The 48,079-nt window shown below is 57.3% G+C and carries 44 protein-coding genes, 2 tRNA genes and 1 pseudogene; 25 read left to right on the top strand and 22 right to left on the bottom strand.

All coding sequences use genetic code 11. The features are described from left to right. Positions 1-215 (top strand): PEP-CTERM sorting domain-containing protein (locus IGS16_RS19735; RefSeq protein ID WP_297088402.1); only part of this gene is annotated, 215 nt, incomplete at its 5' end. Positions 216-479: 264 nt separating this feature from the next. Continuing rightward, positions 480-1,493 carry a TauD/TfdA family dioxygenase gene (locus IGS16_RS19730; RefSeq protein ID WP_297088400.1) on the top strand — a complete coding sequence of 338 codons (1,014 nt, stop codon included), beginning with the start codon at positions 480-482 and terminating at the stop codon, positions 1,491-1,493. 136 nt (positions 1,494-1,629) lie between these two features. On the opposite strand, the gene IGS16_RS19725 is transcribed toward IGS16_RS19730, so the two are convergent. The 4 genes from IGS16_RS19725 to IGS16_RS19710 all read right to left on the bottom strand — a co-directional run bounded on the left by IGS16_RS19725 (position 1,630) and on the right by IGS16_RS19710 (position 5,388). Continuing rightward, positions 1,630-2,556 carry a site-specific DNA-methyltransferase gene (locus IGS16_RS19725; protein ID WP_297088398.1) on the bottom strand — a complete coding sequence of 309 codons (927 nt, stop codon included), beginning with the start codon at positions 2,554-2,556 and terminating at the stop codon, positions 1,630-1,632. A 180-nt stretch (positions 2,557-2,736) separates the two neighbouring features. Beyond that, complete coding sequence (gene fba / locus IGS16_RS19720; RefSeq protein ID WP_297088396.1) at positions 2,737-3,816, bottom strand: class II fructose-bisphosphate aldolase; 1,080 nt, start codon at positions 3,814-3,816, stop codon at positions 2,737-2,739. A gap of 446 nt (positions 3,817-4,262) precedes the next feature. Beyond that, positions 4,263-4,334 (bottom strand) — tRNA-Lys (locus tag IGS16_RS19715). Between the two features lie 184 nt (positions 4,335-4,518). Further along, the gene (locus tag IGS16_RS19710; protein WP_297088394.1) at positions 4,519-5,388 is read right to left on the bottom strand and encodes an aldose epimerase; all 870 of its coding nucleotides are present in this window, start codon (positions 5,386-5,388) and stop codon (positions 4,519-4,521) included. A 143-nt stretch (positions 5,389-5,531) separates the two neighbouring features. On the opposite strand from IGS16_RS19710, the gene glsA reads away from it, so the two are divergent. From glsA to IGS16_RS19675, 7 genes are all read left to right on the top strand, one after another. Beyond that, positions 5,532-6,557 carry a glutaminase A gene (gene glsA / locus IGS16_RS19705; RefSeq protein WP_297088392.1) on the top strand — a complete coding sequence of 342 codons (1,026 nt, stop codon included), beginning with the start codon at positions 5,532-5,534 and terminating at the stop codon, positions 6,555-6,557. A gap of 247 nt (positions 6,558-6,804) precedes the next feature. Then, a complete protein-coding gene (locus IGS16_RS19700) occupies positions 6,805-7,503 on the top strand; it encodes a fasciclin domain-containing protein (RefSeq protein ID WP_297088390.1) in 699 nt (232 codons plus the stop codon). Positions 7,504-8,024: 521 nt separating this feature from the next. Then, the gene (locus IGS16_RS19695) at positions 8,025-8,495 is read left to right on the top strand and encodes a hypothetical protein (protein WP_277774371.1); all 471 of its coding nucleotides are present in this window, start codon (positions 8,025-8,027) and stop codon (positions 8,493-8,495) included. A gap of 138 nt (positions 8,496-8,633) precedes the next feature. Further along, positions 8,634-9,239 carry a Uma2 family endonuclease gene (locus IGS16_RS19690; protein WP_297088388.1) on the top strand — a complete coding sequence of 202 codons (606 nt, stop codon included), beginning with the start codon at positions 8,634-8,636 and terminating at the stop codon, positions 9,237-9,239. A 226-nt stretch (positions 9,240-9,465) separates the two neighbouring features. Beyond that, positions 9,466-9,891 carry a DUF3887 domain-containing protein gene (locus IGS16_RS19685; RefSeq protein WP_297088386.1) on the top strand — a complete coding sequence of 142 codons (426 nt, stop codon included), beginning with the start codon at positions 9,466-9,468 and terminating at the stop codon, positions 9,889-9,891. Between the two features lie 200 nt (positions 9,892-10,091). Continuing rightward, the gene (locus IGS16_RS19680) at positions 10,092-10,253 is read left to right on the top strand and encodes a hypothetical protein (protein WP_297088384.1); all 162 of its coding nucleotides are present in this window, start codon (positions 10,092-10,094) and stop codon (positions 10,251-10,253) included. Next, positions 10,219-11,439 carry a DUF3747 domain-containing protein gene (locus tag IGS16_RS19675; protein WP_297088381.1) on the top strand — a complete coding sequence of 407 codons (1,221 nt, stop codon included), beginning with the start codon at positions 10,219-10,221 and terminating at the stop codon, positions 11,437-11,439. The genes IGS16_RS19680 and IGS16_RS19675 overlap by 35 nt, the downstream gene beginning before the upstream one ends. Positions 11,440-11,555: 116 nt before the next feature. Here IGS16_RS19675 and IGS16_RS19670 read toward each other — a convergent pair whose 3' ends face one another. Then, positions 11,556-11,975 (bottom strand): DUF1622 domain-containing protein, encoded by a 420-nt coding sequence (locus tag IGS16_RS19670; RefSeq protein WP_297088379.1) that lies wholly within the window; start codon positions 11,973-11,975, stop codon positions 11,556-11,558. Between the two features lie 560 nt (positions 11,976-12,535). On the opposite strand from IGS16_RS19670, the gene IGS16_RS19665 reads away from it, so the two are divergent. Both IGS16_RS19665 and IGS16_RS19660 read left to right on the top strand, forming a co-directional pair. Then, on the top strand, positions 12,536-12,973 hold the full coding sequence (locus tag IGS16_RS19665; RefSeq protein WP_172356906.1) for a hypothetical protein: 438 nt from the start codon (positions 12,536-12,538) through the stop codon (positions 12,971-12,973). A gap of 335 nt (positions 12,974-13,308) precedes the next feature. Further along, positions 13,309-13,797, top strand: coding sequence for a single-stranded DNA-binding protein (locus IGS16_RS19660; protein ID WP_297088377.1), 489 nt, complete (start codon positions 13,309-13,311; stop codon positions 13,795-13,797). 10 nt (positions 13,798-13,807) lie between these two features. Here IGS16_RS19660 and IGS16_RS19655 read toward each other — a convergent pair whose 3' ends face one another. Next, on the bottom strand, positions 13,808-16,156 hold the full coding sequence (locus tag IGS16_RS19655) for a DNA methyltransferase (RefSeq protein WP_297088375.1): 2,349 nt from the start codon (positions 16,154-16,156) through the stop codon (positions 13,808-13,810). 171 nt (positions 16,157-16,327) lie between these two features. On the opposite strand from IGS16_RS19655, the gene IGS16_RS19650 reads away from it, so the two are divergent. Continuing rightward, complete coding sequence (locus IGS16_RS19650) at positions 16,328-16,804, top strand: hypothetical protein (protein WP_068507856.1); 477 nt, start codon at positions 16,328-16,330, stop codon at positions 16,802-16,804. A gap of 188 nt (positions 16,805-16,992) precedes the next feature. On the opposite strand, the gene IGS16_RS19645 is transcribed toward IGS16_RS19650, so the two are convergent. Then, positions 16,993-17,118: a DUF4278 domain-containing protein gene (locus tag IGS16_RS19645; protein WP_156434871.1), complete on the bottom strand. Its 126-nt coding sequence runs from the start codon at positions 17,116-17,118 to the stop codon at positions 16,993-16,995. A gap of 205 nt (positions 17,119-17,323) precedes the next feature. On the opposite strand from IGS16_RS19645, the gene IGS16_RS19640 reads away from it, so the two are divergent. Beyond that, positions 17,324-17,407, top strand: a tRNA-Ser gene (locus IGS16_RS19640). 90 nt (positions 17,408-17,497) lie between these two features. On the opposite strand, the gene IGS16_RS19635 is transcribed toward IGS16_RS19640, so the two are convergent. Then, positions 17,498-17,758, bottom strand: a complete 261-nt coding sequence (locus tag IGS16_RS19635; protein WP_172356898.1) for a MoaD/ThiS family protein — start codon at positions 17,756-17,758, stop codon at positions 17,498-17,500. A 618-nt stretch (positions 17,759-18,376) separates the two neighbouring features. On the opposite strand from IGS16_RS19635, the gene IGS16_RS19630 reads away from it, so the two are divergent. The 3 genes from IGS16_RS19630 (at position 18,377) to recF (ending at position 21,895) form a co-directional block, all read left to right on the top strand. Next, entirely contained in the window at positions 18,377-19,081 is a 705-nt protein-coding gene (locus IGS16_RS19630) for a Crp/Fnr family transcriptional regulator (protein WP_297088372.1), read from the top strand. A gap of 322 nt (positions 19,082-19,403) precedes the next feature. After that, the gene (gene glnT / locus IGS16_RS19625; RefSeq protein ID WP_297088371.1) at positions 19,404-20,726 is read left to right on the top strand and encodes a type III glutamate--ammonia ligase; all 1,323 of its coding nucleotides are present in this window, start codon (positions 19,404-19,406) and stop codon (positions 20,724-20,726) included. Positions 20,727-20,767: 41 nt separating this feature from the next. Further along, on the top strand, positions 20,768-21,895 hold the full coding sequence (gene recF / locus IGS16_RS19620; RefSeq protein WP_297088369.1) for a DNA replication/repair protein RecF: 1,128 nt from the start codon (positions 20,768-20,770) through the stop codon (positions 21,893-21,895). Here the strand turns inward: recF and IGS16_RS19615 are convergent. The 4 genes from IGS16_RS19615 to IGS16_RS19600 form a co-directional block, all read right to left on the bottom strand. Then, positions 21,892-22,911, bottom strand: a complete 1,020-nt coding sequence (locus IGS16_RS19615) for an aldo/keto reductase (RefSeq protein WP_297088368.1) — start codon at positions 22,909-22,911, stop codon at positions 21,892-21,894. The genes recF and IGS16_RS19615 overlap by 4 nt on opposite strands. A 22-nt stretch (positions 22,912-22,933) precedes the next feature. After that, on the bottom strand, positions 22,934-23,860 hold the full coding sequence (gene crtB, locus IGS16_RS19610; RefSeq protein ID WP_297088366.1) for a 15-cis-phytoene synthase CrtB: 927 nt from the start codon (positions 23,858-23,860) through the stop codon (positions 22,934-22,936). Positions 23,861-23,963: 103 nt separating this feature from the next. Then, on the bottom strand, positions 23,964-25,391 hold the full coding sequence (pds, locus tag IGS16_RS19605; protein WP_297088364.1) for a 15-cis-phytoene desaturase: 1,428 nt from the start codon (positions 25,389-25,391) through the stop codon (positions 23,964-23,966). 170 nt (positions 25,392-25,561) lie between these two features. Then, the gene (locus IGS16_RS19600; RefSeq protein ID WP_297088362.1) at positions 25,562-26,278 is read right to left on the bottom strand and encodes an SDR family oxidoreductase; all 717 of its coding nucleotides are present in this window, start codon (positions 26,276-26,278) and stop codon (positions 25,562-25,564) included. Between IGS16_RS19600 and IGS16_RS19595 the strand changes: the two genes are divergently transcribed. After that, a complete protein-coding gene (locus IGS16_RS19595; RefSeq protein WP_297088360.1) occupies positions 26,273-26,533 on the top strand; it encodes a hypothetical protein in 261 nt (86 codons plus the stop codon). The genes IGS16_RS19600 and IGS16_RS19595 overlap by 6 nt on opposite strands. Before the next feature lie 398 nt (positions 26,534-26,931). On the opposite strand, the gene IGS16_RS19590 is transcribed toward IGS16_RS19595, so the two are convergent. Continuing rightward, positions 26,932-27,072 (bottom strand): hypothetical protein, encoded by a 141-nt coding sequence (locus IGS16_RS19590; protein WP_297088358.1) that lies wholly within the window; start codon positions 27,070-27,072, stop codon positions 26,932-26,934. 489 nt (positions 27,073-27,561) lie between these two features. Here IGS16_RS19590 and IGS16_RS19585 point away from each other — a divergent pair, with 489 nt between their 5' ends. The 4 genes from IGS16_RS19585 (at position 27,562) to IGS16_RS19570 (ending at position 32,444) form a co-directional block, all read left to right on the top strand. Next, complete coding sequence (locus IGS16_RS19585) at positions 27,562-28,527, top strand: SGNH/GDSL hydrolase family protein (RefSeq protein ID WP_297088355.1); 966 nt, start codon at positions 27,562-27,564, stop codon at positions 28,525-28,527. Continuing rightward, positions 28,487-29,788 carry an FGGY-family carbohydrate kinase gene (locus tag IGS16_RS19580; RefSeq protein ID WP_297088354.1) on the top strand — a complete coding sequence of 434 codons (1,302 nt, stop codon included), beginning with the start codon at positions 28,487-28,489 and terminating at the stop codon, positions 29,786-29,788. Before IGS16_RS19585 ends, IGS16_RS19580 begins: the two co-directional genes overlap by 41 nt. A gap of 368 nt (positions 29,789-30,156) precedes the next feature. Next, complete coding sequence (locus tag IGS16_RS19575; RefSeq protein ID WP_297088353.1) at positions 30,157-31,536, top strand: type IV pilus twitching motility protein PilT; 1,380 nt, start codon at positions 30,157-30,159, stop codon at positions 31,534-31,536. 107 nt (positions 31,537-31,643) lie between these two features. Beyond that, positions 31,644-32,444, top strand: coding sequence for a circadian clock KaiB family protein (locus IGS16_RS19570; protein ID WP_297088351.1), 801 nt, complete (start codon positions 31,644-31,646; stop codon positions 32,442-32,444). A gap of 54 nt (positions 32,445-32,498) precedes the next feature. Here IGS16_RS19570 and IGS16_RS19565 read toward each other — a convergent pair whose 3' ends face one another. Genes IGS16_RS19565 through IGS16_RS19555 form a run of 3 tightly spaced genes read right to left on the bottom strand, consistent with a single transcriptional unit; the run spans position 32,499 to position 35,996 of the window. Further along, positions 32,499-34,265, bottom strand: a complete 1,767-nt coding sequence (locus tag IGS16_RS19565; RefSeq protein WP_297088349.1) for an ABC transporter permease — start codon at positions 34,263-34,265, stop codon at positions 32,499-32,501. 16 nt (positions 34,266-34,281) lie between these two features. Continuing rightward, positions 34,282-35,040, bottom strand: a complete 759-nt coding sequence (locus IGS16_RS19560; RefSeq protein ID WP_297088348.1) for a phosphonate ABC transporter ATP-binding protein — start codon at positions 35,038-35,040, stop codon at positions 34,282-34,284. Further along, positions 35,040-35,996 carry a putative selenate ABC transporter substrate-binding protein gene (locus tag IGS16_RS19555; protein WP_297088347.1) on the bottom strand — a complete coding sequence of 319 codons (957 nt, stop codon included), beginning with the start codon at positions 35,994-35,996 and terminating at the stop codon, positions 35,040-35,042. Before IGS16_RS19555 ends, IGS16_RS19560 begins: the two co-directional genes overlap by 1 nt. A 295-nt stretch (positions 35,997-36,291) precedes the next feature. On the opposite strand from IGS16_RS19555, the gene IGS16_RS19550 reads away from it, so the two are divergent. After that, positions 36,292-38,124, top strand: a complete 1,833-nt coding sequence (locus IGS16_RS19550; RefSeq protein WP_297088345.1) for a fatty acyl-AMP ligase — start codon at positions 36,292-36,294, stop codon at positions 38,122-38,124. Positions 38,125-38,592: 468 nt separating this feature from the next. Then, positions 38,593-40,047, top strand: a complete 1,455-nt coding sequence (locus IGS16_RS19545) for a S1C family serine protease (RefSeq protein WP_297088342.1) — start codon at positions 38,593-38,595, stop codon at positions 40,045-40,047. Positions 40,048-40,193: 146 nt separating this feature from the next. Here IGS16_RS19545 and IGS16_RS19540 read toward each other — a convergent pair. The 4 genes and pseudogenes from IGS16_RS19540 to metH all read right to left on the bottom strand — a co-directional run bounded on the left by IGS16_RS19540 (position 40,194) and on the right by metH (position 45,670). Continuing rightward, positions 40,194-40,768: pseudogene (locus IGS16_RS19540) on the bottom strand (Uma2 family endonuclease). 46 nt (positions 40,769-40,814) lie between these two features. Further along, positions 40,815-41,264 (bottom strand): DUF6036 family nucleotidyltransferase, encoded by a 450-nt coding sequence (locus IGS16_RS19535; protein ID WP_297088339.1) that lies wholly within the window; start codon positions 41,262-41,264, stop codon positions 40,815-40,817. 283 nt (positions 41,265-41,547) lie between these two features. Then, positions 41,548-41,838 carry a nucleotidyltransferase family protein gene (locus tag IGS16_RS19530; protein WP_297088337.1) on the bottom strand — a complete coding sequence of 97 codons (291 nt, stop codon included), beginning with the start codon at positions 41,836-41,838 and terminating at the stop codon, positions 41,548-41,550. Between the two features lie 169 nt (positions 41,839-42,007). Continuing rightward, positions 42,008-45,670: a methionine synthase gene (metH, locus tag IGS16_RS19525; protein WP_297088335.1), complete on the bottom strand. Its 3,663-nt coding sequence runs from the start codon at positions 45,668-45,670 to the stop codon at positions 42,008-42,010. A 402-nt stretch (positions 45,671-46,072) separates the two neighbouring features. On the opposite strand from metH, the gene IGS16_RS19520 reads away from it, so the two are divergent. Then, positions 46,073-46,660 (top strand): response regulator, encoded by a 588-nt coding sequence (locus IGS16_RS19520; RefSeq protein WP_297088333.1) that lies wholly within the window; start codon positions 46,073-46,075, stop codon positions 46,658-46,660. 23 nt (positions 46,661-46,683) lie between these two features. On the opposite strand, the gene IGS16_RS19515 is transcribed toward IGS16_RS19520, so the two are convergent. Further along, entirely contained in the window at positions 46,684-47,082 is a 399-nt protein-coding gene (locus tag IGS16_RS19515; protein ID WP_297088332.1) for a response regulator, read from the bottom strand. After that, on the bottom strand, positions 47,075-47,779 hold the full coding sequence (locus IGS16_RS19510) for a HAMP domain-containing sensor histidine kinase (protein ID WP_297088330.1): 705 nt from the start codon (positions 47,777-47,779) through the stop codon (positions 47,075-47,077). Before IGS16_RS19510 ends, IGS16_RS19515 begins: the two co-directional genes overlap by 8 nt. Before the next feature lie 47 nt (positions 47,780-47,826). Between IGS16_RS19510 and IGS16_RS19505 the strand changes: the two genes are divergently transcribed. After that, on the top strand, positions 47,827-48,042 hold the full coding sequence (locus IGS16_RS19505) for a hypothetical protein (RefSeq protein WP_297088328.1): 216 nt from the start codon (positions 47,827-47,829) through the stop codon (positions 48,040-48,042). Positions 48,043-48,079: the final 37 nt, after the last annotated feature.

The raw sequence follows: 48,079 nt of genomic DNA, 5'->3' as shown, positions 1-48,079 counted from the left end.
AAGTCAAGGCTCCCGAACCCGAAGTCAAGGCTCCCGAACCCGAAGTCAAGGCTCCTGAACCCGAAGTTCCTGTCGTCATGATGCCTGAAACCCCTTCTGTAGCTCCTCCAACAAGTACTGCGGTTCCTGAGCCGATGACGATTCTAGGTAGTCTGGCAGCGCTGGGCGCAGGCTATTCGGTAAAGCGCAAGCAAGCCAAGCAGACCAAAGCGTAATCATTGACTCTGAGAAGCTTGGCTATGGGCGTACCTGGGCATCGGGTACGCCTTTTTCGCGCTTTTTTCGCGCTTTTTTACAGTCTGGGAACTTAAGCATCGCGAAGGCTAAGCTGGAGAAAGCGCATTAGCAGTGCATTAGCGCAGAACTGTTGTGGCTGAACCGCCATCGTCGCAATCTGGCGGCTATAGTCGTTCCAGGTCTGAGGAGGAATCGAGATGTTGACGCAGGCATCCACACACCAAGTATCCCCACAACCCCCTTTGCAACCCCCGGCAACTTTGCCGTCAATTCCAGAAACACCGGAAATAGTAGACTGCGGCGAGTTTGACGAAGCGACGATGAACCTGTTTCTGGCACCGGGGCCCAATCCCTACCAGGACACCGAAGAGTTTTTGTTTGATTGTGAAATGCGGGCAGACGAGATGCCGCGCTTTGTGCGGCGATCGCTCCTAGAGTTTCAGGTGCGCTCGAACAGCGATGGTATTTTGCTGATTCGCGGACTGCCGATTGATCCAGGGCTGTACCGCATTCCCACGCCGCCCAACGCCGAGCGATCGCCCCAAAAAACCACCTTTGTCAGTGAGCGCTGTCTGGCGATGATCGGCAGCCGCCTGGGGCATCTGGTGTCTTATATTCAAGAAAAAAACGGCGACCTGTTTCAAAATCTGGCTCCGGTGAAGGGAACGGAGCATGTGCAGGTGTCTACGGGTTCCCAGACGCGGCTCCAGTTTCACCGGGAAACCGTGTTTCATCCCTACCCGCCGGAGTTTTTGCTGCTGTTTTGCCTGCGGCCCGACCACGACCATGCGGCCGAAACCACCTATGCCAGCGTTGCCCATGCCTTGCCGCTGCTGTCGGAGGCGCATCAAGACCTCCTGTTCCAGCCGCTCTATCGCACTGGGATTGACTATTCCTTTGGCAATCGCGATCGCACGCAGCAGAGCAGTCGCATTTTGCCTGTCCTCTACGGCCGCCGCAATGACCCATTTTTGAACTATGACGAAGACTTGATGACCGCTACCACGCCGGAGGCAGAAGAGGCGCTGGCAGCATTGCGAGAGGCGATCGCCCAGGTCTATCGCGGCATCAAACTCGACACGGGCGACCTGCTCTGCATCGACAATCGCCGCACGGTTCACGGCCGCTCGTCCTTTGTGCCCCGCTACGACGGGCGCGATCGCTGGCTGCAACGGTCTTTCGTCGTGCGCGATTTGGGACTTTCCGCCGTCGATCGGCTCCCCGGCGAACGCATTATCCGCACCACATTCGAGTAGTTTCTGTCTACTTTCTAACCCGCGAGCTGGATTTTAGATTGGCGATTTTGGATTTTGGATTGGCGGTTTTGGCACGGATAATCTGATTTTGCCTAATCCCAACCCCCCTCGCGTTAGCGTTGCGGAGCAATAACCCCTAACCCCTACTATTCCGTTCCCAAAATACGCCGTCGGTGTAGCCCTGGATGCGGCGATCGCCCTCGGCCAGCGCCAGCCGTTTTTCTGCCAGACAGGCGTAGGTTTCGTCTAGCTCGATGCCGACAAACTGCCGATCCAGCTTTTTGGCAACCACCGAAGTTGTGCCGGAACCCAGAAACGGGTCAAACACAATGGCTCCGGGCGGAGAACTGGCGAGAATAATTTTTGCCAGCAGCTTTTCGGGCTTTTGGGTCGGGTGATCCGTGTTTTCGGGCATAGACCAGAAGGGAACGGTCAAATCAGTCCACAAATTTGAGGCGGCCGTCAGGCGGAAGTTGCCGTCAGGCTGGCGCTGCCAGTCTTTGGGGCTGCCGTTTTGGGTGTAGGGAGCAAGGACTCGCCGCTTCAGCCGCACGGCTTCGGCGTTGAAATAATAGTCGGGCGACACGGTGCAAAACCAGATGTCTTCTGAGCAGTTTTTCCAGTTGGCGCGGGCGGCGCGACCCTTTTCCCGCTCCCAGGTGATGCGGTTGCGGATGATGAGGTGCTGAGAAGCGACATCGTAGAGGGCGGGGGATGATTGCCAGTCGCCGCAGAGATAGACCGAGGCCGTCGGCTTGAGCGTGGGCAGCAGCAGCACCAGCCACGACTGCACCCAGGCGGCATAGTCCGAGAGCGATCGCCGCCGGACGGTTTGCCCGTTAAACTGCTTGCTGAGGTTGTAGGGTGGGTCGAGTACCAGCAAATCGACGAATTCACGAGGCAGCCAAACTGCCGCCTCAAACACATCCTGGCAGATCGTCCGGTTCAACAGTTCATCCACCCCAGCGAGGCGATCTAGATGCAGCAGGCGGGTGCGAAAGTGCGATCGCTCGGCATCGGTCAGTTGCAGTGTGCGATTTTGGGGGGCAGGATTGCGAATCATCCCCTTCTTATAGCGAATTCTCCAAAGTTAGGCCGACCTGGGGCACAGTGCAATTCGCTCACCGAGATCAAAAAGCCGCCCCCTGCAATGCAAAGGAGCGACTGAGTGGGGCGATCGCCCGATTGGTTGAGTTCCAAAAGGGGCGATCGCCTCTGATTTCCAGTTAAAAACTAGTAAAAACTAAACAGAAACAGCCTTCTTAGCCACTTGGGTCAGTTCGCCCTTGGCATACTTGGCAGCATACTCTTCCAGCGAAACCTGCTTGATCTTGCTGGCGTTGCCCGCTGCCCAGAACTGCTGATAGCGATCGGCGCAGACTTTCTGCATGTACTTAATCGACGGCTTCAGGAAGTGGCGGGGGTCAAACTCCTTGGGATTGGCAGCCAGCGCTTCGCGCACCGCAGCGGTGATCGCCAGACGGTTGTCGGTGTCGATGTTCACCTTACGCACGCCGCTCTTGATGCCCTTCTGGATTTCTTCCACAGGCACGCCGTAGGTTTCGGGGATTGCGCCACCATATTGGTTAATCAGGGCGATCAGGTCTTCGGGCACCGAAGAGGAGCCGTGCATCACCAAGTGGGTGTTGGGCAGGCGGCTGTGGATTTCTTCGATGCGGCTGATGGCGAGGATTTCGCCGGTCGGCTTGCGGGTGAACTTGTAGGCTCCGTGGCTGGTGCCGATGGCAACGGCCAGCGCGTCTACCTGAGTCCGCTCCACAAAGTCCACCGCTTCGTCGGGGTCGGTCAGCAGCATGGAGTGATCCAACTCGCCTTCAAAGCCATGTCCGTCTTCTGCTTCGCCCTTGCCCGTTTCCAAAGAGCCGAGGCAGCCCAGTTCCCCTTCCACCGAAACGCCGATGGCATGAGCCACTTTCACCACTTCGCTCGTCACGGCGATGTTGTAGTCGTAGCTGGCGGGCGTTTTGGCATCTGCTTCCAGCGAACCGTCCATCATCACGCTGGTAAAGCCGTTCTTGATGGCGGAATAGCAGGTCGCAGGCTCGTTGCCGTGATCCTGGTGCATCACGATGGGAATGTGGGGATAGGTTTCCACCGCCGCCAGGATCAGGTGACGCAGGAAGTTTTCGCCTGCATATTTGCGAGCGCCACGAGAAGCTTGCAGAATCACCGGGCTATCGGTCTCGTGAGCAGCCTGCATGATGGCCTGGATCTGCTCCATGTTGTTGACGTTAAACGCAGGGATACCGTAGCCGTTTTCGGCTGCGTGATCCAGCAGCAGTCGCATAGGCACGAGCGCCATAGAAATTCCTCCTAGTCGGTGTGTTCAGCTAATTTCGGCGTTGAACAAGAAAAGCTTACGATAATCTTAAGACACTTTCATCACCGGACGCGAGATCGTCCGGCAAGTCGGCTGCGAAACGTCCGATTGCAACCCGTCTCAATATTCTTAAGTATAAATGCTTATTCTATCTTTTGTATAGAGAGACATGGGCTGCGGATTAGTCTGGCTGCGGATTAATCTGGCTGCCGATTTACCGCTTTACAAGGAGCGTGAAACCGATGACGATCGCCCCTGAATTGCGATCGCTCAGTGTGCAGGACTATCGCCGCATGGTGGAAGCGGGCATCCTGGTTGCCGACGAGCGCGTGGAACTGATTGAGGGACAGCTTCATATCATGGCAGCGAAGGAAACGGCCCACAGCGCAGCGGTGACTCGAATTGATCGCGTATTGTCGCAGAAAAAATGGGTCGCCTGGGATTCGAACCCAGGACCAATCGGTTAAAAGCCGAGTGCTCTACCGCTGAGCTAGCGACCCATCAGTGCTAAGCAGCACCGATTAACCAATATATCACCTTAGTCATCTGAAATGGAGGTTCTTCCAAAAAATTATGGCCCGCTTTTTGGCGCAGATTAGCATGAGGGCGATCGCCCCCCTGTACGTCCTGCAAGTTTGCGACCACCTTATAGCAAAGCCACGCCACCCCAGTCCAGGCTTTGCATCAAGACAACTGCGCCGTGATGCGGAAACTCGTTCGCACTGTGCCGCCCGGAGCTAGCTCGATCAAATGATCGCCCGTGTTCAGCGCGTTGCGCGGCCCCGTCCAGGGTTCCAGACAGTAAAAGTCCTTGCCCTTTAGCGTCCAAAACACCAGCATCGTGTAGGGATCGTCAAAATCCAGCCGCAGCTTCAGGTTTTCCCGAAAATCTTCCACCGTGGCAGACTGAAACGACAGCTTGCGAAACAGCACGTCGATTTCGTCCTGGCTGAAATCGAACCCATCCATATAGGCGTGGGTTTCCTGCGTGCGCTGGTCTACATATTGCGTCGCAGGAATGTCAAAATCCAGCCGCGCCTTGTCCGACACCGCAAAATAGGGATGTAGCCCCAGCGAAAAGGGCATGATGGTATTTCCCGAATTGGTGACCTGCTGCTGCAAAACCAGGCGATTGCCCTCCAGGATGTACGTAAAGTCCAGCGAAAACTCGAACGGATAGAGCGCACGGGTCTGGTCACTGCTGCTGAGGTTGAGCGTGATGCTGGCTCGATCCAGGGCTTCGGTGTGGGTGACTTGCCAAGGCAGATCGCGGGCAAAGCCATGCTGCTTCAGCAGATAGGTCTGGCCGTTGTAGGTGTAAGCATTGTTGGGCAGGTTGCCGCAGATGGGAAACAAGATGGGAATGCCGCCGCGCACGCTGAGGCTGGGGTCTGCAAAGCGGGCTTCGTCGAGATAGAGAATGTCGCGCCCCTGCACGCTCCAGCGAGTGATGATGCCGCCGCGCTCAGGCACGACCTCTAGGCGGGCATCGGTGGCCGAATCGGTCAGCGCATAGGTGAGATATTGGGATGGGTGCTGGGAAACCTCAAACACAGCTTTGGGGAAATAACGACACCTCTAATCATGAACTGCTCTGGCACAAACCCCAGAATTTATTAGAATTTTCTGGGTTTTCCAGATGCGGCAAGCCCTGCTTTTCTCGCCTGTCTTCTCCACTCCATTCCCCAAACGTTGCCATGCCCGACGATGCCAGCCTATGCCGCACACCTGATGCAGTGCAGTCTTTTTTGGAAGGTCTTTACCAATCTTGCCGCGAGCTGCGTGGGGGCAAAGTGGCGGACTACATTCCCGAACTGGCCAAGGTAGATCCCAATTTGTTTGGCATTTGCCTGGTAACGGCGGATGGACAGGTGTTTGAGGTGGGCGATACGGCGCACCTGTTTACGATCCAGTCCATCTCTAAGGTGTTTGTGCAGGGGTTGGCGCTGGAAGACCACGGGCGCGACTATGTGCTGGCGCGGGTGGGCGTGGAGCCGACGGGTGATGCGTTTAACGCGATTATTTTGGATGAAGCGTCGAAGCGGCCCTATAACCCGATGGTGAATGCGGGGGCGATCGCCACCACCAGCCTCATTGCTGGCGACGGCCCGACGGAACGGCTCAATCGCCTGCTGGATATGTTTCGCCGCTACGTGGGTCACGACATTGTGGTGGATGTGGCAACCTATGTGTCGGAGCGGGCCACGGGCGATCGCAACCGGGCAATGGCGTACCTGATGCGCCACTTCAAAATGGTGGACTGGGACATTGAAGAAGCGCTGGATCTGTACTTTCAGCAGTGTTCGGTGATGGTGTCCTGTCGGGATCTGGCAGTGATGGCGGCGACGCTGGCGAACCAAGGCGTGAACCCGATGACGGGCGATCGCGCCGTTGAGGCAGGCTATGTGCGCGACATGCTCAGCGTCATGTATACCTGCGGTATGTACAATTTTGCGGGCGAGTGGGCCTATCGCGTAGGGCTACCTGCCAAGAGTGGCGTGTGCGGCGGCATTATTGCCGTCGTGCCCGACCAGCTTGGCATTGCCGTCTTTTCGCCCCCACTCGACGAACGGGGCAACAGCGTGCGCGGCGTGCGCGTGTGCGAAGCCATCTCGCAAGAATTTGGGCTGCACTTGTTCGACTCGTCTCGCGGCTGTCACTACTTTTTAGAGCAACTCGGTGGAAAAGAGCGTCTAATCTCGCTGTCTAAAGAGAACTCATAATACTCTTTATTCTTGAAACTTTTTCAAGGCTTTAGGGCGGTGTTTCCGGCAAAACGCCGTTTGTTTGAGTTTTTCCTCTGTCCTGAGACAGATCTTTGCTAAGGGCGAATCTCCTACCTCTGGTTGACGGTTTCTGCGACCTGCTGATTTTAGACTGCTACGAGTCTGTAAGTATTCGCAACATTTCGCAATATGCGGGGTTGTTGATTAATCATTCAGCAAGGCGTTTAGTCGCAAAGAGGTAACCATGAACATCAAGCAAACGAGCACTCGCAATCAGTGGATCAAGCTGCTGGGTTTGGGCGTTGTAACGGCGACTGTAGCCTACACTTACCCCGGCATGGCCTCGACGATGAATGAAGTCATGCCCTCTGCCGCCACGATCGATGCTGTCTCTGAAACCGTAGCTGGCGAGACGACGATGGGCGAAACGGTCATTGATGCGACGGTCACGGGTGTAGAAGCGCCTGCTGATATGCCGACGGCGGATGTTGCTCCAGGAACCGACGGGGCAACTGCGATGGCAGCGGGCACGTTGACCCAGATTGTGTCCGAAGGGGAATCTTTTAGCACGTTAGAAGCTGCCCTCAAAGCAGCAGGTCTGGACAGTGCGCTAAACGAAGCTGGCCCGTTTACGGTGTTTGCTCCGACGAATGAAGCCTTTGCGGCACTGCCCGAAGAAACGTTGCAGGCGTTGCTACAGCCCGAAAACCAGCGTGTGTTGCAGCAAATTCTGGCGTATCATGTGGTTTCCGGTAGCGTCACCTCAGATGCGATTCAGCCCGGTGAAGTGGCAACGGTCGAGGGCAACTCAGTGGCGATCGCCCAGGATGGCGAAACCGTCACTGTCTCCGGCGCTCGCGTCATCCAGGCCGACATCGTAGCCAGCAACGGCGTGATCCACGTAATCGATCAGGTGCTGATTCCCCCCGGACTCGACCTGTAATAGTGGGATAAAGGCGTTCTGTTCTCTATTTCTACTCTCTCTCTAAGGGGGGTCATTGCATCGCCTCTGCGCTGAGCAACGACCCCGCTCCACACCAAAGCATGGCACCAGTGCCCAGCATCCTGGCAGAGCAGTCAGGCGGTTGGGCACTTTCTTGTCTCCTGGGCACTTTTCTATCTTTGATGCAGCGAGCCTTTGCAAAACTGGAGAATTCTGAGAAATAGTGTTGATCGTGACTGCGGTCAGCAGGGTCGTATCGCACTATAGATTGCAGTTGCACCTGCGGGCTGGTGGTCGCGTCGAGGGACATTGCCAGAACGCTGCTCTTTCGTCAGTTCACGTTGATTCATGCTGAACCGTCAGATCTACACTCAAGTCATCCCTTAAGTCATCAGTCCAGACATCTGCCAAAGCATTCTCCATCACGCCCAACCCAGTTCATAAACCCAAATCCAAAACCCAAAATCCAAAATCTAAAATTCCAAAACCCCAAATGGGGATTCATCGCAGGAGCAAGCAGCGTGAATGCAGCAGAACAGGCAAAGGGGCTGGAGCTAGCCGCCAAGATTGCCGCCGCTGTTAATTTATTTAAGTCTTACTTTCCCGACGCGCAGGCCGACCTGAAGCCCTGGGCCAATGACCCCAGCACCCGCGAACTGGTAGACCCCGACTCCATCGACATTGGTTTTCACCTGCCGGGTTGGAGTCCTCGGTTTCAGGCCCGCAGTATTTTGGTGCAGATCCGCTTGTTTGAGGATGAAGCAGCGGCAGAATCGGGCGAGGGGGCGATCGCCCAAACCCGCCGCGTCATTGGTCTAGAAGCCGTCGGGCTGACGCATCAGGGCGAGCAGTGGCGCTTGTCTACTGTTGGCGAGTGGCGCGTGCTGGGAACGCAGCAGCCTGTCGAAGAAATCCAGACCCGGCTGCGGTCGTTTTGCACCCAGGTCTATGAGCTATTCAATGGGAACGCTAAGCAGGGTGGTGAATGCTAAACAGCGATTGCTAAACAGCGATTGCTAAACAGCGATTGCAAAAGCCGAAACCGCCGTCTTGGAAGGGCGATCGCCCCAAGACCGATACAATAAGTCCATGCAGTGACTCTATAGCTGTTCTAGCCTACCTCAGCCCCAATGGTTGCAGTCTCCGTTGATCACTACGTTTCTCCAGAAGAGTATCTAGCGGAGGAAGCCGCCCGCCCTACCAAGCATGAGTATCGCGATGGCTATATCTACGCAATGGCAGGCGGCACCGATGCCCATGTCACAATTGCACTCAATTGTTGGGCATTACTGCGAGGGCATCTCCGCAACCGAAGTTGTCGGGCCTACGCCTTAGACATGAAGGCCCGCATTGAGGAACTGAACTGCTACTACTATCCAGATGTGATGGTGACTTGCGATGAGCGCGATCGCACGACGAATACTTTCAAGCGCTATCCTTGCCTGATTGTCGAAGTCCTGTCTGAAGCGACAGAAGCCTTTGACCGGGGCGACAAATTTGCCGACTATCGCCAGATTGAGAGCTTGCAAGAATATGTTCTGATTTCTCAAACCCGGCTCCGGGTAGACGTGTTTCGTCGCAACGAGGAGGGCCTGTGGGTGCTACATCCCTATAGCGAGGGCGATTCCGTGTCGCTCACCAGTGTGGGCTGGGAAGGGGCGATCGCCGACTTTTACGAAGCCGTTGACTTCCCAAGCCCCAAAGAACACCCGCTCGCGGCGGATGAGAACCGCTAGGGAAACGCTCCGAGTCTAACGATTGATTACAGAAAAGCGGTTTCAGGGCTGTGAACCGTATGGGTCCCTTGAAGGATGGAAATAGGATTGAATGACCCACATCGAGTTCCGATTTCCCGTTTCCTGGTTGCTTCCGAAGTTCTTTTCTAACGCTGGGCACAAATTGAACTAAGCCACAGTCATGGGATATGGAATCGGTGCTCGAATCTACCCCACGGAATTCGTTATGAAATCAGCGTTGTTCCTGTCTGTCCTTGTTCCTGCTGTAATGCTGGTCGGCGTTGCCCTACCCCAGGCACAGGCACAGACTGCTCCAGAAGCTCGTCAAGTTTCGCAGGTTTCCTTAACGGCGATCGCCGAAAGCTTTATCACCCGTCTTGGAGAGCAGCAGTTCGAGTCGGCCGTTGCAGACTACGAAGCCAGCCTACAAGATGTAAACGATATCAGCGCCCGCTCAATTCAGACCTATTGGAATGATATTGTGGCTGAGAGTGGGCCATTTCGGCAAATTATTCGCTCTACGGTTCTTTCTGACGGCAGACCCAATGGCGAGTCTGTAGTCAGCGTTGTCTGCCAGTTTGGGCGCACCAATCGCGAACTGTTTGTAGTGTTGTCTGGTACTGATGTCGTTAGTTTTAGCCCAGTGGAATAGGCTGCCTTCGAGGATTTGGATTAGCCGGAACGTCCAGCTAGCCAAGCCTCAAGCCACATCAGCCCATTTTACTCACCCCGCTCTTCGACTTCGTTTGATCGGCGGGTTGTCTTTGGGAACACTAGCAGATGTCAGGTGCAGACCGACTGCAAATGGTTGGATGCCCCGAACGGTCAATCCACAAGCTTGGAAACCTTCTGATGCCTACGCTGTGGGTAGCGGGTGGCGATCGCGCTGGAGATCTGATTCTCAGCGTCCTGTTGCTGCTCGATCCAGCCCGGCCGCAGCACTCAATTTTGCAGTCCTACTTCATTTCACATCTCAGCTATGAAACGTTTGCGTCATCGTCTCGTAGCCCTTAGCGCGATCGCGCTGGGTGCTCTGTCTATTTCCGCTCCCACCTCTGCCACCACCTTTGGTCAGCAAGAGGTAGACCAGGGTCGATTCATCGCCGTGTCGTCTTCTGGCGTGACCACCCGTCGGCTGCTGATTTTGGAGCAAGTGTCTGATGCCCGCCCCTGCTGGAGTGAATCTGGGGCAAATCCAACCATCGTTACGCCGCTGCTGCTCCAGTTTGATTTCACAGGCATTTGCAACCGTGCCACTGACCGCAACGGCTACTCGATCCGGGTCAATGGCCAAGATATGGGGCTAGATTACAGCATTCGGATTTTGCCCCAGAACGGCGACCTGGTGATGCTGGGCGTGCCCAACGACCGCTCTCGCCCGCAACTGGTCATCGGCCGCGCCAATGGCTTAACGGAAGACTTTGCCAAAATTACGCTGCAACCGGGCTGGCGGTTTACCAAGCGCACCTTTGGCGATCGCACGCTGGGCCACGTCTATCTCACCTATGAAGGGGTCTTCCCGCCCGGAGATGTGGCCACACAGCCCACGCCCACGCCCACGCCAATCCCCACGCCGACCCCAACCCCCACACCCGTCCCGGTCACCTTCACGGATATTTCCAGAGACATCTACGCCACGCAAATTCGCAACGCGGTTGCTGCTGGATTCATTTCGGGCTTCCCCGACAATACCTTCCGCCCGCTGGATACCCTAACCCGTGAGCAACTGGTGTCGATGGTGCTGGATGCACTCACCAAAGCGCCCAACGTCAACCTACGGATTCCTGCCGCCGCCAGCGGTGACCCCTATCGAGATGTCAATGCATCCCGCTGGAGCGCCGCCAAGATCCAATTTGCTCGCGACAACAACATTGTGCGCGGCTATGAAGACGGCACCTTCCGTCCGGCACAGCCTGTGACCCGTGCTGAACTGGTGTCGGTGCTAAAGCGAGCCGCTGAGTTTGCGCTGACGGCGCGTGGCTCGTCGCCCACTCTGCTGCTGAATCAGCCCACCCGAACCTTTGCCGACACCACAAACCACTGGGCCTCGGCGACCATCACCGAGCTATCGGGCTTCTGCGGCGTTGCGTCTCCGCTCAACGAGCAGGGCAACAACTTTGCGCCCAACGCCGCGTCCCAGCGCAACTATGCGGCTGCGGCAACGCTGCGAACCCTCGACTGTTTGCAACTGCCTCAATAGCCTCAATAGCCGCAATAACTGTCTTCTGTGGTGAATGGCGATCGCCCCTTGAGCCAGCCTTCTGCCGATGGTGGAGTTTCTGGTTCGGGGGCATTTTTTCTGCTTCCTGTTGCACCTCACTCGACTTGGGTAGAACGCACCACGTTGTGCGATTCCTGAAGCTCCCGCACCTCTCGGTGCAAAAAGTAGTTGAGAAAGGTGCGAATGCCTGTGATCGCTGCTAGTTTGGCGATTTCGTTCCAGCGGGGAGAAACCGCCGTGCCTACAATGTCAGCCGCCAGCAAAAACTCCAGCGCCAGCGCCAGAGAAAGCCCCAAATCCAGCCGAATCGGCGGCTGCACCACAAAGCCCTGATAGCGAAACATGCGGACATACTTACGGATCGCTTTGACGAGGGCGATCGCCACAATCAAAATCGCAATGAACTCCAGAATAATTTTTAGAAGCAGCGCCATTTCCTGAAGCAAAAACTCTGCTCTGTGGATCAGCGAGCTACTTGCAGACAGTGGATCGGTTGCCGGGAGATGAACCAGCATAGGGAACGCTAAACTTCTATAAACTTCTATAAACTTCTATAAACTGAACAAGTAAATCAAAGCTGGAAATCGAATGCTCAGACAAAAGCAGAGATTCATCACCAGCCCAACCAAGCCAAAAGATCCATCCAACCCTGAGAGGCTTTTGATTCGAGGTTTACCCCTCTTCCCCGCCCTTTCCCTCATGCCAGACGACTTGCCGATTTTTCTAGTCAGTGCCGGATTGGTGATTGCGTATCTGGTGATTTCAGCCCTGACCGAAATGGGCACCAAACTGCCCTGGAAAAAATGAGACAGCGGAACGGGAGCCTAGAGTCTGAAATCCTGCTGTAAAATAAGCTCCAGTCAAAAAAAGATTTACATACTTGTTAAGACTGCCCGAAGATTGCGATAGAAATCTTAAGATTCCAGATGACTTGGCTTAGATCAAGAAGAAGTGGGTAGAGTAACGCCGTGGAGGCGAACGGAACTCACCCATGCCTCCACCCAGCGTTTCTGTCCAACGCATTCACCCGACGCATTCACTGAGCCATTCAGGCATAGCAGAGAGGCATAACATTATGGCGCTTAGCGACACACTCAGCGATCAAACCACTACTCAAAACCTCGTAGCAGATTGCGTCAAGCTGATCGACGAACAGGTTGCTGCCAAAGGCGGCATTTCGGGACTGGCGCTGAAAGCGGCTTACGGAGTTGTAAAAGGCATCGAGCCAAGCTATATTTCTGGCGCAATTCGGCGGCTATTGCCCGAAGCCCTTGCTGCGCTGGACCCCATGTGGAACGAGGGCATCCAGTCGGGCGATCCGGTGCAGCACCTAATCCAAAACCGCGATCGCACGGCAGACACCCTGCTCAGCGTCACCGACCACAAAATTGAAAAAGCCAAAAACAGCGTAGTGCGGGCTTCCTACGGCAAGCTGCGAACCTCGGTCAAGGGCGACGTAGAAGCGGCCGTGCCTGGACTGGCGCAAATTTTGGGAACGCACGTCCAGAGCTAGCACCGCCCTGGGATTGAGGCAATTTAGCGACATACTAAGCGACATACTAAGGCTGCCGACGCTGACTACAATTTCCTGGCGGCGATTTCATCCAAAATTTCCATCAAGCCAAGGAGAACTCAGCGCGTTTTGCCTGGGTTCGTTTTGCAATTCTTTTGGCAATTCGTTTCGTGGCTAGCGAAGTCTTCACCGCTATTTTTCGTCAGACAGCTTTTTTGGGGCCATCACCGTATAATCAACCCGGATCGTCTGCCTGGGCCAGATGCTAGAATATGAACTTAAGAAATACACCTGTACTCTGCTTGGTTTAGCCAACCACACCGCCGGGAGCATTTATGAACAACTGCATTTTGATGGCTGAGGTCATTCAAGAGCCACAGCTTCGCTATACCTCCGATAATCAAACGCCGATTGCTGAGTTTACGGTGCAGTTTGCGGCGCTGCGCGACAATGATCCGCCGGGGCAAATTAAGGTGGTGGGCTGGGGCAACTTGGCGCAAGAGATCCAGGCAGAGTTTCATGTGGGCGATCGCGTGATCATCGAAGGTCGGCTAGGCATGAATATGGTCGATCGCCCAGAAGGTTTTAAGGAAAAGCGGGCAGAGCTAACGGTGTCGCGGATTCATCGGATTGAAGCGGATGCCAGCCTGAAATCCTCCACAGCCGACCTGCCAGGCACGGCGGCATCCCGTCTCGCAGCACCCACGTCGGCCGCAACGACTGCTCCCGCTGCTTCGCCGGCCTATGCAGCCTCCTCTGTCAAGGCAGCTCCTGCCGCCAAAGCCCCAGTAGAAACCGCCGACTATGACGATATCCCGTTCTAGGCTGGGCGATTCAATCTGCTAGACTGCTTGTTTTCACGCGAGTTTCTGCGCGAATTTCTGCAATTTCGGCTGCGCTCAGGTTGTAGAGTGCGTAGACGGTTGTGTCTATTTGAGCATCAAGCTGGGCGATCGCCCTCAGGTCTTGACTTGCTCCGCACTGCTGCCGCTGTTTTGCCAGGTCAACGAGGGTGTGGCAGGGCGTGGGGCGATCGCCCTGTTCACCCAGCGCTATCGGAATCTGGCGCAACTGGGGCGGCCCCACACGCAAATAGCCCCCCTGGAGCGCGTTGCCGCCATGCCGCTGCACAAAGAACCAGTGGATCAGCGAACTGTTCAGAATTGCCAGCAGCAGCCACAGCAGGTCAGCGCAGTTGCCCAGATGGGAGGACGAGTTGGGCGCTTGAATAATCGAGGTCGATTTTCCTGCCAGCACGCCCCCTGACTCATCCAGCGCACATTCCAGCCGTCGAGTCATGCCCGCGACGATTAGCTTGGGCTGGGTGGCTTGCTGCTGGCGCTGGGGCGAAAGCTGGCACAAATGTTGTGCAGGCAGGATGGGGTGCAGGTAGCGATCGCCCAAATAGCGCAACGGGCGATCGCCCCACCACAAGCGATAGGGATCGATCGTGCCGCTGTTGACCAGGCGCAGGTCGCCAGGGGCAGGCGTGGGATGATTGCAAATCCAGCGCTGGAGGTCGTAGGCTTCGGCGACCGTCGCTGCCCCCCGCACGCTGGCAACTTGCCCCAACATAGGAAGTTGCTGCAATCGTGCCATCAGGCTGCCCCCCTGCTGCGAATCGCCCAGCCACCACTCTGCACCCTTGGTATACAGCCATCGCCATCGCCCCACCGTTGTCAGCGTTTCCATCACCTCATAGGGCACTGGCAGACGCGCTTTAGCCTGCTGTTGGCTTAGAACATCCGGACTGGACTGCCCTTCCGCTTGCCGCCGCGCCACATATACCAGCGGATAGACCGCCGCCTGAAACACCGCCACTTGAGCATAGTCCCGCAGCGCCACAAGCTGAGTGTTCTCTGTCAGGAGCGATCGCGCTGCGGCAGCATACCCAGCCGAGCGCAGCTTGTTGGGCACCACCAGGCTCGTCATGCCGCCCGGACGACACAACTCCAGCGATCGCTCGATAAAGATGCAAAACAAATCCCAGTTGCCCCTGGCGCAGCCATAGTGCTCGGTGCAGACACGTCGCCAGTCAGGGGTTTCCAGACTCATCTGGGCAGCGTCGATATAGGGCGGGTTGCCCAACACCCCGTCAAACCCGCCTGCCTGTGCGGCTGATGGAAAGGCGGTGGTCCAGTCCAGACCCAGCAGCGCGTCGGCACAGACCAAGTTTTGCGTCAGGTCGGGTAGCACAAACCCTGGCGGCGGCTGACCCTCCAACAGCTTGAGATGGAGCGAGAGACGGGTGAGGGCGATCGCCGTTTCGTCTACATCCACCCCATAAATGCAGTCGAGCAGCACTTGCTGACGAGTGTGCCAATCCACTGGGCTATCTATTGGGGCGATTGGGGACCGCTGGGTACAGGGGGGGACAGTTGCCCCATCCACACCTGCCGAATTCGCAGACCAACCCGCCACCCACCGCAGCAGTGCCTCATAGGTCGCCAGCAAAAATGCCCCTCCCCCCGCCGCCGGATCGAGGATGCGCGGAACCCCTAGACGCTTTTGGGTAGGGGCGCTCAACAGTCGCCCCAGGGTTTGCGAAACGCAGTAGTTCACCAGCGGCTCTGGCGTGTAGTAAATTCCTCTTGCCTTGCGGCCATCTACTTTTAGGGCAGCCCTCGGCGCACATTGTCCGGGTGACGGGGCCCAGGCGAGGCACTGCTCATACAGTTGCCCCAGCCGCGCCACGGGGTAGGGAGCGCAGAGAAAGAGCGATCGCAGCAAGGCGAAGAGGGCGGTATTCATCTCAACCGACAACGGCGGCAAGGCTGTCACCGGAAACGCCAGCCCGTGCTGATAATTGGCAGCGGTCAAAAGTTGATCCAGCGCAAACTCATCGGGTTTGAGGGATTGCCCCTGCACCGGCAGCAGTCTGCGCTGCTGATAGAGCGGGATGCACAGCAGCGCCAGCAGCAGCATCCGGGCGTGGGCGTGGTCGGCGGGCTGAGTGGGTTGGCGATTCGCAAAGCGATCCTTACGGGAATCGCCCAGGATGTCCAGCAGCCGCCGATAGCTCCGCGCTGCCCAGGTTTCCAGGTCGCTCGTGCCTTGCGGGGAATGAGGAGCGATTTGCGAAGCGCTCCCGACGGGAATCGCCCCACTGGGCAAATCATCTACCCCATAGGCTCCACGGGCATCCGACTGGCGCAATTCATCCGACTGGCGCGATTGAAGCATAGCAAGATGACCGCAGAAAAACGGCGAGAAGACTCCACTAAAAGACACATGAAGACAGCTAGAAGACAGCCGCTAGAAGACAGCCATCCAGTCATCCGAAAGCTTACTATGGCATTGGATCGATGGCACAGAATCGATCGCGTCTCGCTCCTACGTTTTTTATCGCACGCTATGCCTTTGACGTTTACCAACGCAGTTCAAGAACTGACCTATCGCAAGGTGTCGGACTACCTCACGACCTCTGCGCTATTCAAGGACTCGCTGCAAGTTTTGTCCTATGCTCCCCGGTTTAACCTGTCCTACGGTTCGGCCAAGGTTGAGGTAGAGGTGCTGGATTGGGAGGTGCATCCCTGGGACGAGCGAGAACTGGCAATTGTCAAGGCGAGTAGCTGCGTTACCCTAGGCAGCCGAACGGATGAGCCGCTGATGCGATATCTGCTGATGGAAAACCACCGGATGCGGTTTGGCGCGTTTCATCTGGCAGAGACGGGCGGCGTGATTTTTTCGCACAGCGTCTTGGGCGGGGAGAACATGGACCTGATGGAACTGCAAACCTGCATTTTGTCTGTGGTGACCATTGCCGATACCTACGACGACTTGATTATCCAAAAGTTTGGCGGGCAGCGGGCGTGCGATCGCCTACCCTGACTGCCCAAACCCCAACGCCCAAAACCCACAAAAGCAGGACTTACGCACTTGCGATCAGGGTTCTATCGTTCAACTGCGTAAGTCTCAAAAGAAAAACACCCAGCAGCCCCCTGCCAGGTGTTATGTCGCTTCGGAAATCCGATTTTTTTACTACCAAAAACTACCAAAAACGTCGCACAGCGGATGAACTACTGCTCTTTCTTGACCTGAGCGTGTAGCTCAACTCCACGGTACTTACCAATCACTTTCCCCGAAACTGTGGCGACGGCGGGAACGTTGGCTTCGTATTTGATACCGCGATAGGAAAGGTTCATAGCTGGTTTCCTTTTGAATTCCATGTTTTTAGAATAGGGCGGCAGACCCGGCCCACACCTCATCCGAGCGTCTCACCTGAGCGGGTGAACTTCTGCACAAGGGCGGTTCCCGTAGGGATCGCTTCGCGAATCGCTGCCGCCAACCCCGCCAATCGTCCATCCAAAATCTCGAAAATCTCGAATCGGTATAAGATTGTAAAAGCCTGGAGAGGTGGCAGAGTGGTCGAATGCGCTCGACTTGAAATCGAGTGTCCCAAAAGGACCGTGGGTTCGAATCCCACCCTCTCCGTTTCGGAGCCTGATGAATCGCTGCACAATCCTGATGAATCGCTGCACAGTATAGTGGATGTAGTGGATTCGTGGATCATGGCTCAGTGCGTCAGCCGCCGCTAACTGGGGGAATCAGCACGACCTCGTCGCCGTCTTGCAGCACCCAGTCCGGCTCTACGAACTGATAGTTCACGCCAAAGCGAGTGAGCGATCGCCACTGCTCCAGTTCGGGATGCTCCTGCAACAGGCGATCGCATACCTCAGCGACGGTTGCCCCCTGCGGCAGCGCCAGCACTAGCTCTGGCATACCGTAGGCTTCTTGGTAGGCGGCAAATAGCTTGATGGTCACGGTCACCGTTGGGTCAGACACACTCGACAGGCTCCAAAAACCAGGTTGAACCAGAGCCAGATCGCAGACCGGTGCGCTGCAAGCTGCTCAGGGGCGATCAGGAGCGAACAGAAGCAAACGGGCGATCGCCCCCACCCTCATTCTGGCCCAATCCTCATTCTGGGGGGCTAATCCTTAAACAGTCAAAGCTTTTGTAAAAGTCTCGTAAAAAACTGCGGGAGTTTACGGCGGTGCTATCCACTTTCCCGCACACTTTCAAAGGAGATTTACGTATTGTGAGTAACCTAGACTCCGTAAAATTCCCTACTATGATTGATAAAGTGTGAAGCTATTCTGAAAGCGTGCGCTAGAATCACAAGAATAATTAATTTTCTATTCTTAGATTTTGCGGTTCACTGCTATCGGTTCCCCCTGTTGACGGTCTAAAGTTGGTAGTCCTGAATGCGGAAAGGCTGAACGAGGTCGGTACGCTAGATTACGTAAGTGGAAATATTTAAACCACCTATAACTTAAGGTTTCTGCCTGAGCAGCACTCTGCCGGTTGGGCTGAGCCGTCACATGATCTACTTCGGGGTTTGCACTTGGTTCAACGCAACAGCACACTTCGGTACGACTTACTGAATTCCCAGGACTTGCCTCATGTATTCTGTGTCTTCTCAGGCTGACTCTTCTAGACCATTTCTGACGTGGCAGCGGATTTTGGACTGGGCCCAGGAGCATTACCGCACCCGCACCTTTGCAAAGGATGAAAAGATTCCAGCGCGTCCTGGACTGCTGTACCTAGTGCAGCGGGGTGCAGTGCGTCTGGTGGGTGAGGCACAGGTGAGCGCCAACGGCAGTTCCTCCCGCCTGCCCCGAATCAACTCCGAAGAGGCATTTCTGGGCTTTGTCGGCGCGGGTCAACCCTTTGAAATCGTGGCGCAATCGCCCTTTACGCTCCAAGCCTTTGCCCATGTCGAGCAGACCTCGGTGATCTGGCTTTATTGGCATGATCTGGACAACTGGCCGCACTTCCGTCGGGAAGTTTTAGACGCATTTCGCTTGCAGCACCAGCGCAAGCTGCTGTGGCTGAGTACGCTGGGGCAGCGCCGCACGATCGACCGGCTGCTGGGGTTCATCACACTGCTGGTAGAAGAATTTGGTGAACCCAGCGACGATACCTACTATTTGCCGTGGTCGTTGACCCATGCCCAAATCGGCAGCGCCATTGGCTCGACTCGCGTCACGGTGACCCGGCTGATGGGCAAGCTGCGCCAGCGCGGGCTGATTCGCAGCTATGGCGACAACCTGATTGCAATCCCCGCCGAATCGACCATGCTGCAAAAGCGTAACAGTGCTTCCTAGGTTTTGGGTTCGGGGGGCTGTTGGATCGATTCTCGATTTTGGATTTGCGATTTTGGATTGCCCGTCAAGCGTCTGCGGGGCTTTCAGAATTTCATTCGTAGCTCCGCTGAGGAGAATGGATATTAGACGTAGCTGCAACGCGCCGTCTTGCAAGGCTTTGATGGGTTCCGATGGCGCAAACGCATCGTATGGGAGAGCGATCGCCCGATGAATTTGCGGCTGCCTCAGAAGCGCCACCTGCGGCGGTGTCAGCCATGTACCGACTGGAGGGCCAGAGTTGGTGTATAAATTCCAGGTCTGTTGTTTCGGTGCCTGATCCGCCATGTCCAATTCTTCGCCCAACTCCCTGTCTGCGATCGCCCGTGCGCGAAATATTCGCTATTTCATGATTTCCTTCACCGACCTGTTTGGGGTGCAGCGGGCCAAGCTGGTGCCTGCTGAGAGCATTGATGCGATCGCCGCGAATGGGGCAGGCTTTGCGGGGTTTGCGGCCTGGCTGGATCAGTCGCCCGCCGACCCAGATATTCTGGCGTTTCCCGATGTGGAGCGGCTGTTTCAGCTTTCCTGGCGACCAGATGTGGCGTGGCTGCCCGCCGACCTGCACCAGGTTGATGGACAGCCGCTAGAACAAGCGCCGCGCCTGGTGCTAAAGCGAGTGATCCAGCAGGCGGCGGAGATGGGGCTGCGGGTGAAAACGGGCGTAGAGTGCGAATACTTTCTGCTGTCGCCCAGCGGGGAGGAGATTTCCGATGCGGGCGATCGCCAGAGCAAGCCCTGCTATGACCAGCAGGCTCTGATGCGCCGCTATGACGTGATTCGCGAAATCTGCGACAGCATGATCGCCCTCGGCTGGGGGCCCTATCAAAACGACCACGAAGATGCCAACGGTCAGTTTGAAATGAACTGGACCTACGACGATGCGCTGGTGACAGCCGATCGGCAGGCGTTTTTCAAATACATGGTCAAGTCCATTGCCGAAAAGCACGGCCTGCGGGCCACCTTCATGCCCAAGCCCTTTGCCCACCTGACGGGCAACGGCTGCCATGTCCATTTTTCAGTCTGGGACAGCGCTGGAGACACCAACCTGTTTGCAGATCCAGAGGGCGAACTGGGGCTATCGCCGCTGGCCTACCAGTTTCTCGGCGGCGTGCTGCATTCTGCTGAGGCGCTGTGCGCGATCGCCAATCCCACGGTCAACTCCTACAAGCGCATCAACGCGCCCGTCACCAACTCTGGGGCCACCTGGTCGCCCAACACCGTCAGCTACAGCGGCAACAACCGCACCCACATGATCCGCATTCCCGAACCCGGTCGGTTTGAGCTGCGGCTGGCCGATGGCGCAGCAAATCCCTACCTGCTGCCCGCCGCCCTGATCGCCGCTGGGCTAGACGGTATCGCCCAAAAGCGCGACCCCGGCCCCCGCTATGACAACAACAGCTACACCGAGCCGCTGCCCCCTGGCACTGTGCCCCAACTGCCGCTGTATCTGCTAGAAGCCCTGCGCCGATTTGAAGCCAGCCCCGTGCTGCCCCAGGCGCTAGGCTCCGCCTTTACCCAGGCGTATCTCAAGCTCCAGCGACAAGCCTGGAACGAATATAGCGCTCACATTTCCACCTGGGAACGAGAGACGACGCTGGACTGCTAGGCTAGGGATTACCGCAATCTGCCCCTGATTCCCGCCCGCTCATGTTCCTCCGATCGCTGCATCTGCGCCAGTTTCGCAACTACCGGGATCAGGCGGTGAGTTTCGCTGCGCCGAAGACGATTTTGGTGGGCGACAATGCCCAGGGCAAGTCGAACCTGCTGGAAGCGGTGGAACTGTTGGCGACGCTGCGATCGCACCGCAGTAGCCGCGATCGCGACTTGGTGCAGCAGGACATGGAAGACGGCAGCATCGCCGCCCGGCTAGAGCGAGACAGCGGCTCTGTAGATTTGGGGCTGATCCTCCGCAGCAGCGGGCGGCGCACCGTCTCGCTGAACGGGCAAACCCTGAAACGCCAGGTAGACTTTCTGGGCACCCTGAGCGCCGTGGAATTTTCCAGCCTGGATTTGGAACTGGTGCGCGGCGGGCCGGGGCATCGTCGCCAGTGGATTGATACCCTGCTGACCCAGCTTGAACCCGTCTACGCGCACCTGTTGCAGCAATACAATCTGGCGCTGCGCCAGCGCAATGCTTTACTTAAGCAGTCTTCCAATCGTGCTGAGGCTTCTCCACCGCCAGATCAGGCCCAGCTTGCGGTGTGGGATGCCCAGCTAGCGACTCTGGGCACGCGGGTCATCCGTCGCCGGGCCCGGGCGATCGCCCGCATTTCGCCCCTGGCGGAATTCTGGCATCGAGACATCAGCGGCAGCCGCGAAACTCTGGAAATTCACTATGCGCCCAGCGTGCCGATGGAAAAAGACGACCCGGCGCTGATTCAACAGGCGTTTTTGGAGAAGATTCAGCAGCGGGCGATCGCCGAACAGGTGCAGCACACCAGCCTCGTCGGCCCCCACCGCGACGAAATCGAGTTCAGCATCAACCACACGCCTGCGCGTCAATACGGCTCCCAGGGGCAACAGCGGACGCTGGTGCTGGCGCTGAAGCTGGCTGAACTAAAGCTGATCGAATCCGTCGTGGGAGAGCCGCCGCTGCTGCTGCTGGACGACGTGCTGGCCGAACTCGACCCCAAGCGCCAGCACAAGCTGCTGGACACAATTCAAGATCGGTTCCAAACCCTGATCACCACGACGCATCTGGATTCTTTCGATTCGCAGTGGCTCCGGTCGTCGCAGGTGCTAACTGTGGTGGCGGGACAGATTGCGCCAGCCTAGCCCCGATACTCGTCGCCGCAGTCGCCAATTTGGTTCAGCAAGTTGCGCGATCGCCCTGAAACCTGCTCGATCCGCTGCCAGTCGTCGGCATCCAACTGGAAGTCAAACACGCGGGCGTTGTCGGCGCGGTGTTCGGCGATGCTGAGGCGCGTGCCCACGATCACGCCTGCTACGGCTGGCTGGTCGAGAATGGCCCGCACCGCCACATTTGACAGGCTGGCGTGATGTTTGTGGGCGATCGCCTCCAGGGTCTTCAGCAAGTCCTGAAATAAGTCCCAGCCGCCCCACGCATCAATCATGCGCTTGTATTTTTGCTGAGACACGGTGGCCAGTTCGCCCCGACGCGGCTCTGGTTTGCCCAAGTAGCGCTCGGACAGGAAGCCGCCGCAGAGTGTGCCGTAGGTCAGCAAATGCACGCCCCGCTCCTGGCAGAGCTTCGCCATGTAGACCTCCGGGCGGCGATCGACCAGGGAATACTGCACCTGGTTCGACACGATCGGGATGCCGCTGTCGAGGATAATTTGCAGATGCTCGGTGTCAAAGTTGGTAAGCGCCAGATGGCGGAGTTTGCCGTCGCGCTGCAAATCGACCATGTGCTTCAGCGCGTCCAGATAGGCCGGGTCGCCATAGTCCCACCAGTGAAACTGGAGCAAGTCGAGACAAGGTGTGTCCATGCGCTGGCGCGACACGTCGATGCTGCGTTCTACGACAGCACGGGGCATCGGGCCCGGCCGGGGCACCCATTTGGTAAACGCTTGCACCCGAGATAGCGCCGCCTCGCCTCGCGCTGCCGCAAGCTGCCGCCGAAACGCGCCGATAAAGTCTTCTGCCGGGCCGTAGTGATCGGCCAGATCCCAGGTGGTGTAGCCCGCGTCGAGATAGTCCACCATGCTGGCGATCGCCCCGTTCGGGTCAATCCGTCCGTGCGCTCCCGATACCTGCCACATCCCATTCAGCAGGCGGCAAATGGTCAAATCTGGGGCGAACTGAAACCTGCTGGAGTCGGGTAGCAGCATAGAACAGGGGTTCGTTTGTAGACTACAGAACCTCGGCCCGCAGCCGTGCCAGCGGCAAACTCAGTAGCTTGCGTGGCCCCGACACGTAGGCCCGCTTGCGAAACACGTCGTAGCGGTTGCGCTCGATCGCGTCCAAAATTTGCCGATACAACATCAGCGCCGACCACACGGGAAATCTCGCATCGCGGCTCAGCAGGCTGACACCGCTTTCCGCCTGCACAAAGAACTTTCGCGCCCGCTGAATTTCAAATTTCATCAGCTCTCGCCAGCGCTCATCTACCACGCCGTTAAACAAATCGGCTTCGGTATAGTTGAACAGCGCCAGGTCTTCGAGCGGCAGGTAAATCCGACCGCGTCGCGCATCTTCACCCACGTCGCGGAGAATGTTGGTGAGCTGGTTGGCAATGCCGAGGGCGATCGCCTCCTGCGTTGGATCGACCAACCCGCCCTTGCTCCACGGGGCCGTGCGGCGGCTGTCGTCCACACCCATCACGGCCGCCGACATCAGCCCCACCGTACCCGCCACGCGATAGCAATACAGCTTTAGCTCCTCAAAGGTTTCGTAGCGGTTGCGATAGAGATCCATCCGCTGCCCTTCGATCATGTCGCGGAAGGGCTGGATATCGAGCGAGAAGCGCTCCAGCGTATCCACCAGCGCCACGTCTACATCCTCCAGCGGATGCCCCGCAAAGATCGTTTCTAGGTTTTCTTCCCACTGATCGAGCGTTTCATCCGTGGTGTAGGCTGCTTCTGCTCCGTCCACCAGTTCATCCGTGCGCCGACACCAGACATAAATCGCCCAAATCGCCCGCCGCTTTTCTTCCGGCATGAGCAGCGTCCCAAGATAAAACGTCTTGGCATATTCCTGGGTGATCTGGCGACAGCGCTCATAGGAATCGTCCAGAGATACCAGGACGGTTTTGCAGGAAGGCTTCGGCAGTTGCAGCATTACATCGCAGGGCTGGAGGAATACAGTTAAACCTATCAGTAATCCGTCACCTGCGGTTCATTTGAAACGATTAGCATTCCAGAAATGAAACCGCTGGAGTGATTTATCGGGCTGAAGTGGCCACCAGGTCAGGCGGCGCAGAATCGACCGGAGAGGCGGGGAATCGCTGAGCGATCGCCTCGGCCGCCTGCTTACCCGACAGCACTGCACCCTCCATGCTGCCCAAGTAGCGCTGCATGGTGTAGCTTCCGGCAAGGAAGAAGTTGTCGATTGGCGTTGCCTGGTCAGGGCGACACGCCTGCATTCCCGGTGCGGCCGTATAGACCGAGCGCGGCGTTTTCACGATCTTGTGTTTCAGCAGCGTAGCCGGGTTTTCGCCCGCCAAATCATCAGGGAAGAGTTTCCTTAGCTCCTCCATTGTCGCCGCCAGGATCTCGTCTTCAGACTTATCGATCCAGTCTTTTGCCGGAGCCAGGACCAGTTCTAGCATCGAGCGGTCGGGGTTGGCGTATTCGCGGCAGGTGTTGCTCATGTCGGCATAGACGCTGAGCAGGGGCGATCGCGAAAATAGCAGCTGATCCACATCCGTTAGCTTGCGGTCAAACCATAAATGAATGTTGATCACGGGCACGCCTTCCAGTGCTTGCATCTTTTGGAAGAACTCCAGCTTCGTCCACGGCTCTGGCATTAGCGCTTTGATCACGTCTACCGGCATCGCCGAGACGTACACATCTGCCGTCACCACCTCATCCGGCGCACCGTCCAGTCCGCGCACCGCAAACCCGCGTACTGTACCGTCTTCGTTTAGCAAAATCTGCTTTAGCGGCTTCTTCAGCAGCACCTCGCCGCCGCGCTCCGTCACGTAATCCACAATCGGCTGACACAGGCGCTCCGTCGGCGACCCATCCAGAAACGCCACCTTCGAGCCGTAGCGCTCCTGCAAAAAGCGGTTCAACGCCGTCAGAGGAACCGTTGCCGACACGTCTTCAGGATTGATAAAGGTGAGCGCCTTGGAAGCGGCCACAAAAATGTCGCTGTTGACCCGCTCGTCTACGCCTTGCAGCCGCAGCCACTCCAGCAGCGAGTACTTGTCCATGTTTTCCACATACTGCTGACCGCGCACCACCGCAGGCAATAGCCCGATGGCAAAGCGAATTTTCTGATTCCAGGTCAGCATGTCATTGTTGCGGAGGATCGACAGGATGACATTGAACGGAGCAGGGATATCGGGCACGTCGAAGCGCGACAGCACGCCCGGTTTCTCTGGCTGGTTGAAGATCAGCGTGTGTTCTTTCCACTGGAGCCGGTCTTCAATGTCTAGTTCCTTAAACAACTGGAGCATGTTGGGGTATGCCCCAAAAAAGACGTGCAGACCCGTTTCATACCAGTCGCCGTCGGCATCCTTCCAGGCGGCTACCAGCCCGCCCAGCACGTCCCGGCTTTCCAGCACAATGGGCGTGTGTCCTGCGTCTACTAAATACTTGGCGCAGGCTAGCCCGGCCAATCCTCCCCCTGCGATCGCCACCCGCATGTACGCGCTGTCCTCTGAAATACCTGTTTACACTAGCTCTCATTATATGTTGCAAACTGTAACAAGGCGGGCCGTCAACGGGCATTTTTCCGAGATCTGCCGCTTGAGGGAGGTGCATTTGATCCCTTCTCGGAGCATTAGCCCGAATCATTAGCCAACGTTAGCCCACTTTAGCCAAGAAATAAGTGGCTCTCAGGCTGGATGTTGATTTCCAGTGGTACAGCCTGGGGTTCTGCCGTGAGGGCAAACAGAATAGCGTCGGCCGCCGTTTCGGGACGGAGCATCTTGGTGCGATCGACCTTGAGGCTGACCTGATCCCAAAAGGGTGTATCCACGCCGCCAAAGTAAAATAGTGTGAACTTCACGCCAAAGCGCTTTAGCTCGTCTGCCATGCACTTGCTGAAGCCCACCACGCCAAACTTAGAAGCGCAGTAGGCCGCCGCCATCGCCATTGGGTGCTGTCCCAAAATTCCAACCACATTGCAGATATGCCCCGACTTGTGTTCCTTCATGACGTTGGCGGCGGCCTGACAGGTGTAGAAGCTGCCCTTAAGGTTCAAATCCAGCATGGCATCCAGGTCGGCAGGTTCGATCTTGTTGTATTGCTTGAGGATGCCTGCGCCCGCTGCATTCACCAGCACGTCGATTTTGCCGAATTGGGCGATCGCCTTTTGCATCAGCGCTTCGGCCTGCTTCGGGTCGGTGATGTCTGTTGGCACGGCCAGCACGCCACCAGGCGCACCAGCCAGCGAATGGGCCAACGGGTTCAGCGTCGCTGTATCTCGCGCCGCCAGCACCAGCGCTGCACCCAAGGGAGCCAGCTTTTGCGCCAGCGCCGACCCAATGCCCCCCGTTGCGCCCACAATGACAACCACCTTGCCTTGCATAACCCGCCCCGCTTCTTTACATTTCTTAATTTCACTCCTCATCATATCGCCTTACTCGGCACGGTGCATCTGCCCAATGCCAGCCCTAATTCCAGCATTGGTACGGGTGGGAAACCGAGCAAGCATGGCGATCGCCCGTCTGCGGGGATCACGGACGACAGCCGCTTTGCCGAGTTCCAGTCCGGTTTGGCAGCGGGTAAGAAATTAAGTTTGGTCACAGGGCAATCGCCCGCCGAGTTGCCAGTGGTAGCTTAGACTACAGGCACGTTTCTCAATCAATCTTCCTGGACGGGGCCTGTGCCTCCTGCCTCGCTACCGGACGCGGCGATCGCTTACGGCTTGTAACGCTGCTTTGATTGGGGCATATCAGCCTAGCGATGGTCTAGAACCTTCTGTTTCGTCTAGATGCTCGGCTGCATCGCCCAAGCTCCTCTGCCTCCGAAAGAGGCATCGGCGTGCAGGCTCAAGAGCGAGTGCTGCGGGTTCAGCCTACACTGAATTAAAATTCAGCATTCACGCCTTTTGTCCCTGGCATTGGGAACTAGGCGTATTCAACGCAAACAATTAAATACATTTGAAATTGAAAAGGTCTGCTCTTGGGCAGACCTTTTGGCGTATGTTTGCGTATGTTGGCGTATCGCAGACCTCGCAAGCTACGGCAGCGCGTAGGCAGACTGGAGCGCCCACAGAATCAGCGCCGCAATGCTGCCCAAAATCAGCACCGCCGAGAGCGTCAGCGCAATCGGACTATCTGCGCCAGAAAATTTCATAATGCCTCGATTCCAGTCCGTCATAAGTACCAATCCTTGCTAAGTAAATAGAGTTTAGAAACGTTTCGGAGTTGATCAACCGTTGAAGTGACTCTGAAAACGCGACTTGGGTCAGTGCCCTAGCCTGATTGATAAGGATGTCTGAAAAGGGTGAATTACAACGGAGTCATTTAACGGAGTCATTAAGATTTGAGTGCTGACGGCTCAACGGAAGAAACCAGGTTTCAGCCATTCGCCTCGATTTTTCAGACATCCTCTCATCCTGAATTAACCGAATCTTAATTAGCTTGATTCAGTCTGGCGAGATTCAGTACAGCGAGATTGGTGGCGGCAGAAGTCATTTGGCAAGACGAAAAAAGTCGAGAATATACAGATACATCGACTTGAATGCCGGACAAGCTGCGCTAAACCGACTCGATTTTAACCACACTTTTTTCACTTGAGGGTTATATGGCTCACCTCCGCACAGTTTTTAAGATTTAGAACAGAATTCTTTGAGGATTCACCAGCAGCATGGATTGGGAAAGGCTGATAGGGGCGATCGCCCAGGGGGGGCCGGCCGGGCTGCTGCTGATGGGGCTGCTCTTGCTGGAACTGGGGCTGCGGGCGTTGGGCCTGGGCAACCCGCCGCTCTATGTGGCCGACCCAGAAGCGGGCTATCGGCTGCGCCCCCATCAGCGAATACGGCGCTGGGGCAAACGCATGGTCATTAACCAGCACAGCCTGCGGAATTTTAGCAAGATGCCCCAAGCAGGCTGGCGCGTGCTGCTGCTGGGCGACTCTATTGTTCACGGCGGCATCTGGACAGATCAGGCGCACACGATTTCCGAACAGGTGCGGCAATTTCTCGCGTCCCGACTGGGTGAAACGGGCATGGTGCTGAATGCGGCCGCACCCTCTTGGGGGCCGCAAAACCAGTGGGGCTATTTGCGGCAGTTTGGCACCTTTGGGGCGCAGGTGGTGGTGCTGCTGCTGAATACAGACGATCTGTTTGCGCCGCCGCCCACCGACTGGCCCGTGGGGCGCGATCGCCAATATCCCCGCCACCGTCCGCCGCTGGCCCTCTGGGAAGCGCTATCGCTCCTACTATCCCGTCCCACCCCGCGCCCCGCGACCCGTCCGCCCAGCGGCGACCCCGTTGCCGATAACCTGCTGACGATTGAACAAATGCGTCAGTTTGTGCAGCCCCAGGCGCAGTTTCTCGTGGCGCTGTCCCCCCTGCGACGAGAATTAAAACAGCCTGGCCCGCGAGACTATGAACAGGTCGCTCGCCAGCGCCTCCGCACCTTGCTGGCAGCGGGCAATGTGCCGTTTCTTGACCTGCTGCCTCGGTGGAACACGCTGCGAAACCCCGAAGCCCTCTATCGCGACGGCATCCACCCCAGCCCCGCCGGAAACGTGCAAATCAGTCAGGCGATCGCCGAATTTATCCTCCACCATGCCCAACGCCACCTCTCCCAGTACCTATCTCGGCATTGACTTTGGCACCTCCGGCGCACGGGCGATCGCCACCGACAACAGCGGCGAAATCCTGTCCCAAACCAGCATTCCGTTTCCCAATAGCCCAGCCGAATCGCTCACCGACCTCTGGCAAGACACCCTCTTTGCGCTGATTGCCCAAATTCCTGCCGAGATTCGCCAAACCCTGGCGGCGATCGCCCTCGACGGCACCTCTTCCACCGTCCTCCTGTGCGACGATGCCGGAATTCCCCTGGTCGAACCCCTGCTCTACAACGATTCACGCGGTGCGGAAATGCTAGACCAAGTAAGGGCGATCGCCCCGCCCCAGCACACCGTCCTCAGCGCCACCTCCAGCCTTGCCAAGCTCCTCTGGCTCCTCAGCACGCTGCCCCCGTCCCCAAACGCTCCCCCCCCGCACCTCCTCCACCAAGCCGACTGGCTGGCCTTCCTGCTGCACGGTCGCCTCGGCATCAGCGACTATCACAATGCCCTCAAGCTGGGCTACGACGTGGGCGAGTTGCGCTATCCCGACTGGCTGCTGGCGGCAAACCTGCCCGTGCAACTGCCCCAGGTAAAAGCGCCCGGTGAGGTGATTGCCCCGATTTTGCCTGACCTGGGCGATCGCCTGGGCATTCCCGCCACCTGCCAGATCTGCGCGGGCACGACAGACAGCATCGCCGCCTTCCTCGCCAGCGGAGCCAGCACGCCGGGGCAAGCCGTCACCTCGCTGGGGTCTACGCTGGTGCTCAAGCTGCTCAGCACCGTCCGGGTAGACGACGCAGCCAGCGGCATCTACAGCCATCGGCTGGGCAATCTGTGGCTGGTGGGCGGCGCATCGAACACAGGCGGCGCGGTGCTGCGGCAGTTTTTCAGCGATGCCGAACTCGCCGCCCTCAGCGCCCAGATCGACCCGTCGCGCCCCAGCCCGCTGGACTATTACCCCTTGCCAAAGCCGGGCGATCGCTTTCCGATCAACGACCCCAACCTGCCGCCCCGCCTAGAGCCGCGCCCGGAAAACCCGGTCGAGTTTCTCCACGGCTTGCTAGAAGGCATCGCCCGCATCGAGGCGCTAGGCTATCGGCGGCTGGCAGACCTGGGCGCAACGCCATTACGAGAAGTGCTAACCGCAGGCGGCGGTGCCCAGAACGAGGCGTGGACAAACGTGCGATCGCGCCTGTTGCAGGTTCCCGTAATACCTTCTCCCCACACCGAAGCCGCCTACGGAACCGCCCGCCTTGCCCGCGCCGCCCGACAGCCCAAGGTGGATTTTGGATTTTAGATTGGCGATTTGGATTGCCAGTTCACGACTCTGTAAAGCGCTCAGCGATGCAGAGAATTGGAACAAACCCCAAATCCCAAACCCAAAATCCCGATTTTGCTCACCTGATTACTTACCTAATGATGTTTCGTTTCCCCATCTTGGGAATTCTCAAGGGGTATCCTACGGGATTCGTAATTTCTTGAGTATGCTGTTATCCATAATCAATGTAGATTATGTAGATTGATCTGATTTGGCGATCATCTACTGGTTAGGGATTGAAATCTGGCTTAATCAAACTCTGGATTAACCGAAATCTGGCTTAACAGCGCCCGCTCAGAAACGCCGCCAGTGAACACGCTTTCCCATCGTTTGCGAGACGTGGACTTATGACAGACGCACAACGCCCAAGCATCCCGCCCAACTCCGTTCCCCGCACGCCGCCACCGCCGGGTCGTCCACCCGCTAGCGCTCCGCCGATGGGCGACCTCGGGCAAACCGGCCAGCAAATGCCTTCGCAAACCTTTGCATCGACCCAGGCCAACACGGCACCGGGCACTCGCGTCAGTCCTGCTCCGGGGGGCGCAAAGCCCAGCATGGGCGCTCCAGCGGTGAAGCCGCCGCCCACGCCCGCACCGCCGCCGATGATGGGGCACCGTCCCGCTGCGCCGCCGCCGATGCAGGCCTCCCGCAGCAAGGCTTCGCCGGGTCAGCCGACGCTGGCGCAAATTGTCCGCGAAGCCTACGACAAAGGCTTCTCAGATATTCACCTGGGCGTGGGCGAAGCACCCCGCTTCCGCAACCGGGGCGAGATCGACATGACCGAGTATCCGGTAACGGATCTCGACACCTTCTTTAGCTGGCTACAAGAAATTCTCTCGGATGCCGAGATTCAGCGGTTTAAGGACACGCTCGACTTTGACGGTGCGACGCAATACGACTTTGCCCGTGTCCGGATCAATATCTTTGATTCGCTGCGCGGCCCGGCAATGGTGATGCGTCTGATTCCGCTGAAGATCTTGACCATTGAGCAACTGGGTTTGCCGCCTGTCTTCAAGGAAATCTGCCACTATCACAAGGGGCTGATCCTGGTGACAGGGCCCACTGGGTCGGGTAAATCGACCACGATGGCGGCGATGGTGGACTATATGAACAGCGAAATGCCCAAGCATATCGTCACCATTGAAGACCCGATTGAATTTGTCCACACTAGCCGCAAGTGTCTGATCCGCCAGCGAGAAGTGGGCATTCACACGATGAAATTTGATGCGGCCCTGAAGGCCTCGCTGCGGGAAGACCCTGACGTGATTCTGGTGGGGGAAATGCGGGACATTGAAACCGTGAACACTGCCCTGAAAGCCGCGCAAACGGGTCACTTGGTGATGGGAACGCTGCACACTAACAGCGCTGTGAAGACGATTGAGCGGATTTTGGGCTTGTATCCGCCGGATCAGCAGGAACCCATGCGAGTGGCGATCGCCGAATCGCTGGTGGCCGTCATCGCGCAGGGCCTCTGCCGCACCACCGACGGCAAGCGGGCCGCCTTCCACGATATTCTGATCAACACGGACGCAATTCGCGACTACATCCGCAAGGGCGATTTGGACGAAGTGGAAGCGCTGATTCCGCGATGCAACTTTGACGGCATGTGTACGATGAACCAGTCCCTCTACAAGCTGTATGAGGCAGGACGCATTACGGAGGAAACGGCGCTAGAGATGTCGCCCAAGCCCAACGAAATGGCGCAAATTTTGCGCGGGCGTGTCTAGGTTGCAAAGCTCAACGGTTCCTGGGGTGGATTTTTCGGACTGGATCAGGTGCGAAAAGCCCACCCTTCTCGCTTTTTTGCACCCCTGCGCTTGGCAATTGATTTTCCATGAAAGCCCCGCTGCCAGAACTATACAAGGGAATTGCCCTGTTTACCCCAGGGGGCGACCTGGTGTACTGTATCGACCCAGACAAGCAGAGTCATTGGCATTTGCACCTGTGTGCGGCGCTCCAGGAGTGGCTCGATCTATCGGAACCGCCGCTGTTTCTGGTGCCGTGGTACACCGCGTCGATCGACCGCTGGCGATCGCCCGAAAACCAGTCCATCATTACGTCTGCTGAGGTATATCCGCTGGTGGCACGGCATCAGGCGGTGCTGAATGCCGTCTTTGGCACTGGCGATTTGCTCTGGCAAACCGTGCAGCCGCCCGACAACCTGGACGAGTCGCTGATGCTGCTGACCTATCAGAGCCGCTTTCCCGAACTGTGGCGATCGCACGATCTGGTGATTCGCTACGAGTCTCCGGCCATTCAGCAGATAAGCCAGCCAGAGGCACAGCCATCGTCCTGGAGTCGGCTATCGTGGCAAGCCCAATCGCCCAACGTTTCCAAACAGGGCTATGTGCTGCGTCTTTATGTGTCGAGCAACAGCGATGTAACCGAGGCAATTTTGACCAACCTGCACCGCCTCCTCGAAGACCTGATTCAGCAGCCCTACACGCTGAAAATCATTGACGTATACAAGTATCCTGACCTGGCCGAGCAAGACCAGATCACAGCCACGCCGACGCTGGTCAGAGTTTGGCCAGAGCCAGTCCGCCGCGTCACTGGACGGCTCGAAGATGCCAGCCGCGTCATGCAACTGCTGATTGCCTCGAAGGGCGAGATCAGGGACGGGAGAGCGGAGTAATGGGGCACGGGGAAGCAAGATTTTGCCGCCTCTCTCGCTCTCCCCTTTCGCACTTCATCCATCAACCCTCCCCCCAACGACCGCCCGCATCTGCTGGCTGACCAGATCGACCAAAAAGGTGAGGGCAACAAAGCACCCCAGCGTTAGCAATAGCCCGCCATAGTCAAAGCTGCTGAGTTGTTCGGTCAGGCGGCGACCCAGCCCCCCTGCGCCCACCAGCCCGACAATTACCGTTTCGCGCATACAGACCTCCCAGCGGTAGAGGGTGTAGGCCAGAAATCGCCCCAGGTTTTGAGGCAAAACGCCGTAGAGAATTGCCTGCCCGCTGGATGCGCCCAGGGCGTGGAGCGATCGCACGGGGCGGTCGTCCAGGTTTTCGTTGACCTCGGCCATGAGGCGGCCCAGAATGCCCAGGTTATGTAGACCGAGGGCGATCGCCCCTGGCAAGATGCCTGGAAACAGCACAAACAGACACACCAGTGCCCAGATGGGGGCGGGCACGGCGCGGCTGAGCAATAGCCCCAGTCGGGTTGCCAGCAGCAGCAGCCAGGCGAAGGGGGCTTGGGTCGTTGCGGGGTCGTCTAGCGGGCGCAGCCAGCCGCCGGGCAACAGGAAGGTTTGGGCTGCGGGAAAGGAGAGCAGGACACCGCCCAATCCGGCTAGGGCGATCGCCAGAATCGACATCACCAGCGTCAAGCCAGAGAGGTGGAGCAGCGTCGCCCATTCGTCTGGGCTGGGCCACGGGGGCACAGCGGCGGCTGCGATGTCGCCCAGCAGTCGTCGTGTGCGAGCTGACCAGAGCCGCGTCCAGTCGATGCCCAAGCCCCAAAAGCAGAGCGGAATCGACAGGGCGATCGCCCCCCAAGACAGGCGCAGCGGCCAGGGGTTGGCAATGTGCGGATCGGGTTTCGCAGCCTGGGAATTCTGTGAGCTTTGGAACCTGGTTTGAGCCAAATTGAGATCCAGCCGACTGGTGAATCCTAGCCTGCGCCGCACCCAGCCGCTCCACCAATCGACCCCGCCATTCAGCAGCACCAGCGCATAAAACCCCGTCCAGAGTTGCCCATAGCGGAGCGATTGCAGGCTCAGCAAAATCTCGTAGCCCAGCCCGCCCGCGCCGATCACCCCCAGCACCGCCGCCGACCGCAGGGAACACTCGAACCGATAGGTCGTGTAGGACAGCAAATCTGGAAACGCCTGGGGCAACAGGCCGTAGAGCCACGCTGCCAGCGGCGACACCCCGCTCCCCAGAAGGGCATTCAGCGGTTCCTGGGGCGTTTCGTCAAAAATTTCGGCAAACACCTTGGACACGATCGCCCCAAAGGGCAGGGCGATCGCCAGCACCGCCACCAGCGGGTTCAGCCCCAGAATGTTTAAAAAAAATAGACCCCAGAGGAGTTCGTGAATTGCCCTGGGAACCGCCAGCAGCCCGCGAATCAGCAGCCACGCGGGAGCTGCCCACGCGCCACCCGCCGCCGCCCTTGGCAGCATCGTTTGCCACCAAGTTTGGGAAGACAGCACCCCGCCCACCAGCCCCAGCCCCACACTCAGGGTCGTGCCGCAGACCGCATAGGCAAAAGTGACCAACGTGGCCCTAGCAATCACCCCCAGGAAGTCGCGGCTGAGGTCGGGCCGCAGGCTGCTGGCCCAAAACTCTGCAAACTGGCCCCAGCCGCCGGGGTTGACCAGGGTCGCGTCCGGTCGTCCAATGCCTGTGGCGTACAGCGAAAGGGCGATCGCCCCCAGCATCACCAATCCCCACCCGCTGCGACGGTTTAGCCAGGGGGGAGGGGGTGGCAGGGCAATCGGTGCAGCGGGCATCGGGTTGCAAAAACGGTTAAGGGACAGGCTGCTCTAAACGATACAAGCTGTGGATCATCGCGTCTGTCACCTGGGCGGGTGGCGCGTCAAACTGAATCTGCCCCTGCCGCAGCCCCACCAGCCGCGTGCAGTATTGAAACGCATATTCGATATCGTGCAGGCTGATGACCAGCGTTTTGCCGCTCTGCTCCGTCAGGCGGCACAGCAACGCCATCAGGTCGTGGGCGCGGGCCGGGTCGAGGCTGGCGATCGGCTCGTCTGCCAGAATTGCCACTGGGTCTTGCACCAGCAGCCGGGCGATCGCCACTCGCTGTTGTTCGCCGCCCGATAGCCGATCCGTGCGAGCATACAGCTTTTCGGCAATGCCGACCTGAGCCAGTGCTTGGGCAGCCACATCCACCGACTGCGGCCACAGCAGCGACCAGGCGGCCTTCGCTAGCGACCAGCGCCCCAGGTGTCCGGCATTGACGTTGTGAATCACCGACAGATTGGTGACCAGGTGATGCTGCTGATAGACCGTCCCAATTTGCCGCTGCACCCGCCGCCGCTGTCGAGGAGACAGTCGCCGCAGGTCTTGTCCCAGCACGGTCACCTGCCCCGCCGACGGCAGCAGCGTCCCATTCAGCAGGCTCAGTAGGGTGCTTTTGCCTGCGCCGCTGGGGCCAATCAGCGCGACCCGCTCCCCAGCGGCAATGCTCAGGTTTACCCCGGCCAGAGCTGTGAGCGCGTGAAACTGGCGCGTCACTTGGCTGAGCTGAAAAATGGGTATGCCCATCACTGGATCTTGCCAATCTGGCGACCGACGGACTCAATTTGCGAGTAGTTCTCGTTTTTCGTGGGAATAAACTTCGCCGCGCCAAACAGATCCAGCACTTCTTTTTGGTCTGGGTTGGCCGGGTCTAGCTCCGTAAACGCCGCCTGCACCTTTTGGATAAAGCCCTGGCCGTAGCGCTCTTCCACCTCCGGGCTAATCACCCAGTGATAGTCGTAGTAGGGCGGCGTGGTCCAGATCACCTGCACCTTACTGGTGTCCACTGCGCCCTCTGCCACTCGCGATTCCCAGACTTGAGAATTCAGTGCGCCGACTTCGTAGGTTCCTGCTTCCACCAGCTTGATCGTGGCATCGTGATTGCCCGAAAAGCCCACTTCCCCTTTGAAATCCGACAGCGCCATGCCTGCTTGCTGAATGAAATATTGCGGCATCAGCCGACCGGAGGTAGAAGATTCGCTGCCAAAGGTGAGGGTGCGTCCCTTGAGCGTGTTGAGGTCTTTGAGGTTAGTGAAGGGGGCAATGCCGCTCTGGGTGTTGGCAATGAAGACGCTGGTGAATTGTTCGTCGATGTCGCGCTGGGCGATCGCCTGGGCCCCTGGCACTTGCAGTCGCGCCTGCACACCCGTCAGCCCGCCAAACCACACCAGATCCAAATCACCCACCTTAAAAGCAGTCACCGCAGCGGCGTAGTCCGTTACGGGTTGATACTTTACGGGCACACCCAGTTTCGATTCCAGATAAGCAGCCAGTTTCTCAGCCTGTCGCTGCACCTTTTCGGGGTCTTGGTCGGGAATCGAGCCAACCACCAGGGGTGCGCTGTCGCCAGTGCCAGATTCGGAAGCGCCTGGCTCTGGGTTTTGCGCGGTTGGGCCGCTAGTGCAAGCGCTGACCCACAGCATGACTAGGCTGCCAAGCAGAACTGAGCGCAGAATAGAGCGACGGTTGAAGGATTTCATCATGAGGGGTTTCATCAGAGAGCCACAACGAGGACGGGTCGTTGTAGATTGGATTTCGTTTTGCATCCTACCAGTTCTATGGGAAAGGGTTGAGGACCTTCCTCGAGGTGATTACAGCGTTTTTGCAGCTCGTGTTTGCAGGTAGGTAGGGGTGCCGACGGTCAAGAAGCCCTCGCCTCGTCAGGGTAGCACCGGTCTCACCCGGCAAGAAAATGCTGTATCTTCAGGAGGGCATACTCTTTTAGGAATCAGGAAGTTGGCAAGTTGGGCGAAGAACCCATCCAATCTAGTAGAGCATTTGACCTGGCAATCGCACGGTCATCCAGACCGCAAGGCGTTTATCTTCTTAAAGGAGGGCGAAGCCGAAGCGGGACACCTGACCTACGCCGAGTTATGCCAGCGGGCGACCGAAATGGCGACTTGGCTCCAGCAGCAGTTTGCACCGGGCGATCGCCTGACGCTGGTCTATTCCTACGAAGCAGCGCTGGAGTTTGTCGTGGCGTTTTTGGGCTGTTTGGCGGCGCAGGTGGTTCCCGTCCCCTGCCATCCGCCGCGCAATCAGCAGGGGGTGGCCGACGTGGCGGCGCGGCTGCTGGGGTCGGGGTCGGTGGGCGTGCTGACGGGGCGATCGCTCTTGCCCAAGCTCCAGCGCCAGCTTGCCCCAGCGTTGCCCCCAGCACACCCGCTGCGCTGGCTATCTCATGAAGACTGTCATGCATCGGCAGCGAGCTGGGTCAGACCCGACCTGTCGCCCGACAGCCTGGCCTTTTTGCAATATACCTCTGGCTCTACGGGCACACCCAAGGGCGTAATGGTGACCCACGGCTGCCTCTGGGCCAATCAGCAGATGCTCCACGCTGCGTTTCAGCATACCGAAGCGTCGGTGGGCGTGGGCTGGCTGCCCCTGTTTCACGATATGGGGCTGATCGGCAATATTTTGTATTCCCTCTATGCCGGGTCGCTGTGCGTGCTGATGTCGCCGATTGCCTTTGTGCAAAAGCCTGTGCGCTGGCTGGAGGCGATCGCCCGCTACGGCGCAACCACCAGCGGCGGCCCCAATTTTGCCTATGATTTGCTGAGTCGGTATGTCACCGATGAGCAGCGCGATCGCCTCGATCTGTCTACCTGGGAGATTGCCTTTTGCGGCGCAGAACCCGTGCGGCAAGCCACGCTCGACCAATTTGCCGAAAAATTTCGCCCCTGTGGGTTTCGCCCGGAGGCGTTTTATCCGTGCTATGGCATGGCCGAGGCGACGCTGTTCATCACGGGCGGTGCTAAGCATTTGCCCCCCAAAACGCTGCATGTGGACACGCAAAGCCCAGAGCAAAACCGCGTGGAGATTTGCGAACCGTCCCGTCCCGGCCTTGCCCGCCCCAGCGCACGGCGGATGCAGACGCTGATCAGTTGCGGACATCCCTGGCTAGACACGCGGATAGAAATCGTTAATCGGGACACGCAGATGCCCTGCGCCGAAGGGGAAATTGGCGAAATCTGGGTGGCAGGGAGCGGCATCGGCAGGGGCTATTGGCAGCACCCGCTGGGGCTAGAGAATCCCTTTGGGGCAACGCTGGCCACGGGCGAGGGCGGCTTTTTGCGGACGGGCGACCTGGGCTTTGTGCAAGCGGGAGAACTGTTTATTACTGGGCGGCTGCACGATGTGCTGGTGTTGTGGGGCTTCAACCACTATCCGCAGCACATTGAGCAGACGGTGGAATCGTGCTATCCGGCGTTTCGTGCGGGCGGCTGTGCGGTTTTTGCCGCGCCAATTGATGAAGAGGCGGAGGGCGAAGAGCGGCTGGTCATTGCTCAAGAAGTGGAACGCAGCGCCCGCCAGCACCTATGGCTGCCAGACGTGGTGGAAACGGTGCGCTGGGTAGCGTTTCGGGAGCATTTCGTAGATGTGGGGGCGATCGCCCTGGTGAAACCCGGCGGCTTGCCCCGCACCTCCAGCGGCAAGATTCAGCGGAGTCGCTGTCGGCAACAGTTTTTGGAGGGCAGTCTGGCGGTGATCGACGTGTGGCGATCGCCCGATTGTCTAGACGTTTCCAGCCTAGTGCGGCGCTACCTCAATCCGCGCACTCACCTGATCCGCTTGGTGGCGCGGTTGCGGGCCAAGCTTAGCCGACCTTAGAGCAGAGGGGACAAACGCCAGAGGACAAGAGCAACACCCCCTTCTCGTCCTCTTTGCACTTTTATGCAACTCACTTTTCCTGTGAGCGCAATGAAATTTGCGGGAAAGGGGAGTGCCCTAGCTGGGGCGATCGCCCTATTGTACTTAACAACAGCTTCAAGCCAGCGCCCGCCCCCCAGCCGCCGCAGCGTGAAGCAGCATATTGCATAAGTTTGCTCATCCCGGAAATACATCTTTTTGGAACTCATTTAGTGATCCAAAGAGAACGTTAGCATATCGCAGTCGTTTTAACTTTCAGTCATGTAACCAATACGGGACTGGGAATTGAAATGACAAGCAATAACGCATACTAAGTTTCACTTGCTGGTTCATAAATTTACACGATTCCATACATGGCTGCGATCGCTCTTTGACTGCACTCCAACCATTGCACTGAACTACCTAATACCCCTACGGAGGTCATGCTCTATGGTACGCTCCTTCACACGTCCCCAGCCCGCTCGCGTGGTTCGTTTTGCGGCTTCTGGGTTGCTGCTGCTGCAAACGGCGATCGCCACCACGTTCGTCAGCGAATTTGCCCTGACCACCCCCGGAACCGCCCTCACCCAATCAGCCGCCGCCCAATCGCGGGGCAATGTTCAAGATGCCGAAGCCGCTGTGGTTCACATCCGCACCAACGGCCGCAATGGCAGCAGTACTGGTAGCGGGGTAATCATCGACCCCAGCGGATTAATTGTCACCAATGCCCATGTCGTTGCTGGGGCGCGGGAAGTAATCGTGACCGTGCAAGGGCGCGAAGTGCGGGCAGAGGTTGTGGCAATGGGTGCTGCGGACTGCCTGGATCTGGCCTTGCTGCAACTGCCCAACCAGCGCAACCTGCCCACCCTGCGCCTTGCCGATGCCAGTTCCATCACAAAAACGCAAGATATCTGGGCACTGGGCTTTCCCGTCGGCAGTACGCCGACCTCTCCATCCATCGTGGAGGGCACGGTGAATAACATTCATGTTCCTCAGGGTGTGGTGGTGTTTAATGCGCCAGTCAATCCGGGCAACTCTGGCGGGCCGGTGATTGATAGCCAGTCGCGGATTATTGGCATCACCAAGTCGGGCGCTCGCAATGCCCAAAACGTGAATTACGCCGTGTCGGTGGAGCAGGTGCGGCTGTTTGTGGAGTCCTATCGGCAGGGGCTGCGGTTCCCGATTGGGCAGTATGTGATTCCCGCCGCGGCCTCGTCTAACCAGCCCATCAGCCAGTCCATCTCGCTGACCCGTAGCAATGTGCAGGGCAACTTGCAGCCTGCTGACAGCCGCTTTTGCGCCGACGGCAACCCCCCGACGGATATCTACACCTTTGAGGCAGAGGCAGGGCAGGCGGTGATGCTCAGAATGTCTACTCGTCAGGCTGGATCGCATCTGGTGCTGGTCGGGCCCGATGGACGGGCGATCGCCTTTGACCGTAGTAATGGGGCGAATCGAGATGCGCTGGTGGTGCAAAAGCTGACCCAGAGCGGGCAATACACCGTGCTGGCCATAGCCGCAGGCGAAACCCAATCTGGACAGTATGACCTGCAAATTTCGCAGCCAATTTTGGTGGAGCAGGGAATGTTGGATGCCAGCACTGCACCCTGTTTCGATGATGGCTCCCTCTGCCGCGCTTACAACTTCCAGGGACGCGCCGGACAGACCGTCGCGCTGATTGTAAACTCGGCGTTTAATCCGTACCTGATTGTGCGCGACCCCAATGGCGATCGCGTGGTGGAAGGCAGGGCAGAGCGCCAGGGCAGCCTGCGGTTTGAACTGCCCGCCGACGGCTGGTATCGGCTGGTTGTGGGCGGCATGGAACCGGGCGATCGCGGCGAGTTCTTTGTCTCCATCATCGACACGCAGGATTTGCCTGGTGCAAACCGAGTGTCGCAGCGCTGAGGTAGTGCTTGCTGAGGCGTGAATCTGAAGCGTGAATCTGAACGCGAACCAATGCACCTGCGGCGGGAGGTCTGGCAGCCAGTCCAGCACCCCGCCGCAGAGGCATTATGGCTCTGCGCCAAAACCAGCGGGCGATCGCCCCCCATTCATCCTGCGGCAATTCCAGGCACTTTTTGGTAAAGGGTGGCGATCGCACACTCCAGCCCCACACTCTCAAAGCGCACTGTGTCGCCTACGCCGTAGCGCTGCCCAACCCAGCCCTCTGCCGTCAGCCTATAGCATTCCAGCGCCATTTCAGACTGATTCACCAACACATATTCGCGCAGGGTTGGCACGGTCTGATAATCGGCAAACTGGTCGCCCCGGTCAAACGCAGCGGTCGAGTCCGACAGAATCTCGATGACCAGCGTTGGAAAGCGGATGAAATCTTCGGTCGTGGATAGATCACGCTCGTCGCAAGTGACCACCACATCAGGATAGTAGTAGCAGTTGGCGGACTCCAGCCGCACCTTCATATCCGACGACATCACCAAGCAGGGCGAATCTTGCAAATGGACATTCAGCAGCGTGGTGAGGTTACTCGCCAGAATGACGTGGGACTTCTTCGCCCCTACCCTCGCGTAGACCTGTCCTCGGCGATATTCATGCCTAGTCGGGCTGGGCGATCGCCCGCCAAATAGTCTTCTGGAGAGATGTAGAACTTGCTGTACGGCGCTTTCATCACTCAAGCCACAAGCCAAGATTCTATTCAGTATGACATCTTTGCTCTATTCCAGATTTTCTAAGTCATTGAGATCCTTCAGCCTGCCGCTAGCCTGCTTATTGAGCTTTAGATCTTTCAAGCTAATGATGTTTACCTCAACACCATCCAGCACATCGACTGTCTTCTCTGCGTAGCATTCCTCAAAAGACACCCCAGAAATGGTAGTCAGAACTTCAATCCTAAATGGAGGAACCCCCATACGAGCAATTTTGTTGGGCTGCAAAAATAGCTCTGGGGTTAGCCCCTCTACATTGAATCCAAACTCTCGAATTGCATCCACTACTTTTTGAGCGTTTTCCGGATTGATTGCAATCCAGATATCGATGTCAGCGGTTGCGCGGGCATAGCCATAATATCCAACCGCATAGCCACCGATTAGTAGATACTCAACTTGTTTTGAATTCAGCAATCTCAAAAAATCTTTGAAATCTGACGGTAGAAGGCTTGTAGCCATAGATAACCTGTCGCATTTGCTCTATTGCTTGCAACCGCTCATGGGGTGTTTTTGAGCGCCAGTATTGCGTCTCATCGGAATCGTCGAATAGAGACACAACGGAAAAAGCAGTTTTATCTACGCTGAACATAAATATGATTAATAGAGTAATTTTGGAAAGCATTACTCTAATTTTCAGTTAGTTAGAGTGCTGCACTAGTGCTAGTTTACTATACTCAGACCCTACTGGATTCTCTCGCTGGCGATCGCCCCCAAAATATCCTGAATTCTCAAATCCCACGGTCTAGATGACATGCTGCAAATCCTTCATCACGGGTTCGCGAACATGCTCTCGCAGCGCCTTTGCAGTGCCCAAATCTACTTTGCAGCCCAGCAGATCTTCTAAATAGTGGCGCACCCGAAACAGTTGAAACAATCCGCCTGGGCGATCAAACTCCACCAGGAAATCGATATCGCTATCATCCCGCGCCTCATCCCGCGCCACGGAGCCAAACAGATCAAGCGACTTCACACCCAACTCTTGAAGCTGAGCGCGATGGGCTTGCACCAGAGCGATCAACTCATCTCGTTTCATGCAAATCGTGAAAAAACGAAGAACGAAGAACAAAAACCGAAACTCTCTTATTTTTTCCTTCTTCTCTACTAAAGTCCAAAAGTTCGAGAGAAGCACTCTCTCCTCATCTTCTCATCCCCTCTCTCCCCCTCTCCCTCTCTCCCTCTCTCCAACACCCCGTCACTCTCCACTACGCACTGAAATATTTTGCAGTCGGGTGATACACCACGATCGCCGTCGTCGATTGCTCTGGATAGAGCTGTTCGCTTTCGTCCATGTGCAGCCCGATGCGCTCCGCCCCCAGCAGGTTGAGCTGAGTGTACTGATCCTGAATGTTCGGACAAGCAGGATAGCCAAAGCTATAGCGTGACCCCTGATAGCGTTGCGCCAGCACATCGCGGATGTTGTCGGGTTCCGCCGCGCCAAAGCCCAACTCGCGCCGGATGCGGGCGTGCGTCCACTCTGCCAGCGCTTCTGCGGTCTGCACCGCCAGCCCGTGGAAGTACAGATAGTCGGTGTATTGGTCAGCGGCAAATAGCTGCTGGGCAAATTCGGTGGCAATGTCGCCGACCGTCACTGCCTGCATGGGAAACACGTCAAACTGAGTGGCTTGGTCTTTGGGCAGGAAGAAGTCGGCGATGCAGAGGCGGCGGAGGGACTTCTGACGCGGGAAGTTGAACGTGGCGACAGGCTGCAAATCTTGTGGGCCCATGCCATTTTTCACAGCGGCCGGGTCGTAGATATACAGCGAGTTTCCGTCGGACAGGCAGGGGAAATAGCCGTAGACCACCTGCGGCCGCAGCAGATTTTCTGCCAATACGCGCTGCTTCCACTGCGCCAGGATGGGATACGCCTTTTCCTGCAAGAAAGCATCGTACTCCTCGCGGCTCTGCTCCTTAGGCTTACGGAACTGCCACTGCCCTGCAATCAGCGCCTGTAAATCCAGATACCAGAACACGTCCTCTAGCGGAATATCTTCTGGGTTTAGAATCTGCGTGCCCCAGAACGGCGGCGTGGGGCGAGGAATGTCGAGGGCTACGGCTTCCGACCTCACCGTATCCTCAACCGTTGGCGCTACCGTAGTAGCTGACTGCTCCGATTCTGCCTGAACCTCAGACACGGTTTCTTTTCCTGACCCCTGACCCCTGCTCTCTGGCTCCTGCGCCTCGTCCAAAAAGCCCTGCACATCATCCCACTGGCCTGCTGCCTTCGCGGACATCAGCTTGTCCATAAAGTGCAGGTCAGAGAAGGCATCTTTGCCGTAAATCACCTTCCCTTTATAGGTGTTTTGGCAGTCTTCGTAGACAAACTTGGGCGTAAGCGCTGCACCACCCAGGATAACGGGCACAGTGATGCCGCGCTCATTAAATACCTCTAGGTTCTCTTTCATAAAGGCGGTGGACTTCACCAGCAGTCCGCTCATGGCGATGCAGTCGGCCTGGTGTTCAAAGTAGGCGTCGATGATGTTGTCTACGGGCTGCTTGATGCCCAGGTTAATCACGCGGTAGCCGTTGTTGGTGAGGATGATGTCCACCAGATTTTTGCCAATGTCATGCACATCGCCCTTCACCGTGGCAATTAGAAAAGTGCCTTTGGCATTGCCGCCGGATTCTTCCTTGTCCATAAACGGCTCTAGGTGCGCGACGGCGGCTTTCATCGTCTCCGCCGATTGCAGCACAAAGGGAAGCTGCATCTGCCCAGAGCCAAACAGATCGCCGACGACCTTCATGCCGTCCAGCAAGAAGGTGTTGATGATGTCCAGCGGCTTGTAGGTCTTCAGCGCTTCGGTGAGGGCTTCTTCCAGCCCGATGCGTTCGCCGTCGATGATGTGCTGCTTCAGTCGCTCCTCGATGGGCAGATCGGCAAGGGAGCCGCCGGAGCGGGTGTCTTTGGCCGAAACCCCCTCGAACAGTTTGGTGAGTTCTGTCAGCGGATCGTAGACGCAGACCTCGCCTTCAAACCGCCGCTGGTCGTAGATGAGCTGGCGACAGACTTCCTGATGCTGCGGCTCAATTTTGGCCAGGGGCAAGATCTTGGCGGCGCTGACGATCGCCCCGTCCATGCCCGCCGCCGTTGCCTCATGCAGAAACATCGAGTTCAGCACGATCCGCGCTGCGGGGCTGAGGCCAAAGGAGATATTCGACACGCCCAGCAGGATGTGAACCCCTGGCAGGTTTTGGCGGATTTGGCGAATTGCTTCGATAGTGGCCTTGCCGTTTTCGCGGTCTTCCTCGATGCCGGTAGAAATGGGCAGCGCCAGCGGGTCGTAGAAGATTTCGTAGGGCGGAATGCCGTATTCCAGCGCATCGCGGTAGGCCCGTTGGGCGATCGCAAATTTCTTTTCTGCCGTCCGAGCCATGCCCTCTTCGTCGATCGTGCCCACCACAATCCCCGCACCGTAGGTCTTGGCCAGTTCCAGCACCTTGAAGAAGCGCTCGTCGCCGTCTTCGTAGTTTGTCGAGTTGAGGATGCACTTGCCGCCTGCGACTTTCAGACCCGCTTCCATCTTTTGCCATTCGGTGGAGTCGAGCATCAGCGGCAGGTTTACGTTTGTCACCAAGCGCGACACCAGTTCCCGCATGTCTCGTTCGCCGTCGCGGCCCACGTAGTCCACGTTCACATCCAGGACATGGGCCCCTTCTTTGACCTGCGATCGCGCTACGGCCACCAGCCCGTCCCAATCTTCCGCATTCAGCAGTTCCCGCACTTTTTTGGACCCGCTGGCATTCAGGCGTTCGCCAATGATCAGAAACGAGTTGTCCTGGTCGTAGGGCTGGGCACTGTAGATGGAGGCGGCGGCGGGGATGTAGGAGAGGGCGGGACGGGAGGAGGGGTTTTGGATTTTGGATTTTGGATTTTGGGGGGGCTGGTTTGTGGCGACTCGCCCTTGACCCCTAACCATGCGCTCGCGGGGCTTCAGCGTGGGGGCGATTTCGGCTAGCTGCTGGATATGCTCTGGGCGCGTGCCGCAGCAGCCGCCGATCACCTGCACGCCCAGGTCTTCGACGAAGTGCATCAGCGCCATCCGCAACTCCATCGGCGTGAGCTTGTAGTGGGCATGGCCGCCGACGTTTTCGGGGATGCCCGCGTTGGGGATGCAGGAAATGACGAAGGGCGAGTGCTGCGACAGGTAGCGGATGTGGTCGGCCATGCGGTCGGGGCCGGTGGCGCAGTTTAGCCCCAGGATGTCGATGGGGTAAGGTTCCAGAATGGTGAGCATGGCGGCCACGTCGGAGCCGACGAGCATCGTGCCCTGAATTTCCATCGTCACGGACACCATCAGCGGACGGCGAGCGCCCTTCCGCGCAAACACCGCCTCGATTGCGTTCAGCGCTGCTTTAATTTGCAGCACGTCCTGGCAGGTTTCCACGATAAACAGATCCACGCCGCCGTCGTAGAGTCCCTCTGCCTGCTCCTCAAAGGCCGCCTTCATCGTGTCGTAGTCGATATGGCCGAGGGTGGGTAGCTTGGTGGTGGGGCCCATCGACCCGGCCACAAAGCGGGGTTTTTCGGGGGTGGAAAATTCTTCGGCGCAGCGTTTTGCCAGTTCCGCTGCCAGCTTGTTGAGTTCATAAGCGCGATCGCCCAGGTTATATTCCGCCAGCACAATGGAGGCCGCGCCGAAGGTGTCGGTTTCGATTACGTCCGCACCGGCGGCGAGAAAGTCGCGATGCACCTTGGCGACCGCTTCCGGCTTGGTGACGACCAGATACTCGTTGCAACCCTCATACTCCGCGCCGCCAAAGTCCTCCGCCGTCAGGTTTTGCACCTGGAGGTTTGTCCCCATCGCGCCGTCAAAAACGATGACCGGGCGATCGGGGCTGTGGAGGCGATTTAGAAAGGCGCTGTTCATAGTGCGAGTTAGGCTGATGTTGTTGAGGCAGGGTTTGCCCTCATCCCCCAGCCCCTTCTCCTGTGTGAGAAGGGGAGAAAAGTCCCTGTCCCGGTGGGAGAGGGATTGAGGGTGAGGGCTGGCGCAGTCGTTCTAGGGTTTGTCGGTGTTGTCTTTTGTCAGTATTGTCTAGCGTATCTCACTCGCTGGTGTGCCCCAAGCGATCGCCCCTGCAAGTCTCAGAATTCACCAGGAAAACTGGGTGCGACAGAAACCGAAGTTCAGAGAAAAAAAGCGAAGTGAAACGCAAGCGTGAGGGAATCCTCACTTATGCATACACTTGGGAATAGGGCGATCGCTGTTGGGCAATCGCCCTGCATCTTCCCCCTCATCTGCACGACGGCGTGCAACGCGATAACCCCTATGGCGAGCCTCAAAATCCTGATTGTGGACGACAGCAAGACGATTCGGATGCAGGTGCGAGACATGCTTCCGCGCGGCAGCTATGAGGTGATCGAGGCGCGAGACGGGGTAGAAGGGCTACATGTGATTCGCCAGGAGCGCCCCAATTTAGTGCTGCTGGATTTCTTTATGCCGCGCATGAACGGCTGGGAAGTGGTGCAGACGATCCAGGCCGATCCCCGGCTGAAGTCGATCCCGATCGTGATGATGTCGGGTCGCCGCGAAGATGTGGAAAAGACCGTGCCGGAACTGTTTGACTATTTTGAATTTGTCGGCAAGCCGTTTGGTCAGTCGCATTTGTTCAACGCAATTCGCTCTGCCACCGCAAAGGCAAAGGATCGCCAAGAGGTGGCAGCGATTCCAATGCGCTCTCCAGCGGAGGTGGAAGACGCTCCCGCCGTTGCGCCCAACGGAGCCACCGAACTCCAGCAACTGAAGGCCGAAGTGCAGCAACTCCGCAACCAAAATGCCCGCCTGCGAACGGAAGTGGAAACCCTGAAAAAGCAGATGGCGCAGGTCGTCGCCCTCGTGCGCCAGAAGTTGGGATAGCGGTCAAGGCTAATATTGCTCTGCTACTTCTGCTCGCTCAATGCCGAATCGATCATCTGCTTCAGTTCTTCCTCTGTCCAGGGCTTGCGGAGACAGGTGTAGAGATTGGCCTCTTGCCGCGCCCGCTCAATTGCGGCTTCGTCGGCCTGCCCGGTCAGCATCACGGTCACAATTTTGGGAAACTGCTGATGAACCTGGGTCAGAAATTCATCGCCTTTCACATTGGGCATGAGCCAATCAGACACAATAATTAAAATCTTGATGGACTCTGCCTCAAGCTCGCCGATAAGTTCCCAGGCTTCTTCTGCACTCTGGGCAAACTCATACAAATACTGACGACCAAACAACCGCTGCAACTGGGATTTTAGTGAAGCGAGAACCGTGACTTCATCATCAACACATAAGATTGCTGCATCAGACATGAGTGAATTCCTCGATAACTTCCTCATTGGGTCGAGAGTCTTGACTTGGCGCTTCCTCAATCGGCAGCCAAATCCTAAACTCAGTATTCCCAGGACGGCTCTCCACTTCGATAGAGCCACGGTGCTTGTCAACAATTTTTTTACTGATGTACAATCCCAAACCGCTTCCTTGTCCAGCCGATTTGGTCGTGAAGAATGCGTCAAACATTCGATCCTTTACATGTGATGGAATGCCGCTACCCGTGTCGGCAATACGCACTTCGACCCCGCCATCTTTCTCGACAATTGAAATGGTCAAGGTTCCACCAGATTCCATCGCCTGGATCGCATTATGAATCAAGTTTGTCCAGACCTGGATTAGCTCGTCGGGATAACCCAAAATACTGGGAACTTCCTGATAGTTGCAGCTTAACTGAATGTTGCGCTTGATTTGGTTGTGATAAATCTCCAGGACATTTTCAATACCATCGCTAACCTGTAGCGGCTTCTTGTCTCCGCTCTGGTCAAATCGAGCGTAGCTCTTGAGGGCAAAGACAATTTTAGAAGAACGCTCAACGGCCCGCAGAATCGTTTTGTTATTAAGAAAGGAACTGGCAAGACTGTGGGCCAGATGAATTGCCCAGTCTCGATGTTCACTCTTGAGAATTGGCATTAAAAAGTCAAGATCGTCTCGAACGCCAATAAGGGTGCGTGTCACCTTCTTGGTAGAAAAACTAGGCTGGAAAAGACGCGCATCTATCTGCCATGTCTATGACTCCTGAAGACGAAGCCCAACTGCAACAGTGTGTTGAAACGATAGCCAGCATTTTGTATCGCAATACGCCTGCTGAACAACTGCAAACGCTAGAAGGCATTGAGCAAGCCATCCGAACCCACACGCAACAAGCCGTATTGCCGCAACTGGGAGTTTTTTTATTGCAGCAGCGACTGGTACAACTGATGGCAGAAGTGTTGAATTGAGACATAAAACTTTACATTTGACCCTATGAAGCTCCTA

Source organism: Thermoleptolyngbya sp. C42_A2020_037, from assembly GCF_015272455.1.
Lineage (GTDB): Bacteria > Cyanobacteriota > Cyanobacteriia > Elainellales > Elainellaceae > Thermoleptolyngbya.
Note: the sequence above shows the minus strand (reverse complement) of the source record. Positions and strands in the feature narration are given on the sequence as shown.

What these genes read in the sequence shown, in the direction of transcription:
- IGS16_RS19725 (WP_297088398.1), bottom strand. Translation starts at nt 2,556, where the DNA reads ATGATTCGCAATCCTGCCCCCCAAAATCGCACACTGCAACTGACCGAT.
- fba (WP_297088396.1), bottom strand. Translation starts at nt 3,816, where the DNA reads ATGGCGCTCGTGCCTATGCGACTGCTGCTGGATCACGCAGCCGAAAAC.
- glsA (WP_297088392.1), top strand. Translation starts at nt 5,532, where the DNA reads ATGCCCGACGATGCCAGCCTATGCCGCACACCTGATGCAGTGCAGTCT.
- IGS16_RS19700 (WP_297088390.1), top strand. Translation starts at nt 6,805, where the DNA reads ATGAACATCAAGCAAACGAGCACTCGCAATCAGTGGATCAAGCTGCTG.
- IGS16_RS19690 (WP_297088388.1), top strand. Translation starts at nt 8,634, where the DNA reads ATGGTTGCAGTCTCCGTTGATCACTACGTTTCTCCAGAAGAGTATCTA.
- IGS16_RS19685 (WP_297088386.1), top strand. Translation starts at nt 9,466, where the DNA reads ATGAAATCAGCGTTGTTCCTGTCTGTCCTTGTTCCTGCTGTAATGCTG.
- IGS16_RS19680 (WP_297088384.1), top strand. Translation starts at nt 10,092, where the DNA reads ATGCCTACGCTGTGGGTAGCGGGTGGCGATCGCGCTGGAGATCTGATT.
- IGS16_RS19675 (WP_297088381.1), top strand. Translation starts at nt 10,219, where the DNA reads ATGAAACGTTTGCGTCATCGTCTCGTAGCCCTTAGCGCGATCGCGCTG.
- IGS16_RS19670 (WP_297088379.1), bottom strand. Translation starts at nt 11,975, where the DNA reads ATGCTGGTTCATCTCCCGGCAACCGATCCACTGTCTGCAAGTAGCTCG.
- IGS16_RS19665 (WP_172356906.1), top strand. Translation starts at nt 12,536, where the DNA reads ATGGCGCTTAGCGACACACTCAGCGATCAAACCACTACTCAAAACCTC.
- IGS16_RS19660 (WP_297088377.1), top strand. Translation starts at nt 13,309, where the DNA reads ATGAACAACTGCATTTTGATGGCTGAGGTCATTCAAGAGCCACAGCTT.
- IGS16_RS19655 (WP_297088375.1), bottom strand. Translation starts at nt 16,156, where the DNA reads ATGCTTCAATCGCGCCAGTCGGATGAATTGCGCCAGTCGGATGCCCGT.
- IGS16_RS19650 (WP_068507856.1), top strand. Translation starts at nt 16,328, where the DNA reads ATGCCTTTGACGTTTACCAACGCAGTTCAAGAACTGACCTATCGCAAG.
- IGS16_RS19645 (WP_156434871.1), bottom strand. Translation starts at nt 17,118, where the DNA reads ATGAACCTTTCCTATCGCGGTATCAAATACGAAGCCAACGTTCCCGCC.
- IGS16_RS19630 (WP_297088372.1), top strand. Translation starts at nt 18,377, where the DNA reads ATGTATTCTGTGTCTTCTCAGGCTGACTCTTCTAGACCATTTCTGACG.
- glnT (WP_297088371.1), top strand. Translation starts at nt 19,404, where the DNA reads ATGTCCAATTCTTCGCCCAACTCCCTGTCTGCGATCGCCCGTGCGCGA.
- recF (WP_297088369.1), top strand. Translation starts at nt 20,768, where the DNA reads ATGTTCCTCCGATCGCTGCATCTGCGCCAGTTTCGCAACTACCGGGAT.
- IGS16_RS19615 (WP_297088368.1), bottom strand. Translation starts at nt 22,911, where the DNA reads ATGCTGCTACCCGACTCCAGCAGGTTTCAGTTCGCCCCAGATTTGACC.
- crtB (WP_297088366.1), bottom strand. Translation starts at nt 23,860, where the DNA reads ATGCTGCAACTGCCGAAGCCTTCCTGCAAAACCGTCCTGGTATCTCTG.
- pds (WP_297088364.1), bottom strand. Translation starts at nt 25,391, where the DNA reads ATGCGGGTGGCGATCGCAGGGGGAGGATTGGCCGGGCTAGCCTGCGCC.
- IGS16_RS19600 (WP_297088362.1), bottom strand. Translation starts at nt 26,278, where the DNA reads ATGCAAGGCAAGGTGGTTGTCATTGTGGGCGCAACGGGGGGCATTGGG.
- IGS16_RS19590 (WP_297088358.1), bottom strand. Translation starts at nt 27,072, where the DNA reads ATGACGGACTGGAATCGAGGCATTATGAAATTTTCTGGCGCAGATAGT.
- IGS16_RS19585 (WP_297088355.1), top strand. Translation starts at nt 27,562, where the DNA reads ATGGATTGGGAAAGGCTGATAGGGGCGATCGCCCAGGGGGGGCCGGCC.
- IGS16_RS19580 (WP_297088354.1), top strand. Translation starts at nt 28,487, where the DNA reads ATGCCCAACGCCACCTCTCCCAGTACCTATCTCGGCATTGACTTTGGC.
- IGS16_RS19575 (WP_297088353.1), top strand. Translation starts at nt 30,157, where the DNA reads ATGACAGACGCACAACGCCCAAGCATCCCGCCCAACTCCGTTCCCCGC.
- IGS16_RS19570 (WP_297088351.1), top strand. Translation starts at nt 31,644, where the DNA reads ATGAAAGCCCCGCTGCCAGAACTATACAAGGGAATTGCCCTGTTTACC.
- IGS16_RS19565 (WP_297088349.1), bottom strand. Translation starts at nt 34,265, where the DNA reads ATGCCCGCTGCACCGATTGCCCTGCCACCCCCTCCCCCCTGGCTAAAC.
- IGS16_RS19560 (WP_297088348.1), bottom strand. Translation starts at nt 35,040, where the DNA reads ATGGGCATACCCATTTTTCAGCTCAGCCAAGTGACGCGCCAGTTTCAC.
- IGS16_RS19555 (WP_297088347.1), bottom strand. Translation starts at nt 35,996, where the DNA reads ATGATGAAATCCTTCAACCGTCGCTCTATTCTGCGCTCAGTTCTGCTT.
- IGS16_RS19545 (WP_297088342.1), top strand. Translation starts at nt 38,593, where the DNA reads ATGGTACGCTCCTTCACACGTCCCCAGCCCGCTCGCGTGGTTCGTTTT.
- IGS16_RS19535 (WP_297088339.1), bottom strand. Translation starts at nt 41,264, where the DNA reads ATGGCTACAAGCCTTCTACCGTCAGATTTCAAAGATTTTTTGAGATTG.
- IGS16_RS19530 (WP_297088337.1), bottom strand. Translation starts at nt 41,838, where the DNA reads ATGAAACGAGATGAGTTGATCGCTCTGGTGCAAGCCCATCGCGCTCAG.
- metH (WP_297088335.1), bottom strand. Translation starts at nt 45,670, where the DNA reads ATGAACAGCGCCTTTCTAAATCGCCTCCACAGCCCCGATCGCCCGGTC.
- IGS16_RS19520 (WP_297088333.1), top strand. Translation starts at nt 46,073, where the DNA reads ATGGCGAGCCTCAAAATCCTGATTGTGGACGACAGCAAGACGATTCGG.
- IGS16_RS19515 (WP_297088332.1), bottom strand. Translation starts at nt 47,082, where the DNA reads ATGTCTGATGCAGCAATCTTATGTGTTGATGATGAAGTCACGGTTCTC.
- IGS16_RS19505 (WP_297088328.1), top strand. Translation starts at nt 47,827, where the DNA reads ATGTCTATGACTCCTGAAGACGAAGCCCAACTGCAACAGTGTGTTGAA.